Source organism: uncultured Corynebacterium sp., from assembly GCF_945649885.1.
In the GTDB taxonomy this organism is placed as follows: Bacteria; Actinomycetota; Actinomycetes; order Mycobacteriales; family Mycobacteriaceae; genus Corynebacterium.
This window is the reverse complement of record NZ_CALZFS010000006.1, coordinates 1-43,454: the sequence shown is the minus strand read 5'-3', so window position 1 is coordinate 43,454 and position 43,454 is coordinate 1. Positions and strand designations below refer to the sequence as shown.

The window sequence follows — 43,454 nt, the reverse complement described above, 5'->3', positions numbered from 1 at the left end:
GAGATCAACGGCATGCCAGCGGCAATGAAGGAACCGAAAGTGACAATCAGGACGACGGCTGCGACCAGCAGACCGATAATCTCGGAGGTCATGTTGATGGTGGTCGCGGCGGCACCGAAGACGTTGCCGTTGTAGACAACAGTCAGCTCACCTTCGTCGTACTCCTCGAGGATGCTGGTGACTGCTTCACGATCTTCAGCAGTGACATCCATGACGGTGGGGGCATCAAAGGTCATGGAGATGATGCCGGTGGTCTCGTCAGGACTCAAGGGGCTGACTGAGGCGAGGTCTGCAGCGATTTTCTCTGCTGGGACACCCTGTGCTTCAAGGGCTGGGGTCATCTGTGCGGCCATGCCCTGGGCAGCCATGACGGGGTCGATGACCGTGGTGTCGGCGTCGACAAGCACACCGGTGTCACGGACCTCAGCGAGCATGGCGTTGACCTCAGCTGATACAGCTGGATCAGTGAGTGTGGTGCCCTCCGGTGCCTGGATGACCACCGAACCGGTGGCGGCGCTGGTGGCATCATCGGAACCGGGGAAGCGCTCCTGCATCTTTTCCATGGTGACCACGGAGTCAATGCCGGGGATGGAGAAGGAACTGGTGGTTGGTTTTGCAAACAGGCCGGCCAGGGTTCCGGTGGCGATGAGCAGAATCATCCAGAAGGCCAGGAAAGGCCATTTCTTCCGGTAGGCCAGTGAACCCACCTTATAGAGGAATTTAGACATGAGTCCTTAAGTTTTCTTATATGACGTGCGGTCAGTGGTGTGCGCAGCTTGGGTGTTCATCAGCGAGGGAAATCCCTACGATTTTGCACATCCCGTGAAAACTTGCACATGAAGTGCAAGTTTAGATCTGGATGGGCTGTATGCGCGAATGGTGTGGGCTGTTTGTGATGCACCCAACGTTTCTGGGATCTGAGGGCCAGGTCAGGGGAGCATCGGCAAAGAAGCAGCCAAAACCAGGACAGACGTACTGGTTGGGTTTTATGCTGGTGTCATGACTGACTCCAAGGTGACCTTCATTCCAACAGCTGACCTCGTAGACATCATCGGCGATGATGTCCGTTCCTGCGACACACAGTTCAAGAACCTGGGCGGCGCAACTGACTTCCACGGCCGCATCACCACGGTGAAGTGCTTCCAGGACAATGCCCTGCTGAAAACCCTCCTCAGTGAGGACAACCCCGGCGGGGTCCTGGTCATTGATGGCGATGCCTCCGTGCACACAGCATTGGTCGGTGACATCATCGCCGGCCTGGGTAAAGACCACGGTTGGACAGGGGTGGTGGTCAACGGTGCCATCCGCGATTCCGCTGTCATCGGACAGATGGATTTCGGTTGCAAGGCACTGGGGACCAATCCCCGTAAATCCAGCAAAACCGGGGCAGGGGACCGTGACGTGGTTGTTTCCTTCGGCAGCGTGGACTTTATCCCAGGTCATTACCTGTACGCGGACTGCGACGGTATCGTGGTTACCGAAAACCCGGTGGAGGCACCTTCGCAGAACTAGCGGGAAGTAACATCTCCCGCTTTTTCAACGACACGCCTTAAAGGTGGAAAGCTCCACCCGTGCCCTTTTAAACATTGATCCTGGAAACGGGTTGGTGGGAGTGGGGTTTCACCTTTGTTGTTGGTCAAATTGAAAGAGTGCCGCCTGTGCTTGATGCCGTGAGTTCTACCTTTGCGAAAGTGCCACCTGAGGTTCAGGCTGTGCTCTTCGCGTTATTGGACTCGGTGAATATTCTCCTGATCGGCATCATCGTGGCGATTGCGGCGTTTCTCCCCAAATCAGGTAAGTATGGGCGCATTACTACGCTGCTGATCGCCGGTGACTGGCTCGGGGTGTTCACTCTCTGCCTGATTGTCATGCTCATCTTCGATGGGCTCGGTGATCTGGTCGAGCAGTTCCTGGAATCACCTGCCTATGGAATCATCCTGATCGTGGTGGGCATCATCTCCTTCATCGCCACCATGCTCAGTAAGGGCGGCGGTAACTCGGAGATGATTGAACGGTTCTTAGGGCCGGTTCGCGCACCGTCTTGGAAGACCGTGGTTGCCGGCTTCATTCTGGGGCTTGTGCAGTCCCTGACCTCCCTGCCGTTTTATCTTGGCCTGGCGATCCTGAGCGCTGGTGATTTCAGTGTGAGCATCAGATATGGCGGGTTGGTGGTATACGCCAGCCTGGCGCTGAGCCTGCCTACCATTGTGGCTATCTTGGTCGGACTGGTCCGGGCCTATCCGGAAAGCCCCATCGGTGTGCTCTTTGACAAAGCTGGTCGGAATAGAACCACCGTGGCGAAGGCTGCCGGATATATCGTTGCTGTTCTGCTCACCGGCATGGGTGTCATCTCCTTGTTGTAGATGGCCTCCTAGGCTGATTCACCGGGGGCGATGGTCAGCGGTAGTGGTGAGGTGACCAGGGTTGAGAGTTCCATCCGGATCTGTGCTTCCCAGTCTTCCATGCCAGAGTCGAAGGCACGCCACAGGTCATTGTCGTTTACTACCGGTATCAACAGGGGTCGGAGCGGAAAACTGCGGGTCTCGATCTTCACCGGGATACCCCGTGTGCCGGGAAAATCAGGGGACCTCATTGGCTAGCCACCCATCCAGAATAATGGGGACATTCATCGTCTCATAGCGTTGATACAGAGCGAAGGAGTGCTCCGTCAGTTCCACCCAGAGACCATATTGCAAGAGCTCAGCTTCCCCGATGATGGGGATGTCCAGGTTGGCACGCACGAAGTTGCGTTTCGGTTTGGGGTAGAGGATCCTGCAGACATCATCGTTGATCTGCATCCGGTCAGATGTTCCCTCAGTGATCTTTGTGAAGACGATATCCGGATAGCCTCTGGTGATGGCGGGAAAGCCGAAGTGGGGACCGGTGCAGGTAGCGCAGTAAAAAGTTACAGGTTTCACAGGGGTTCTCTCCAGTGCTGGTGGTGATCAAAGAGTGTTTTCCCACACACGCTAAAACGAAAGTCCCAACCTGCCCAGTAACCTCTCATTCAACCTGTGGATGGATTCCCACCTACCCTGTGACCTGTGGATAACTCCTCTCCCATGGGGGTGGTAGATAAAAGAAGAAGCCCACCAAAAATGATGGGCTTCTGATCCTTCCGGAGCGGAGAGTTTATTCCGCTACGAGTGATTCCAGAACGAACTCCGGATGTTCTTTCTCAATGAAGGACAGGCGCCACTTATCGCCGAAGAGTGCGATGATCTCGCCGTCGGTGCGGGTGAAGATCTCCACGCCACGCTGCTTGGACAGCTCCACCGCGGTTTCTGCGGTGGTGCGGCGGGCAATGGTGTACGGGATCGGGTCCGCGATGGTCTCGACGTTGTATTCGACTTCCATGCGGGCCTGCATGACTTCGAACTGCATCGGGCCGACAGCGGCCATGACTGGGTTGGCGTCGCCACGCAGGTCGTTGCGCAAGATCTGGACAACGCCTTCGGAATCCAGCTGCTCGAGAGCCTTGCGGAACTGCTTGTACTTGCCCAGGGACTTCGCACGCAGGATGCGGAAGTGTTCCGGGGCGAATTTCGGCATCGGTGCGTACTGGATCTTGCGGCCTTCGAAGATGGTGTCACCAGGTGCCAGTGCCCCGGCGTTGACCAGGCCGACGATGTCGCCGGGGTAGGCGGTTTCCACCGTGGAGCGGGTACGGCCGAAGACTGTCAGGGCGTACTTGGTGGAGAAGCTGCGGGCGGACTGGGCATGGGTGACCTGCATGCCACGGTCGAATTCACCAGAGACCACGCGCATGAAGGCGAGGGTGTCGCGGTGGTTTTTATCCATGCCGGCCTGCACCTTGAACACCATGCCGGAGAAGGGATCAGTGACTTCGCGGCGTTCATCCATGGCGGTGGTGGAGGCTTCGATGGCCTTGGGGTCGGCGTCACGTCCATGAGGCTCCGGGGCAAGCTGACAGAGGGTATCCAGGATCTGGTGGACACCGAAGTTCAGCATTGCGGAGGCGAAGATCAGTGGGGAGGTGGTGCAGGAGAGGAACATCTCCTGATCGTGGACTGCGCCATCAGCTGCCAGGAGCTCGGCTTCCACGGTAGCGTTTTCCCAGGTTTCGCCTTCGCGGGCTTCGGCTTCCTCCGGGGTGTAGTTTGTTTCCGGGGCGATGGTGGATCCACCGGCGGTGCGGGTGAAGTGGATGTACTCCTCGGCTTCACCGTCTTCGTTGATACGTGCCAGACCACGGAAGTCACCGGCTTCACCGACAGGCCAGAACAGAGGAGTGGGCTGGAGATCGATTTCCTGGACGATCTCCTCAACCAGCTCAAGTGGTGAGCGACCAACGCGGTCCCACTTGTTGATCACGGTGACAATGGGCAGGCCGCGGGCCTTACACACGCGGAAGAGCTGCAGGGTCTGTGGCTCAAGGCCCTTGGCGGCGTCGATGAGCATCACTGCGGCATCGACGGCCATGAGGACGCGGTAGGTGTCTTCGGAGAAGTCCGCGTGGCCCGGGGTGTCCACGAGGTTGATCATGTACGGCTCACCCTCGTGGCCTTCCGGGGCGTATTCAAACTGCAGGGCGGAGGAGGCAATGGAGATGCCACGATCCTTCTCCATCTCCATCCAGTCGGAGACGGTTGCTTTACGGCCAGCCTTGCCGTGGGTGGCACCAGCCTCTGAAATGATGTGCGCGTGCAGGGCGAGTGCCTCAGTCAATGTGGACTTACCGGCATCGGGGTGTGCGATGACGGCGAATGTTCTGCGGCGTTGTGCCTCTGCTGCTGTGCTGGTGGTGCTCATGGCTACTAAGAATAGCCGGTGGGGTGGTGCAGTCCCTAGCTGGCACTGGCCGGTGCTGATTTCTGCTTATCAGCATCCCTTGTACCCCAAGCAGAAAGCCACCACTTTCACCGCCTGGGATGGCGGAAAAGTGGTGGCGGGTAGGGAAGAGACTAGTCGTCCCAGTCATCATCCCAATCGTCGTCGTCATCGTCGTCATCGTCGTCATTGTCCCAACGGTCGTCCCAGTCATCATCCCAATCGTCAACATCGTTGACAACAGAGGACAGCTGGGCCGGGTTGGGGGCATTGTCGACACCGCCGAAGAAAGGGGCGAACAGGGCAAGGATGCTGGCGATGATTGCTGCGAAATCCATGGTGGGGCTCCTAGGAAGAAGAGGATAAGGGGGCTGTGTGCACTGAACCTGCGTGGGATTGCTTGTTCAGTGATTCCCACTACAGCACGGGAAAACCCACTCCGCTAGCCCTTGGAAATGCCCCTTATTTTTCTCATATGCCCTGGCCAGCGCCTATGAAATGAAGATGAAACCGTGATGAGAGGACTCTCATTTAAGAACGTGTTTTTAGCGGCTGTGGATGCTGTTCTGGGCTGCTGAGAGTCCTTTGGCGATGATCAATTCCACCGCATCTTCCGCCACATCAATGCCGGGCTGCTGCTCAGCCACGGGGGCCAGAACATAGTCAGGGACACTCATGCCCTTCGGTGGGCGGGCGATACCGATGCGCACCCGCAGATAATCCCGGGTGCCCAGTTCTTCCGTCAGAGACTTCAGACCATTGTGGCCATTTTCATTACCACCCAGCTTCAAGCGGACCTTGCCGACGGGCAGATCCAGCTCATCGTGGACCACGATGATGCGCTCTGGAGGAATCCCCAACTGGCGTGCCAGAGGTGCCACACCCTGGCCGGAGTGATTCATGAAGGTGGTCGAACGCACCGCAAGTGTGCTCTCTGCCGCCTTGGGCAGCGTCGTGGTGAGCACCTTGACTCCCCGGATTGCCGAAAGGGGAGGGGCCTGATGGGCGTCGATAAGCCCGTCCACGCACATGTAGCCCACGTTGTGCCGGGTGGATTCGTACTTGGGGCCGGGGTTGCCGAGACCCACCACCAGCCACTGCGCGGCAGGTGGGGAAGGCTCCGGGGTGGCGGGGGTAGAATTTTTCTGGAAAAGGGATCTGATGCTGGAGAGGAAACTCACGGGATCAATAGTATTGGTTGGCATGGGTATTCTCGATTCGCTGACACTTCCCGTCCTCATCGCACCGATGGCAGGAGGCCCCTCCACCCCTGCTCTGGTCAACGCCGCAGCAGAAGCCGGGACACTCGGGTTTCTCGCAGCCGGTGTGATGGGCGTGGAGCAATTCCAGGCTGAACTGGCGCAGATGACCGGACGCTATGGAATCAACCTCTTCCGCCCACAGACCGAGGAGCCGACCCCCTCACACATTGATGAACTGGCAGGGCTGCTCACTCAGCCCTTCCGGGAATACCGTCTGGGCGAACCACGGGTACCCACCGTGGATCTCAGCAACGGCTGGGAGGAGAAGTTCCACCTCGCTGTGGCCGCACGTCCGGCAGTCATCTCCTGCACCTTCGGAATCTTCTCCGCAGCTGAATTCACTACCCTGAAACAGGCGGGCATTGAAGCATGGGTGACGGTGACCAACCCGGAAGATGCGCGCCGGGCGGAACTGGCTGGTGCTGATGTGCTTGTGGTGCAGGGCCCGGAAGCCGGTGGGCACCGTTCCACCTGGTCTGTGTCGGAGGAACCGGATATCCGGCCGCTGGATGAATTACTGCGCGCGGTGATGCATGCGGAGGTGACGATTCCCTTGGTGGCGGCAGGAGGTCTTTCCACCCGAGGTGATGTGGCACGTGTGCTGGATGCAGGGGCTGCCGGGGCGGCCTGTGGTTCGGCTTTCCTGTTGTGCGATGAGTCCGGTACCAGCGACGTCAACCGCACCATCATCAGCAGTGCTGTGGATAAGGGCCTGAGCTCAGTGACCTCGAGGGCCTTCTCCGGGAGGTATGCCAGGGGGATTGAGACCAGGTTTGTGCGGGAGAATGAAAGTCTACCCCCGGTCTACCCGTACCTGAATGCCATGATCGCCTCCTTGCGTTCTGCGGCGGGACCGTCAGGGAACTGGGATTACGCCTACTGCCTGGCAGGTGCCGGTATTGGTAACATCAATTCGGGGCCGGCGAAACAGATATTAAAATCATTGAATCCGTCTGTTTGAGCTAGTCTAGGGGGGATTGTTTCCATCTACCCTTTATCGAAGGACGCATTAAATGACCAACAACCACAAGGACTGGAACGAACGCATCGCCGTTGCGGAAGAAATGGTGCCCCTCATCGGGCGCCTCCACCGTAATAACAATGTCGTGGTGTCGGTCTTCGGTCGTCTCCTTGTGAATGTCTCGGACATCGACATCATCAAGTCCCACCGCTACGCGCGTCACATCACCTCCAAGGAACTGCCACTGCGGGACACCCTGGCGATTCTGCGCGAACTGGTTGAACTGGATCTTGGTAGCGCGTCGATCGATCTCGGACAGCTGGCCTACAATTTTGAAAACTCCGGCAAGGATGACCTCCGTGCATTCCTGGAGGAGTCCCTGGCGGACGTCATCGGTGCCGGATCCAACCGCAAGCACACCGATGTGGTGCTCTACGGTTTCGGCCGCATCGGCCGTCTGCTGGCTCGCATCCTCGTCTCCCGTGAAGCACTTTACGACGGCACCCGTCTGCGCGCCATCGTAGTCCGCAAGAACTCCGAGGATGACCTGGTTAAGCGCGCGTCCCTGCTGCGTCGTGACTCCGTGCACGGTGCCTACGACGGCACTATCACCACCGATCACGAGAACAACATCATCTGGGCCAACGGCACCCCGATCCAGGTCATCTACTCCAATGACCCAGCCACCGTCGACTACACCGAATACGGCATCAACGACGCGGTGGTGGTGGACAACACCGGCCGCTGGCGCGACCGCGAGGGACTGGGCCAGCACCTGCAGGCCAAGGGTGTTTCCAAGGTCATCCTCACGGCACCAGGCAAGGGCGATCTGAAGAACATCGTCTACGGCATCAACCATGATGACATCACCGCAGATGACAACATCGTCACCGCGGCATCTTGCACCACCAACGCCATCACCCCGGTGCTGAAGGTCATCAACGACCGTTACGGTGTTGAGTTCGGCCACGTGGAGACCGTCCACTCCTTCACCAATGACCAGAACCTCATTGACAACTTCCACAAGGGGTCCCGTCGTGGCCGCGCTGCCGGTCTGAACATGGTGCTCACCGAGACTGGTGCAGCCAAGGCTGTCTCCAAGGCTCTGCCGGAGCTCGAGGGCAAGCTCACCGGTAACGCCATCCGCGTTCCCACCCCGAATGTCTCCATGGCTGTGCTGAACCTGACCCTCAACCAGGAAGTGGACCGCGATGAGGTCAATGACTTCCTGCGTCGTGTTTCCCTGCACTCCAACCTGCGTCAGCAGATTGATTGGATCCGCTCCCCTGAGGTCGTCTCCACCGACTTCGTGGGTTCCACCCACGCGGGCATCGTCGACGGCCTGGCAACCATCGCCACCGGCCGTCACCTGGTGCTCTACGTCTGGTATGACAACGAGTTCGGCTACTCCAACCAGGTTGTCCGCATCGTCGAGGAGATCGCGGGCGCACGTCCGAAGGTCTACCCGGAGCGTGCCATCCCGGTATCTCTCTAAAACCCTGAGGTAGCTTTATAAACCCTCACAGCCCCCTTCACCCCGGTGCCGCCACAGGCACCGAGATGGGAAGGGGGTTGTTTGCTATGCCTACCCTATGCAGCTGGTGTGGCAGGGACTACACTCGAGGGGTATGAGCACACGTAAGAAGAAATCAACTTCGCGCGTTAGGGTGACCCACAATCCCTTGGGTATGAAGCTGAAGAGCACCTGTTGCCGGAAGATGCCGCGCTGCACCAACTGCCCGGTGGTCTACACACGTCTGCTCAAAACCGGCGCGCTGGAAAATGATGATGTTGATCTGCCACGCCGCCTCAAGGAAGCGCGCAGGAAGTAGGCGTCACCATGGGGAAATCCATGACCAAGGTGCGCAAACGCCTGGCATCGGGCAAGGTCAAGAAGAAATGCTGCAAGGATGATCCCCGATGTTCATCCTGCCCCACGGTGGCTCACCGTCTGCGGAAGCAGGGCGCGTTGGAACTTGATGATGCCGCCTTGGCCAAAGCCCTCAAGCACGCCCGGCGGTGGTGACCCTCAGAGGCTGGCGAGGTGCTTTTCGATGATGTCGGCGCCATCAGCAGCCATGATCGGAACGCTTTCCATTTCCTTCTTGGAGAAGGGTTTGAGCACGTATGAGGCAGCATCCATGCGGCCCGGGGGACGTCCGATACCGATGCTGAGCTTCCAGTAGTCTTTGGTGCCGATGGACTTGGTGGTGGATTTCAATCCATTATGGCCGTGATCGCCGCCGCCCTGACGGAGTTTGACCTCACCAAAATCCAGGTCCAGTTCATCATGGATCACCAGGATGCTGGCGGGTGGGATCTTGAAGAAGTCACACAGGGCCCGGATCGGGGTGCCTGACAGGTTCATGAAGCTGCGTGGTTTGGCCACGATCATGCCGGGTAACTGGGCGATGTCGGTATTGGAACGCTTATGCGTGCTGAAGTTGGCGTAGTTGCGGTTGACGAGTTCCTCGACGACCTCAAAGCCGATGTTATGGCGGGTACCAACATACTTCGGGCCGGGGTTACCAAGGCCTACAACAAGAAGAGGGGAGTCATTCACACCCTCCAGTCAACCATGCCACCCACGTGGAGAGGGAAAGAAGAAAAACAACAGGGACCCCCTTCTCCCGGTGGAATCTGTGGATGTGATCTGTGCACTGTCACATCCACAGATCCCTGGGGGAGAAGAGGGTCCCTGAGAAGTAGTTAGGAAACTACTAGGAGGCGAATTACTCGCTGGCGGCAGGAGCCTCAGCGTCGCCCTCTTCGTCCTCAGCTGGTGCTTCTTCGACAGCTGGGAGAACGATGTTGGCGATGAGCAGCTCAGCATCGTCGACGAGGGTCATGTCCTCGGCGAGCTTGATGTCGCCGGCGGTGATCTGAGCACCGAGCTCCAGGCCCTCAACGGAAACGATGATCTCTTCTGGGATGTTCAGTGCGTCAGCCTCAACGAGGATGGCGTCGGCATCCTGGACGACCATGGTGTTTGGTGCAGGCTGGCCCTCGATGATGACTGGGATCTCAACCTCAACCTTTTCGCCACGCTTGATGGCGAGGAGGTCCAGGTGGTCGATGTTGAAGCTCAGAACGTTCTGATCGATGTGCTTGATCATGACGAGCTGCTTGTCACCTTCGATGTCCAGCTCCATGACGGCGTTGACGCCGTTGCGACGGACCAGGCCAGCGAAATCGCGGTGGTTCAGGGTGACGTGGAGGTTGTTCTCCAGTGCAGCACCGTAGATGACGGCTGGGATGTTGCCGGCCATGCGGGCGCGACGTGCGGAACCCTTGCCGAACTCGTTGCGGACTGCTGCTTCGATGCTCTCGAACTTGTTAGCCATGTGTTTCTCCTTGTTGTGGAAGAGGATGTGGATCAACTCGGCCGCGACAAAAAGAAAAAGCCCACGACCGAGACTCGATATGTCTTGGTCGAGTCTTCGCAGGCAGGGGATCAGCCCTTAACAGGCAGGATTCCTAAGTGAAGTCTAAATCGCGTCGATAACGGCTGATATCTGGGTAGATACCGGCCCTCGCCGAGACTTGAACAGGGTAGCACGGGCTCATGCCCGCCACCAAAAATCCTCAAGGAAAGTGTGACCTGTCACCTGGGTGAAAAAGGGGCGCGTAAAGTCGTGGAGCCAGGTGGGCCACATGAGGTTCTCAACTGCGTGTCGGTGTGCTCCGTGACTGATACTGATGAACTGGCCTGCCGTGTCGATGCGGCTGGGGGAGTACTCACCTGTGAGCCTGCAGCAGAAGGGCCGATGCACGGTGGTGGTGTCTTTGATGATTCAGAAGCACTGGCGGAACTGTAGTAGTGTTTTAGAAGTTTTTCAGGGCTTCCCGCCGGCTCAATGGTGCAAGTTCAGTTGCCTCCACGAAATTACGGACCCAGGCAGGGTCATGGCGCGCCAGATCCCGTAGTGCCCAGCCAATTGCCTTGTTGATGAAGAACTCATCTGATCCGAGGTTCTGGTTGATGATCCAGGCGAGCAGCTCACGGTTGGTCTGATTTTTCCGACCCAGCTGGTGGATGACGGACACCCTACGGATCCAGAAGTCCTCATCAACAGCCCAGGTACGCATGGTGTCATCATCATGGTTTGCGCCGATGGGCTTGGCCAGTGCATCCACGGTGTCCCACCAGGGTTCGCTCTGGACCAGGGTGCGGGCCAGTTTCAGGTCGGTGATGCCCACCTGCCTGATGTGATCGCAGGCTACATATTGGTATTCACGTTCCGCAGCCTGGAAACACTCAGTGATCAGCGTGTGATCCAGTTGCTTCATGGAACGCAGGATGTCTTTGACGGCCTGCCTGCGTGCCGGGGTGGGGATACCCAGAAAAGGGAACTGACCCCGCATGTACGCCGACATTGCGGCAGCACGTGCGGGGTCAGCAAGGGGCGCAAGCAACTGTGTGATGTGTGAGAAGGTGTTTGACATCTTGAGCAGCTGGCTCCCCGGTGGGTACTTAGGCGTCGCCCTCGAAGAGGGTGGTGACAGAACCGTTCTCGAAGATCTCGCTGATGGTACGTGCCAGCAGTGGTGCGATCGGAAGGACGGTCAGGTTGGCCCAACCCTCGGTGGACTGTGGCAGGGTGTCGGTGGTGATAACTTCTTCTGCACCGCAGCCGGAGAGTCGCTCGCGGGCGGGGTCGGAGAAGACACCGTGGGTGCAGGCGATGACGACAGAGCGTGCGCCTGCTTCCTTCAGCACACCGACGGCGCCGGCGAAGGTGCCACCGGTGTCGATCATGTCGTCGAGAAGCACGCAGTCCTTGCCGTCGACGTCACCGACGACACGGTTGGCCACGATCTCATTAGCGACCTCGGAGGAACGGGTCTTGTGGACGAAGGCCATCGGAGCGTCGCCAAGCGTGTTGGCCCACTTCTCAGCAACCTTGACGCGGCCGGCATCTGGGGAGACCACAACGATGTTGGACAGGTCGTACTTGTCCTTGATGTAGTCGGTGAGGATCGGCATGGCGTGCATGTGATCAACCGGGCCATCGAAGAAGCCCTGGATCTGGTCGGTGTGGAGGTCCACGGACACGATGCGGTCTGCGCCGGCTGCCTGGAGCAGATCAGCGATCAGACGTGCGGAGATCGGCTCGCGGCCGCGGTGCTTCTTATCCTGGCGTGCGTAGGGGTAGAACGGCAGGATAGCGGTGATGCGCTTTGCAGAACCACGCTTGAGGGCGTCGATCATCAGCAGCTGTTCCATCAGCCATTTGTTCAGAGGCTGGGTGTGAGACTGGATAACGAAGCAATCCGAGCCACGGACGGACTCTTCAAAGCGAACGTAGATCTCACCATTGGCGAAGTCGCGTGCCGTCATCGGGGTGACTTCAATGTCCAGATCGCGGGCGACAGCCTCAGCCAGCTCCGGGTGTGCACGACCCGAGAAGAGCATGAGGTTCTTATGGTTTTCTTTCCAGTGAGCAGTCATGGTGAGTCTGCTTAGCCTTCCTGGTTAGGGACAGAGTTCTGTGCTGCGTCGGCAGCGTCTGCTGCTGCAGTGCCTGGGCGCTTCTTCTGCACCCAGCCTTCGATATTGCGCTGGCGGCCTCCGGAGACTGCAAGAGCTCCCGGTGGAACGTCATCTTTGATAACTGTACCGGCTCCAGAATACGCACCGTCACCCACCGTCACCGGAGCGATGAACATGGTGTCAGAACCTGTGCGTACATGGCTGCCGATGGTGGTGTGGTGCTTGTTCACACCGTCATAGTTGACGAAGACTGAGGAAGCACCGATGTTGGTGTGATCGCCGATGGTGGCGTCGCCAACGTAGGTCAGGTGGGGAACCTTGGAACCAGTGCCGATGGTGGCCTTCTTGGTCTCCACGAAGCCACCCAGCTTGCCTTCCGCACCTAAGACGGTGCCGGGGCGGATATAGGTGAAGGGGCCGACGGTGGCATCCGCGCCGATCTCGGAGTCCAGAGCGTGGGTGCGGATGACAGAAGCGCCGGCACCGATGCTCATGTTCTCCAAGGTGGTGTCAGGGCCGATCTCAGCACGGTCACCGATGGAGGTGGTACCCAGCAGCTGGGTGCCGGGGTGGATGATCACATCACGACCCACACTGACCTCAACGTCGATCCAGGTGGACTGTGGATCAATGACGGTGGCTCCACCACGCATGGCAACCTCAACGTTGCGACGGTTGAGTTCTGCACCTGCCTCGGCGAGCTGGACACGGTCATTGACACCGGCGAGCTCGCGGGCATCGCCGGCGATGTGGGCGCGGACTGGGTGGCCACCGTTGCGTGCGATGCCGAGCACGTCGGTGAGGTAGAGCTCGCCCTGTGCATTATCGGACTTCAGCTGAGACAGCGCATCACGCAGGAGGGTGGCGTCGAATGCGAAGACACCGGAGTTGACCTCGGTGATGGAACGCTCCTCATCGGAGGCGTCCTTCTGCTCGACGATGGCGATGACCTCGCCGTCCTGGTTACGGACAATACGGCCATAACCAGTGGGATCATCCAGACGCATGGTCAACACGGTGACAGCAGTGGGGGCTGCGGTGTGAGCTTCCAGCAGTGCCGCCAGGGTGCCAGAGGTCAACAGCGGCACATCACCGTTGGTGACGATGACAGTGCCTGCAAAACCCTCAAGCTGGTCCATGGCACACTGCACGGCGTGGCCGGTGCCATTTTGTTCTTCCTGGAGCGCAATGCGGACCTCGCGGCCGAGCTTCTCAGCAACACTGTCCACAGCCGGACCGACCTGGTCACGGCGGTGGCCAATGACAGCAACAATATGCTCAGGGTTCAGTCCTGCAGCGGCATACAGACTGTGGGAAATCAGGCTGCGGCCACCGATGCTGTGCAATGTCTTCTGAAGATCCGACTTCATTCGGGTTCCAGCACCCGCTGCAAGTACTACAACTGCGCTGGAAGAATCACTTGCGCTCAAGATGATCTCAAATCCTTATTAACTGAGGGGCACATGTACGAATCACAGCATAATGCCTGTCACCGTCCATCGAGGCTTTCCCAGACATGAGTTTGGGAGATTCTTCCCACCCTGCCCAGAGCACACAGAGAAGTTTTCACTGGGCAGATACCTCAACCAGGGTCCGGGAGAAGGCCACCCCCACCAGTCCGGTGCCAGCGAGGAAGAGCAGGGCAAACTCCGGCCCCAAGGTCGACACCACACCGGACAAGGCACCTACCACCAGCAGGATCACACCCATCAAGGTGTTGGCATCCGCCACATAACGGGTACGTTGATCACCTTCCGCCATGTCCACCACATAAGTTTTACGTGCAACACGGATGGCGGTGTGCGCGAGATTGACCAGAAAGAAGCCAACGGGGAAGGCAACCACATTCACTGTATCCGGGGCCCAGTAGGAACAGGCCACCAACGCGATGAGTACGAGGGAACCGAACAGGGCCCCGCCTGCCATCACATTGCGTGAGGAGCGATCAGACCAGATACCGGAGATCCGTCCACCCACCACTGAGGCCAGGCCGGAGGCGATGAGGAAGAAACCCAGTGCCCCGATATCCTGCCCGGATGCCGCCGCCAGGGTGACGATGAAAGCTGTGGACAATGCCGTGACCAGCATGAGGGAGCGGACGATGACAAAGTTCCGGAAATTGCGATCATCGCGCAATAAGAGGAAACAGCTGGCCAACCAGTGGTTCTCATCTTGAGGACTGTCACTGGGGCCATCCGCATCCTCCGGTTCAGGTTCGCGGATTCTAGCGAAGATGAAGGAGGCGAGCAGCCAGGAGAAAGAGCTGAGGATGATGGTTGCGGCCAGTATCCAGGTGGGGGAGTCCTCATCTAGGAAGAAGGTGACCAGCAGACCGACCAGCAGACCGACTATTCCACCGATCACCGTGGCACGGCCGTTGATCAGTCCACGGCGTCCCTTACTGATGGTCTTACCCTGGACATCCTTGGAGGAGATCGAACACATGGAACGAAACAGCGCGAGCAGCCCCAAAAGAAGCACCACGCTGACACCCAGTGCCCAGCCCTCCAGCATCAGCGCCACCAGGCCGATACCCAACGCGGAGATGAACTGCCCGGTGGAACCGATGATCCATACCCGGCTGCGGGAGGACCGCCCCAACACCCACTGGGTGATCGCCGCCTGCGGGAGCATGGATCCAGATTCACGGATCGGAACCAGAAGCCCAATGAGAAAACCCGGCGCACCTGCGGCATGCAGGATCCAGGGCAGCACTGTTTTGGCGGCAACAATCTGATCGCCGATGTTCTGCAGACCGTTGGACCAGATGAAACGTGTGGCGTTGTGTTCTTCGACCTCATCGATATCGTCTTTGTCCATGACGCAATCCTAAGGGGGAGAACTGATTAAGGGGACTAGGTGCCCAAGCTCACTGTGAAGGCGACAAGGCGGGACAGATAGACACGTAGAATGAACAATATTGTCAACACCAGGGAAAACAGCCAGGGGCATGGCGAGGAAACAGGAGTGGGGCTTTGAATATCATGCAGTTGCCGGGGATTGATCGTCGCACGTTTTTCAAGGGGGCCGGGGCAGCAGCGCTGTCTCTTGCTGCCTCCCGTTTCCTGGTGGCCTGCTCTGCTGGCTCAACTCCTCGTGGTTATGGCGGCGAACCACGTCCGCTGCCCATCCCACCACTGGCAGAAGGGGAGCGTGAGGGCAATAAGATCACCTACCGGCTCACCGCCCAGCAGGGCGTAAGCCAGATTCTCCCTGATGTGGAAACGCCTACCTGGGGCTTCAACGGTGCCCACCTGGGACCGACCCTCACCGCACGCCAAGGTGATGAGGTCACCGTGGAGATCACCAACGGACTAGATGAGATGACCACCATCCACTGGCATGGCATGAAACTACCCGGACATGCTGATGGCGGCCCACATTCACCCATTGAACCCGGTGACACCTGGTCACCATCCTGGACCGTGGAGAACCAGGCTGCCACACTCTGGTACCACCCGCATCCACATGGACTGACCGGCCTGCACGCTTACCGCGGCCTTGCCGGCGCCTTCGTCATTGACGATGACATCTCTGACTCCCTGGACATTCCCAGAGCCTACGGCGTGGATGATATCCCGGTGGTGCTGATGGATCACCGCTTCAATGAGGACGGCTCACTTGATGAGACCGATCTGCCGGATCTGGGCCTGATGGGAGACACACCGACTGTCAACGGCATCACCAATGCCCATTTCGCTGCCACCACACGCCGGGTGAGGTTTCGTGTCCTTGATGGTTCCAACATGAGATTCTTCAATCTGAAGTTCTCCGATGACCGACCCTTCCAGGTGATCGCCAGTGATACCGGTTTCCTGGCGGAACCACAGGAGCACACCAGCCTCATGATCGGCCCCGGTGAGCGTTGGGAGATCCTGGTGGACCTGGAACCAGGTGATGATGTGACCCTCCGATCAGACAGTTTCCCCCTCAATTTCGGTGTTCCGGAGGATGAATACACCCCTGATTTCGGCTTTGCTGATTCCTTTGATCTGCTCACCATCTCCGGCCCCGCAGAAGATGCCCCGCAGACCCCTGCCATCCCGGGCATTCTGGACCCTGCTGCCCGGCCTGAACCGGACATCATCGATGCACCGGAGCGCAGCTTTGTGCTCAACACCTTCTCCATCAATGATGAGATGATGGATATGCAACGGGTGGATGTGGTGATCGACCATGACGGTCCGGAGGTCTGGGAAGTCACCAATGACAATTCTGACTGGCCCCACAACTTCCATATCCACAATGCGCGATTCAAGGTGTTGTCCCTGGATGACACTGATGTAGAGGTGCCTACCTTCGGTTGGAAGGACACCGTCGGTCTGCCACCGGGGGCCACGGCGCGCCTGGCCGTGGAATTCGGTTACCATCCGGATCCTGCCTGGCCGTACATGTATCACTGCCACATGCTCTACCACGAGGACCAAGGCATGATGGGCCAGTTTGTCATCGTAGAACCAGGTGGTGAGCCTGCGGCACAACTGGGCAACGGGGAAAGACACGCCCATTGACTTCTCATGACATTTGTCATGCCCAGCTCATGACATGGTGGCCGCACACTCCTGACATATGGCTCTACCAGCACTGACACTGTCCGGGAAGAATCAGTGTCATGAGAAGCACACAGATCATCCCGGAGAAGACAAACACCACCGTCATCGAGGTCAGCGACCTGTCCCGCACCTATGGGAAAGGGGAGAAGTCCTACACGGCTGTCCACAACTCCAATTTCCAGGTGCATCGCGGTGAGGTCTTCGGTCTGCTGGGTACCAATGGCGCAGGCAAGACTTCCACACTGGAGATGATGGAGGGCCTGGCAGCACCGTCGTCAGGCACTGTTCGCATCAACGGACTGGACCCGGTTACTGACCGCGCCACCCTGCGCCCCGAACTGGGCATCATGCTGCAGTCCGGTGGCCTGCCCTCACAGCTGACCGTGCAGGAAACCCTGGCCATGTGGCAGGGCACCTGCTCTCAACCACGCTCAATCAACGAGGTGCTTGTCGACGTCGACCTCACCCACCGCACCGACGTCAAGGTCGGCTCCCTATCGGGCGGTGAACAACGCCGTCTCGACCTGGCCTGTGCTCTCCTGGGTGATCCTTCCGTGCTGTTCCTGGATGAACCCACCACCGGTCTGGATCCGGAATCACGCCGTCACACCTGGCAACTGCTGCGCAACCTTAAAGACCGTGGTGTGACCATGGTGCTGACCACCCACTACCTGGAAGAAGCAGAATTCCTGGCCGATCGCCTGGCCATCATGGATCAGGGCCGGATCGCAGTAGAAGGGACGCTGCATGAGCTGGTGGCACGGGTGACATCCAAGATCAGCTTCACCGCTGATTCCCACACCCCACAACTGCCACATCTGGTGGGTGCGGAGGTGGTCCGTGACAACACCCATGTCACCATCTCCACTGATCAACTGCAGACACACACTCTTGAACTGCTGCGTTGGGCGGAGGACAAGGGCGTGCGCCTGGCTGATTTCGCAGCACGCCCGGCCACCCTGGAATCCGTGTTCATGGATATCGCCGGCCACGCCATCACATCCAACTAAAGGAGAAACAAACATGACCACCACCCTCAAACCACGTCCCCGCAGCACCGCCATCACCCGGCTCAAGGCACTGGGCACCGCAGAATGGTTACAATTCCGACGCAATAAAACCCTGTTGTTCATGGCCACCGTGTTCCCCGTCGGCATCCCCCTGGTCCTGTTCAGCCTGGGGGATGGCGGGGCAATGGAATCAGCCAACACCTTTGATATTTTCGTGCTCTACACACTGTTGTTCGTGCAGTTCTACACAGTGCTGTCCATGGTGACCACCAGACGTGATGAACGCGTTCTGAAGAGGCTACGCACCGGTGAGGCACGTGACTGGGAGATCCTCGGCGGCATCTGTCTCCCCGGAGTGCTGCTGACCACGATTTTCACCATCGCCATCATCCCCCTGCTCATGGTGTTGGGTGCGCCGGCTCCGGTGAATCTCATCCCAGTGGTACTGGCTGTTCTCCTCGGCCTGATATTGACCAGCGCCCTGGCTTTTGTCACCAGCGGCTTCACCCGCAATGCCGAGGCCGCACAGTTGACCTCCATGCCGGTGCTCACCATCGCCATCCTGGGGTTGGGATCGCTGCGTCCCATATTCGGTGAGGGTATCGCAGCTGAGATCATCAGTTACACCCCCTTTGCCATGATCAGTGATCTGGTGCAGCTGGGATGGGCTGGTGCCACCTTCACCGACACCATGAACGGGGTGGAAGCACTCAACTTCGCAGGCGTCCTGGGTGCCTCCGTGCAACCCCTGCTCATCATCCTGGTCTGGACTGCTCTGGCAGTTGTTGCCACCAGGCAGTACATGCGCTGGGACACCCATCGCTAACATGAGTGCCTGATGACTGAAACAAATTCCTCCAGACTGGAGAACCTCATCACCCCGCTGCGAATGTGGCGGGGTCTTGGTGGTTTGGATAAATACACCCTGTACACAAGGCTGTCTCTACAATCCATCCCCGTGGCGGTGGCACTGGCCTATGCGGTCGGACTGGCTGGACCCGAATCAGCAATAGATCAGGTGGCACCCTGGCGATTGATGGTGGGCAGTACATATGTGATCATCATGCTTCTCCTTGCGCTGGCCGTCTATGAACTCCACCCGGATCTCAACGTTCACCAGCGCCGTCCAGTGGAGCCCATCTTCCGCGCCGGGCTGATATTCACCCTGGGCGGATTGGCGATATCCCTGTTGCTCCAACTCCCGGTATTTCCGGAGGAGGAGCGTCGTGCTGCCGTCGTGGTCACTGTGTTGACATTATTTGTGCTGGCCATCGCATATATTCCGTGGTTGAGGTTCCGGTGGTTGATCATCATCACGTTGACAGTGTCCACCGGCGTGGTCATTGATCAGACCGCTGAGTTTTCCTACTGGTGGTGGGTGCTGCTCCCACTCATGGTGATGACCATCCGCATGTCCATTTGGACGGTCAACGTGATGAAGGAGGTGGAGCGTTCCCGGGAACTGGAGGCTTCCCTACGTGTGACTGAGGAACGTCTTCGTTTCGCCCAGGAACTCCACGACACCTTGGGCCAACACCTGGCGGCCATGTCCTTGAAGTCTGAGGTGGCATTGGCATTGGCCAAACGTGGTGATGACCGCCTTGAAGATGAGCTGCGTGAACTTCAGCAGCTCACACGCACCTCCATGTCACAGATGCGTGAAGTGGTGCAGGGCTACCGCACCATCAACCTGGCCACCGAAGTGGAGGGGGCAAAAAGCCTGCTTAACGACGCCCGCATCATCCTTAACATCCACGGTGACGCACTCGACGTGGAACCTGCACAACGGGAACTGGCCGCCTGGCTGGTGCGTGAGGCAACCACCAATGTGCTGAGACATTCTGACGCCACCACCGTTGATCTCCACCTGTCCGCCGGGGAAGTCCGCATGAGCAATGATGGTGTCACCGGTGCGGTGGGCAAGCTCTCCGGACTCAGTGCACTGCGTCAACGTGCCGATGTCTCACAGTCCACCCTGCTTGTTGATCGCCACGAGGATCACTTCACCGTCCGTCTCATCCCAGAAAGCAGCACCCGATGACCATCTCCATTGCCATTACCGATGACGAAGCCCTGGTGGCAAGTTCCTTGGCCACTTTGCTGGGATTGGAAGAGGACCTGGAGGTCCGCACCGTCTGTAGCTCAGGGGAGGAGATCATCACCTGGTGGAAGAAACAATTAACCACTGGGGAAGCAGTGGCAGATGTCTGCGTGTTGGACCTGCAACTGGGTGGCATGGACGGCATTGACACCGCCATCAGGCTGCGTGACCTCTCAGCAGATTTACCCGTACTGATTGTCACCAGCCATGCCCGTCCCCGGCAACTCAAACGTGCCCTGGCCAACGGGATCTTGGGGTTTCTGCCCAAGACCTCCACCGCCGATGACTTTGCCAACGCCATCCGCAGTGTTCATTCCGGCAGGCGATATATCGATCCTGAACTTGCCGCCCTGACCATCAGTGCCGGCGAATCCCCGTTGACAGAAAGGGAAGAGGAGATTCTGGAGCTGGCTGGCAGGGGGATGAGCGTGGAGGAGATCGCAGCAGCTGCTTATCTGGCGCCTGGAACCACTCGGAATTATCTGTCACAGGCCATGGGCAAGATGGGGGCCCAAAATCGTTTTGAAGCTTTCACCCGAGCCCGGGAACTGGGCTGGTTATAAAAATATGCGGTACAAAAGCTGACTCTCATGGTGTCAGTTCTGTACCGCAGGTGAGGGGGATCTTAGAAGGACAGGATTCCCACCACAGTGGCTACCACGACTGCCGGGAGATAGGTCTCACGTGGCAGGCCGGTGGAGGTGACCCAGTTGTTGGCCCAGAAATCCAGCCAGGCATTGGTTGCATCAACGATGTCCATGATGATTCCTTAGAGGTGGGGGAAGGAGAGAGTTAGAAGGACAATACGGCCAGGATTGAAGATCCGAAAAAGGCTGGGAGGAAGGTGTCCCCGGGAAGGCCGGTGGTCTGGACCCATACGGCAGCTGCCTGTGCGAGACCGTTATTGATCATCGTGACGATATCCATGAAGACTCCTTGAGCTAATTTTTCCGGATGCGCACCGTGGAGGCGCGTTGTCTATCTGAAATGCTAATGGCAATATTTTAGATTTGGAAGGGAAAGCGAAAGGAACACCCGCTTTGTTTCCAATTTGTAATACTGCTTCAAGGGTGGAAACTACCTGCCAAAGCTGTCGCATCTGTGCGACGATGAGACTGTGGTGCAGCCTCAGGAACATATCGACGCGACTTTCAGTGCGGCGGACATCTACGGCACAGACCGTGACATTGATGCCGATAAACTAGGCCGACTTTCCCTCAAGGGGTGGAAGCTTGCCATCAAACGGGTCGTGCAGGAATTCTTTTCAGAGGGACTCCTGGATCTTGGAGCCCTCCTGACATATTTCTCCGTGTTGTCCCTGGCGCCAGCCCTGTTGGTCGCCTACTCACTGATCACCCTGTTTCTGGCTAATGATTCCCTGGAGGTTCTCAGCAGGGCCACCGAGCTGGTTGATCAATATGTTCCAGAGGAACAGAGTGAGGTGGTGCTCAATGTGCTTGATGCCATCTCTGGTTCCGCCGCAGGCGGCCGGATAGGTTTGTTCATCGGTGTGTTCGTGGCACTGTGGACATCCTCAGCCTATGTCCGGGCCTTCTCCCGGTGCGCAAATGCTGTTTATGGGCGGACTGAGGGACGCACCTTGATCCGTCAGTGGGGAGTCATGGTGGTTCTCAACTTAGGGCTGCTCATCGGTGCGATTCTGATTCTGCTGTCCCTGGTGATCAATGAAACCCTGGTGATGGGAATTTTGGGTCCGCTGGCTGAACCACTGCGTCTGACCAGTGTGCTGAGCTTTTTAACTGAGACGTTCATCCCGGTGTGGAACTGGGTGAAATGGCCGGTGATCCTCCTGGTGTTGATGGTCCTGGTGGCTACGCTTTATCATTTTTCCCCGAACGTTAAGCCATTGAAATTCCGGTGGCTGAGTGCTGGATCCGTCTTTGCCATCATTGGCATTTTTCTGGCTGGCGGAGTGCTCGATGTGTATTTCACTTATTTCGCTTCCTTCAACTCCTATGGAGCCGTGGGCTCTGTCATGGCGATCTTCATCGGTTTATGGATATTTAATATCGTGCTGATCGTGGGAGTGAAGATCGATGCTGAGGCCAGTCGTGCACGCCAGCTCCAGGCAGGCTTGCCTGCAGAAGATGCCAACCTGGTGAGACCACGTTCGGTGCGGATGGTGGCGAAGTTGGAGAAACAACAGCGCCGTCTCGTGGAACAGGCCCGGAACTTCCGTGACAGCCAACGACTGACTGAAAGTTCCGAGCCTGACATGGAGTACTGACTAACTGAGGATTTTCTCCTCTTCTTCAGTGCGTGGGGAGGGATCGTCACGGTCTGGATCCACAGCATCCCTGCGTGCGGGGTCATCGGACATGGTGGACAGGGAATTGGACGGGGTGGATGGGTCATCCCAGCGTAGAAAGGCCCCCACTCCATCGGGGATACTGAGGTGCGTGTCAGAAATTGCAGAGACACCAGCATCAGTATTGATGGCGAGGTAGAGCAGCTCCTCAATGTTCTCAGGTTCAAAACCTGGCATGAAGATCAGTTCATCCACCTGGCCACGTTTGAGAACCTCATGAACCTTGGCGCCACCGGCCACTGAACCCACATCACGGGACTGGGCTTCACGGAAACGATCACCGATGTTCTGCTGAGAGGTCTCGATGAAGGTCTCAGTGGCTTGGGCAAGTTCTGCACGGAAGGAGTCACGTTCCAGGCTCTGCCCACGGGTACCGCCACTTAGTTCGACGATGCGTGCCTGAACATCCTTGTGGAGTGCGGCCTTGAGCAGTGCTGTTGCCCGGACGTCACCTGTCAGCAGCACCATGTGGGGTTTGCGTTCAGTGACCAGCTTATTCACCTGGTCAGCGACAGCCTCGGCATTGCGTTCCCAGGAATCTTCCACACGGGCTTCGAAGTTGTCTGAGCGCCAACCGTGGCCATTGCGTCCGGTGTCGGCGCCGGTGCGATGACTCTTATGTAGTTCATCATGGCCACCCTCGACGGTGATTTCCTCACCGTGTGCATCCGAGTCACGGGTGAGATCAGGATCCTCCGGGGCCCTCAGATGTAGGTCGGCGCCGGCGCGGTCAACCTCGATGAGTAACTGACTTACTGCAAACGGGGTCAGCTGGAGAAGGGGGAGTAGTTCTGGTCGTTCACCCCAGTGTGCTGATTCCTGCTGGGGTGGCACTGGGAGTACACGATTCAGAAGAATGCCATCAGCGGTGGCGATGATGGCACGACCGTGCCTGCCACCGATCGAGGACTGTCGGAGAAGGGTTTCTTCCACATCGTCGAGAAGCGACTTGGGGGCGCCCTGATCTGTCACCGTGCCCCGGAAATTCTTCCATCTGGTTTCCACTTCAGCAGCCGCCGTGGGGCTGGTTCTGGTGGTGTCGATGTAGATGGAGAGGAAAGGACCATCGTTGTTGTCGAGCGCGGATTTAAGCCAGGGAAGTTTCATTCAAGCCTCCTGAAATCGTCGGTTGGCGGCTCCGAATAGGGGGGTGCTTTGATTCGACGGCCGCCTCGTGAAACCCATCGTGCCCGTGAATCGCCCGAGTTTCAAGGAAAAATGTGACCCACGTCTAATTAGGTGATTGTCGCGTAAGGTGGATCCAATGAACTGATTTCAGCACGGTGATGGCCTTGGCGGGCTCCTCTGAGGTGGTGATGCGGATGTGGGAGAACCCGCTCACCCGGCCGGTTGCCACCATGTCCTCATGGGCACTGATTGGCACACATTATCTGGTGTATTGCCCACTGGCCAGCGCGCTGGGATGGCAGGAAGACTACGACCGGCAGTGTGTCATCTGAAGCAGCGGTGACCCCATGCCAGGATCAACCATTTTGGATTTAAACCCGGAACTCCTTGAAGGTTCGCAGGTGATGCTGTCTATGACCGCGGGGAGCAGCTCACTCCTGCAGTAACACTGCTGACCAATGAGCCGATGCTTGTGGAAGCCACTGTCAAAGGCAGCCATGTCCACCGGGTGAACTTTCAACTCCGTGGCACCCCGGTGGATACACGGTGCACCTGCCCGCATTTTGATGACGGCAATTTCTGTAAACACCTGGTTGCAGTGGGCCTGGTAGCTGGAGGAGCTACGGAACCAGCCCCCTGAGCTGTCCTTTGATGACATCGAGGTGGATGCCTTCAATACTCCTCTGGAATCATTTCTTCAACAACGTGCTTTCACTGAAGGTGGTTCTGATGAAGATATTGAACAACAGGTCAAAGAGGCTGTTACCGATACCTGTCGGGTAAGCCCATTTGTGAGTTATGACTAGGCATCTGATGCTGCACGCGAGTTGGAAGAAGTAGTTTTCTTTATTGAAGAGTATTAGCGGCAGGGCAGAGCTTCAGCTCTGGTGGCACAGTCCCGTCGACTGATGCTGCTCGAGATTGAAATCCTTGAGGATAATCCGAAGGCTGTAGCTGAACTTTCTGCTGATTTTCCTGCCGGACACAGGCAGGCAGTGGACTATTCCGAGCACAGGGATCCAGGTAGGGCTGTCGATATGCTCCTGATGGCAGCACGTGAGACTGCAGCTAAGTACACCGATAAGCGGATTTACAGGGAGACCGCAGCGCTGCTGGTGTGTGCGCGGAACAGGGCACCTGATCCCGCAAAAGTTGAGCACACTGTGACTGAACTGCGGGAAGAATATCAAAGACGCACGCTCATACAGCGAATCTTCACTGAACACGGGTTACCCTGAGCGGGTGGAAACTTGGAACCTACAGCACCCAGAACACGGACTCATTGAGGTCCATATTGGATCAGCGTCTGGACTGCTGGAGGTGGACCCGGGGTTTCCGCAGGATGAAGAAGCTCCTTCTGTACCTGTTGACGAGGACGTGCCCCACCTGAAAGACATCGGACTGGATGGGGTGGAACGCCGTGTGCTGATCACAGTGGAAGGTCACCCGGTGGCCAGGTTGAAGACACTGAAGAACGTGACAGTGCCACTGTCCGCTAAAACCATTGAGAACCTCAAAGATGGTGAATTTTGGGACCCTGTGGTTGTCCTGGCGAAACCAGTACTGAAATTAGAGAGCAACGCCCTGGACTCCTGGATGCGCACCATCGTGTTCAAAGACAAGGGCCAGCCCGGGGTGGAACTGGATCCACCAGAGGGATCCAAGGCTGCCCAGCGCTATGAAGAGATGGCCACCTCCCCGTGGAAGCGGGTGCTGTATCCACTGGGAGCTGGGTTGGGGAAGAGCGGCTGGGCCATCGGCGTGCTCCTCCTGGGGCCGATCATCGTGAGCTTCCTGAAGCGGATTATCTCTTGGATCAGTGAACGTTTACCCGATGTCAGCATCCCCTGGCCGGACTGGTCGATTCCCTGGCCAGACATCAACATCCCGTGGCCGGACTGGAGCCTGCCCAGCTTCGACATCCCCGTCTGGGTGGAATTTCTCCTTCAGTATTCCAAGGTATGGATCCCGATTCTCATCGGGATTGTGCTCGGGGTGGCAGCAGTGCGCCGCCACCGCCGATCACGTGCAATGAAGAACAACTGGGTGAATGACGAGACTCAGTTATCCTCCCAGGACCACACCCTCGCGCCGGGGATCAGCACCGCCGATGATCTCAGCACCAGTACCCCGGACCAGGGCAGAGAGACCACTTGATTGCTCAGTCGGGTTGACCTCGTGACCAAACTCTTCCAGGGATTTCACCAGGTCGGACTCATGTTCAGCCATCAGTGGGTGCTCCACACCGATTCCAGTTGCAGGTTGGTTCATGGCACCGAAGTTCGGTGCGGACACCGCCTGCTGTGGATCCATGCCCCAGTCGATGATGTTGACCAAGGTCTTGACCACATACTGGATGATCAGTGCACCACCCGGGGAACCCAGGACCATGTCTAGCTCGCCCATGTTGCCGGATTCATCGGCAGTGAACACCAACATCGGTGACATGGAGGATCGTGGGCGTTTTGCTGATTCCACCCGGTTGGCGATCGGTTCGCCATTGTCATCGGTAGGTTCCGCGGAGAAGTCCGTCAGCTGATTGTTGAGGATGAATCCACGAGTGAAGTGGAAGGAACCGAAGGCGGCTTCCACACTGGTGGTCAGGGAGGCCGCATTGCCATAGGAATCGATGATGGAGATATGGCTGGTGCCGCTTTCCGGCACCGGGGCGCCCAGCGCTGCTGCAGTAAGTCCGGGATCGGCGGTGCCCATGGAGGTGGTGGTGCTGATAAGCTCTGCTCGGGCTTGGGTGTACTCCGGGCTGATCAGCTCGGCCAGCCCACCGCCGGGGATGTCCACAAACGCGGGGTCTGCGATGTAGGCATTGCGGTCAGCGTAGGCGAGACGCTCTGCTTCTGAGATCAGGTGCATGGCTTCCACGCTGGGAAGACCGCCGTCCAGTCCGACGTCGCTAGGAGCATATTGTTCCAGATCAAAGTTGTTCAGAATTCCCAGGGTTCCCAGGACTGTGGAGCCGCCGGAGGATGACGGTGGCATGCCACAGACGATCCTGTCGCGGTAGGGAGCACACAATGCCTCATGGGTGACAGGGGAGTAAGCGGCAAGGTCAGCAGTGGTCATCAGTGACGGGGTGAAACCGTCGACCTCACGGGTTGCACGTTCCACCACATCGGCTGCGATCTCACCGGTGTAGAAGGCATCGGGGCCACCTTCAGCGATGAGACGGAGGGTTTCGGCATAGTCCGGGTTCTGCAGCAGTGTGCCTGCTGTTTTCGCCTTGCCGTCCTCATCGAGGAAGTAGGCTGCTGCCTCAGCGTCAGGCACGAGGTCTTCTTCTGAATTGGCAATGGAGGCTGACATGCGTGGGCTGATCTCAAAGCCATCCGTGGCCAGCGTCTGAGCTTCTTCCAGCAGTGCTGGCCATTCCGTCTCGCCCTCTGCTTCATGGAGTAAACCGAGCGCTGCGACGATGCCCGGCACGCCGATGGACCTGCCGGAGCGGCGGGCATCGGGGACCGGTTCGGTACCGTCCTCGGCAGAAACCTGGATCAGGTAGTTTTCATCAGCGGCCACGGGTGCGGTTTCACGTCCGTCGATGGCACTGACCTCGCCACTTTCCGCGTTGTAATAAAGGATGTATCCACCGCCACCGATTCCGGAGGACTGCGGCTCTGTCAGGCCCAGGACAAACTGGGCGGTGATCAGGGCATCAGCGGCGGTGCCACCATCACGCAGCACCTCGCAGGCTGCGCGTGAGGCATGGGGATTGGCCGTGGATACTGCATAGTCCTGGGCGATGACCGGTTCCATGCCCGAGCGGTAACCGGTGGCGATCTCCGGGGCGACGGAAATATCTTCCCCGGAATGGGTGCCTTCGCCGTTTCCTTCTTCGCCGGCGTCATCGGGGAGTTCGCAGGGTTCCAGTGGCATGGCTGCTGCCTCCGTTGTCTCTGATGTTGTTGCTGTGGTCGTTTCTGTGGAGTCTGCTCCCGGGGTCTCTTCATCGCTAGCGCAAGCACTCAGCGTGAGGGCAAGGGTGGCTGTGGAAAATACCGCCACCATCTTCATTTGTGTGTTCTGTGTCACTCTCATTTTCTGAGGTTAGCAGTGTTGTTGCTGGTGGGGGAAGCTTTTGTTTTTCTGGTGAAGATGTGCCGAGTTTTGAACCCCTTGCCCTACCCGGCTGGACAGTTAACCAAAAGTGAACTAAGGTTAACAGTAGATTAACAAAAGGGGTTGAGTTTATTAACTCCCCCAGTTCTGGAAAGGAACCACCCACGTGAGGATCATTCACAACGAGATCACCCGCATCGAGCACAGCCACGACAACCTCTGGAGCATCCGCGAGGACCTCCACGCCAAGTTTGACGCACTGGTCAAGCCACACCTGATCGACGGCGTGCTTGATGCAGCTGCCGCAGGACACGAAGGTAGCATCGGACGCTTCCGTAAGGTCTTCATCGAGAAGCGCGCCACCTTCGAACTTGAAGCCATGGCTGGTGTCAACCCTGACTTCGCTGTCCCAGGCATTCTGGCTGCACGCGGTTTCTCCGCTGCATAATTTCATCTGAAAAGTTCATTCACCCCGCCCCCTTCACCGTGTTTTTCTCAGGTGAAAAGGGCGGGGTTTTGTGTCAGATGAACTGCCGTAAGTTCCAATAAACCCTCTTCAACGTGGATGAACTCAGAAATGACCAATTTCTTGAGTACCACAAAAGAGGTTTACTGTGCGGCTGCATCATGTTTCCCGCCCGGCCATGTCCATTCTTCTCGCTGGTGCCATGGCAGCAGGGCTAACGCTGAATGCCTGCTCATCCGCGGACGATGGGGGCCCTGCAACCCAGCAAGCAGGGGAGGGATCCACATTGTCCAGGAGTATGCGGAACTGAACGGGGCCACCACCGGGGAGGGGGCTGCAGAAATCCTCAAGGACCGCACCGGCGTGCTCTACTTTGGCTTCCCAGAATGCCCCTGGTGCTGCATCGCCATGCCGGTGATGAATGAGGTGGCACAGGCCGGCGATATTGATCAGATCCATTATGTGGACGCCAGGGAACTACGGGACACCCGCGTGCTCTCTGAGGATGGGGACGGTTGTCATCGAGGACCCCGGTGCAGGTGCTTACGCTGAGCTCCTGGCAGAACTGGGCGATGCGGCACAGGTCTATGAAGGAGTGAATGATCCCACCCAGCGCAGGATCTATGTGCAGCTCGTGGTCGCAGTCAAGGACAGGGGCGGTGCAGGGCAGTCACCTGTCCACTGTGGAATCACAGGTCAACCCCTTTGAAACATTGACCGAGGCGCAGCACACTGAGCTGTCTGCCATCTATGCGGATCTGTTTGCCCAGATCCGATGAGAAGATCATATGAAAATACCCGCTGACCAGCACATCCGGGGCCAGGTCAACGGGTTTTTCTTGAGCTTCCCCACCAGGACTCGAACCTAGAATGACGGTACCAAAAACCGTAGTGTTGCCATTACACCATGGGGAAATGCAGGTAGCTATGGAGCATAGACTGCAACGTCAGAGTTTACACAATTATGTGTAACTTCCAATTATCGGGGTGGCCTGGGCTGGGATAGTCTAGGTCTTATGGTTCGACAGCGCATGACCGGTAAGGAACGCCGGGAACAGTTAATTTCCATTGGGCGCGCGGTTTTCGCGGAACGTGGTTTCGAGGGTGCCAGCGTGGAGGAGATTGCTGCGCGTGCCAAGGTGTCCAAGCCGGTGCTCTATGAGCATTTCGGGGGTAAGGAAGGTCTGTATGCGGTGGTGGTGGATCGTGAGATGGTCAAGTTGGAATCCATGATCACGCGTTCACTGTTGCATGGCCGTTCCCGTTACCGCATTGAACAAGCCGTGTTGGCGCTGTTGACGTATGTGGAGGATGAGACAGATGGTTTCCTCATCCTGGTCCGGGATATGAATCCGGGTAGGGATCGTACCTTTGGAACCCTGCTCAATGATGCAACCACCCAGGTCTCACATATCTTGGGTCAGGCGCTGGCGCGTTCGGGGTTGAAGTCTGATTACGCCACGTTATATGCCCAGGCGTTGGTGGGCATGGTGTCCATGACAGCACAGTGGTGGTTGGATGAGCGTAATCCTTGCAAGGAGGAGGTTGCGGCACACATCGTGAACCTCTGTTGGAATGGGTTGGCTGGCATGGAGGCCGATCCGAAACTGACTCCGGAGAGCAGTCCTGTGGGCGCAATTCTGGGACAAGAGAAAACTGATGTTGTTAAGGAGATCGAAGCGTGACACCGATGCTTGCTGGACTGCTCAAGGTTGCGGCCACTGACCCGAAGCTGAAGGGCATGATCTCGAATGTGGAAGAGCGCGAACTCCACATCACGGGCATTGATCAGGCTCGTCCCTGGGCGATCGGGGCGTTGGCACATCATGCTCCTGTCCTGGTGGTCACCGCCACCGGCCGCGAGGCAGAAGACCTCACCGCGGAACTCAAGGCGATGATGGGGGACAAGGTCGCCTGGTTCCCCTCCTGGGAAACGCTCCCGCATGAGCGTTTGTCCCCCGGCGTGGACATTGTCGGCCGGCGTGCCCAGGTGTTGAGCAAGCTTGATAGCGCCCAGATTGTCGTCACCGCCGCCCGTGCCTTCTGTCAGCCAGTCCTCAAAGAATCTGAGGGACGCACCCCGCTGGTTCTTATAGAGGGCCGGGAATTCGACTTCTCCACCCTGAGCAAGGAACTGGTGTTTCGTGCCTACAAGAATGTGGACATGGTGGCCAAGCGTGGTGAGTTCGCCACCCGCGGTGGCATCCTGGATATCTTCCCAACCACACTGGATTATCCGGTGCGTGTGGAGTTCTGGGGTGATGAGGTTTCCGATATCCGTCAGTTCTCCGTAGCTGATCAGCGCACCATCCCGGAGATGGTGCTGGACCAGATTGAGATCTACCCGGCGCGTGAACTGTTGATCACTGATGCGGTGGCCAAACGTGCTGAAGAGTTGATGGTTAAGCATCCGGGTAATCCCACCCTGGTGGAGATGCTCTCGCGGATTGCTGATCACACGGATGTTGATGGCATGGAGGCTCTCATCCCAGCGTTGGTGGATACCCCGCTGGTGCCGTTGACTGATCTGATGCCGGTGAACACGCATGTGGTGGTGATTGCGCCGGAGAAGGTGCGTACCCGTATTGCTGATCTTGAGGCAACGGATGCGGAGTTCCTGGCTGCTGGTTGGGAGGCGGCAGCTATGGGTGCTGATGGCCCGGTGGCGACGAAGGGGCTGGATCTGGAGGCATCCTCGTACCGGAGTTATGAGTCCTTGCAGGTTTCTGCGTCGCAAAGCGAGCTACCGTGGTGGACCTTCGCTCCACCCGGAATGTTTGAGGCTTCGGAGGCAGCAACGCTGCCGCTTGATTTTGAGCCGGGTCCTGCACCACGCGGTGATTTAGATGGCATCAAGGAAATGATGTCTCTGCTGTTGGCGCACACCACCGCTGGTGGGCGTGCGGCCTTCATCGCACCCACCCAGGGTGCGATCAAACGCATGGTGGAACGTTTTGCGGAGCAGGGGATTCCGACTCATGTGGCAACGCCTGGTTGGGAGCCAAGCCCTGGTCAGGTCACGCTTTATCATGCGCTCAGCCATGCCGGTGTGGTGTTCCCGAAGGTGCGTAAACACCGCGATGCCACCGCACTGCCGCTGGTGGTGATCACCGAGACTGACCTGACCGGTAACCGGGTGGGGGATATCGCCGGTGCCAAGAGGCGTCCGGCGCGCCGACGCAACAAGGTTGATCCGCTGGCGCTGACTCCGGGTGATCTGGTGGTGCATGAAACCCACGGCATCGGTCGTTTTGTGAAGATGACTGAGCGCACCATCTCCGCAGGTGATGAGACCTCGCGCCGGGAGTACATTGTGCTGGAGTATGCACCGGCCAAGCGTGGTCAGCCCGGCGATCAGCTCTATGTGCCTATGGATTCTCTGGACATGCTCAGCCGTTATGTCGGTGGTGAGAAGCCGACCTTGTCCAAGATGGGTGGTTCTGATTGGAAGAACACCAAGAAGAAGGCGCGTGCCGCTGTTCGTGAGATCGCCGGTGAATTGGTGGAGCTCTATGCCAAGCGTCAGGCAGCCCCTGGTCATGCCTTCGCCCCAGATTCCCCGTGGCAGAAGGAGATGGAGGATAACTTCCCCTATGTGGAGACTGAGGACCAGATGCTGGCCATCGACGCGGTCAAGGAAGACATGGAAAAGGCTGTGCCGATGGACCGTGTGATCGTGGGTGATGTCGGTTATGGCAAGACCGAGGTGGCCGTGCGTGCTGCTTTCAAGGCGGTGCAGGACGGCAAGCAGGTGGCTGTTCTGGTTCCCACCACACTTCTTGCTCAACAGCACCAGTCCACCTTTGAAGAACGCATGGCGGGTTTCCCGATCACCATCCATGGACTGTCTCGTTTCACCTCCACCTCTGAGTCCAAGGAGACGATGGCGGGTATGGCCTCTGGTGAGGTTGATATTGTCATCGGCACCCACCGTCTCCTGCAGACCGGTGTGCACTGGAAGAACTTAGGCCTGGTCATCGTTGATGAGGAACAGCGTTTCGGTGTGGAACACAAGGAACACATCAAGGCATTGCGCAGCCATGTGGATGTGCTGACCATGTCTGCCACCCCGATCCCACGAACCCTGGAGATGTCCATGGCAGGCATCCGTGAAATGACCACCATGCTCACCCCACCGGAGGACCGTCACCCGATCCTGACCTATGTGGGGCCCTATGAAGATAAGCAGGTATCTGCCTCCATCCGCCGTGAGCTGCTTCGCGACGGCCAGGTCTTCTTCATCCACAACAAGGTCGCCGACATCGAGAAAAAGGCACGTGAACTGCGTGACCTGGTACCGGAAGCCCGCGTGGTGGTCGCCCACGGCCAGATGAGTGAGGACCTCCTGGAACAGACCGTCCAGGGATTCTGGGACCGCGAATATGACGTTCTGGTGTGTACCACCATCGTGGAAACCGGCCTGGACATCCCCAATGCCAACACCCTGATCGTGGAAAACGCCCACCACATGGGCCTGTCCCAGCTACACCAGCTGCGTGGGCGCGTAGGCCGTTCCCGCGAACGTGGCTATGCCTATTTCCTGTACCCCAAGGGTGCCACCCTGACCGAAACCTCCTATGACCGTCTGGCCACCATCGCCCAGAACAATGACCTGGGTGCCGGCATGGCCGTAGCCATGAAGGACCTGGAGATGCGCGGTGCCGGCAATGTGCTCGGTGCGGAACAGTCCGGTCACATCGCCGGTGTCGGCTTTGACCTCTATGTCCGACTGGTCGGCGAAGCCGTGGAAGCCTACCGGGCACTAGCTGATGGCAAGCCTGTCGACGGCACCGTCAAGGGACCCTCCGAGGTCCGTGTTGATCTGCCCGTGGATGCCCACATCCCCGAGAGCTACATCAATGCCGAACGCCTCCGCCTGGAGATCTACCGCAAACTAGCCACCTCAGAATCAGAGTCGGACCTGCAGCTGGCAGTCGAGGAGATGGAGGACCGCTACGGTCCGATCCCGGAGGAAGTCTCCCGTCTGCTGGCCGTGGCCCGCCTACGTCACCAGATGCGTGCCGCCGACCTCACCGATGTTGCTGTCCAGGGCACCCGCATCAAGATCCACCCGGTGGAACTGAAGGACTCCCAGCAGGTCCGCCTCAAGCGACTGTTCCCCGGTGCCAACTACCGTGCCGCCGCCAAGGCCATCCAGGTGTCCTTCCCCAAAGTAGGCCGCAACATCACCGACCCCCTGTTGCGTGATGTGGATCTGCTGCAGTGGGTGGCAGACTTCATCACCAAGATGTTCGACGTGGATGAAGTCGATGTCCGTGGCCCACGCGCCGGACAGGGAAAGAAGAAGTCCGGTGTGATCTCCGTGGGGCAGTAGGCGCTGGAAAACAATAATAAAGGAGTAGGCATATGACACTGGAGATGGGCCTGTGGCGCACCGAGGGCAATAAACTGGTGCGGATTGAGCCCACCCCGGTGGGTCTGGAATCCCAGTTGGAGGACTTCATAGAATCCGCCCCCGATATTCTGGGCAAGAAGTTGCTCATCATCGGCAGACAGGTCCCGACAGGACACGGTGGGTTCATTGATCTGCTCGCCCTGGATGACACTGCAGCTGTCCATGTCATTGAGCTCAAACGTGCCAGGACGCCCGTGATGTCACCGCCCAGACCCTGGATTATGGTTCCTGGGTGGCAACTCAGAGCCGTGAGCAGATCAAGGCGATGTTTGAGACCTACCGGCCCGGTCTGGCTCTGGAAGAAGCCTTCGACGCCACGTTCAATGACACCCTGCCGGAGGAAGTCAATGCTGAGCAGGTGTTGACGATTGTTGCCTCCCACATTGATCCGGCAACGGAGCGGATCGTTCGTTTTCTGAATGAGAACTTCAACGTTCCCATCAATGTTGTCTTCTTCCGGCATTTCACTGATCAGGGATCCAGCTATCTTGCCAGGACCTGGCTTGTTGATCATGAGGGAGTGCTTCCCTCATCTGGTACAGGTGGAAAGAAGAAAACCAGGGAAACATGGAATGGTACAGATTGGTATGTGTCCTTCGGTGATGATCCCAATGGCAGGAACTGGGATGATGCCCGGAAATATGGTTTCGTCTCCGCTGGCGGTGGGGAATGGTACTCGCGGACAGTGAAGAACCTGGTGCCCGGAGCCCGTATCTTTGTCAATATTCCCAAGGCAGGATACGTGGGAGTGGGAACAGTCACCGGACCTGCTGAGGTTTTCGACCGGGTACAGATCCCAGTTGAGGGCAGGGAACAACTGTTGCAGGATCAGCCGCTTGCAGGCAATTACCACCACGGAGCTGGTGATGACTTGGCCGAGTGGGTCGTTCCGGTGAAATGGATTCATATCGTCCCACGGGAGAATGCCTTCTGGAAGCAGGGCATGTTCGCCAACCAGAACTCAGTGACCAAGCTCCGTCAGCAGTTCACCATTGAAAAGGTGAGTAATGCGTTCAATCTTGATTCCTGATCCCCCAAGCTATTAACTCCCCTGTTGAGCGTTGAAGAAGACAAAGGCCCTCTCAGAACTACCAACATGTGGGGTAGTGCCGAGAGGGTCTTGTTGTTTCGCGCCCAAGGTGTGGAAATTAGAGCGTCAACCCGCCACCGATCAGGCCAAAGAGTCCGAAGCCGGCAGCGATCACCAGCAGGACCAGCACGCCGTATTCGAAGGTGTTGAAGATCTTTTCATTGCGGTGCATGCGGGTTAACACATAGGGGATCAGACCGGGGAGCAGGGCGATGGCACCGAAGAGCAGGTACTTGGGGTCAGCTGCGTAGAAGAGCCAGATGGAATACACGGTGGCCACGATGCCGACGAGGGCGTGGCGCCTATTTTCCGCCACAGGGATGGTGGGGCCGGAGTCGTCGAAAAGCTTGCCGGCATGGGGGTGGCTGATGCCGCGGCCGCGGGTGGCCAGCGCAACCAGGTAGAGCGCTGCAAAGAAATAGGGCACCAGGTAGAGCACGGTGGCCAGTTGCACCATGGACACATAGGTGGTCTCGTTGAGGAAGAAGATCACGATGAAGATCTGGATCACGATGGTGGAGATCAACTGCGCCATCCAGGCAGCACCACGGGAGTTGATGGCACCAACCTTGGAGGGGATCAGGCCGTCGGCAGCCATCAGCGCCAGCGGTTCGGCACACAGCATCTGCCAGGACACATAGGCACCCAGCACCGACAGGCACAGGCCAGCGGAGATCAACGCCGCACCCCAGTCACCGACCACAGCTTCCAGGACAGAAGCCATGGAGTTATCCGGCAGCACCGCCAGTTCCTGCTGGGTGAGCACACCGTAGCTCAGGGATGAGATGGTCACCAGCAGCACCAATACGGAGAAGAATCCGATGATGGTGGCGCGACTGATGTCCTTGCGGGAACGTGCCTGGCGGGAGTAGACCGAGGCACCCTCAACACCGATGAACACCCACACCGTGAACACCATGATCGCCTTGAGCTGATCAAACACCGAGCCCACGGTGCTATCAGCGCCGGTGCCCCAGAAATCAATGGTGAACTTATCCCAGCTGAAACCGAGGAAAGCCACCAGGATGATGAAGGCCAGCAGCGGCAGAATCTTCACCACGGTGGTCACCGTTGTCAGGAAGGCGGCCTGTTTGACACCACTGGCCACCACCGCGAAGATCAGCCAGGTCAGGACACTCACCGCGAGTGCTGAGATCACCGGATTGTCCGCTGAGAACAGCGGAACATAATGGCCCAGGGTGCTGAAGAACAAGGTGGCGTAACCCACCTGGGCGATGACAGAACCCAACCAATAGCCCCAGGCGGAGCAGAAGCCCACGAAGTCGCCCAGGCCCACGCGTGCATAGGAATACACACCGGAATCCAGGTGTGGTTTCCGTCGGGCCAGTACGTGGAAGACGAAGGCCACGGACAGCATGCCGAAGCCAGCGATGACCCAACCGATCAGCATGGTGCCGGGTGCTGCGACCGATCCGATGTTTTGGGGAAGTGAGAAAATTCCTGCACCGACCATCGATCCGACGATCAGGGCGATGAGGGTGCGCATGGGAACGGTGTGGCTTGTGGCCTCCGGCGCGGTGGTGTCATTGAGCATTAGATAAAACTAAACCACCCTGACAGGTTTATCGAACTTTGCGTATCCTGGCGGGGGAACTGACCAAGTACGAAACACAGGGATGTGAAAGCACATGGGTATTTTTGACAATGCCAAGAACAAGGCAACCGAGTTCCTCAACACCGATAAGGGCGAGCAGCAGTCAGATGCACTCCTGGACCGTGCTGCTGATGCTGCCAAGGCCCGTCTGGGTGAGGGGAAGTCGGATCATATCGACCGTGTTCGCGACACCCTGGATGAGCGTGTTGGTAACAATAATGATGGCAACCAGCCAAACCCTGAGCAGAACGAACCGGGCCAGGAACCACACGCTGAGCCAGGCAGGGAGCCAGGCAACGCCTAAACTATTGGCCTATGGCCGATAACATCACCGTCCTCATCGACTCCCACGATCCCGTCCTGCCCGCTGAACTCCTCGACGCCACACTGCGTCGGGGGGACAGCGTGGAGGTGGACGACTCCGTGGGAGTCGATTTTGCATCCTGGGACATCACCATTGACGCCGGGGCACGGTGGTTCATCACCGCAGACCCTTCCACCGCACGCCCAGGCATGCTTATCGACGCCCGCCGCACCCACGTGGCTGAAGCCATCGAGGTCATGCAGCGTGCCCTGGCACAGGGGGAGTGGGAACAGTCCCAAACCCACCACTCCCTCATCCCGTACCTCCGCGAGGAATCTGAGGAATTCATCGAAGCCGTGGAAACAGATGCCCCGGAGGAAGAACTGCTCAAGGAACTGGGTGATGTTCTCCTGCAGGTGTTGTTCCATGCGGAGATCGCCGCGCGCCGGGGAGCATGGGACTTCACTGATGTTGCCGCCAGCTTTGTGGCCAAGATGCGTTCCCGTTCGCCCTATCTTTTTGATGGCACCGAAGGTGTCATTGACACCGAGGAGCAGGAGCGGCTCTGGGCTGAGGGGAAGGCTCGGGAGCAGGAATCATCAGGAAGATAGCAGTTGGCTCAGTAGCTGGAAACCTTTGATGGCGGGGAGGGGCTCCTGTGGATCCTTCCACACGATGCCACAGGCTACGGCCCGGTCTGCGAGACGTCCGGCGTAGTTGTGGCCACTGATTCCTTCCAGCAGGTAGCTGATATCACCGAGGTTGGAGGTGGTGTTCAGTGCTTCTGCGAGATCAGAACGTGTCATATTGGGGCGGGGCAGGCCATTTTCTGCCAGTCCTCCATGGAGGCTGGAACAATGGATATTATCCACCCTTGAGGTAGGCCCTTCGGGATAGGCGGTGGCCGGAGTGAACGTCGAGGTGAGTGTGAGGGTGGCACCCAGGGTGAGTGTCAGAGCAAGGCGTGAGTGGCGCTTCTTCATCAGTGGGTCCTCAGAGGATCAGTGGGGGATAACAGAAAAATGCCACACCGCGCCCATCCATGCGGATGAGACAGATGCGGCAGATGAATGCCCGTTGCCGGGATATTCCTATGAGGACAGGTTGCTGGAGATGGTCTGCAGCTGAGCGAAGATGTCCTGCTGTGGGTCAGCCTTGACGATATCACAGGTCAGTGCGCGGTTGGCGAGGCGGTCAGAGTAGACGTTGCCCAGAAGGCTGAGAGAGACATCAACCTCGCCAAGATTTGCGGTGTTCTTCAGGCTTGCTGCCAGTTCAGCGCGGGTGGTTTCTGAGGTGACCAGTCCGCTACGGGTGAGGCCTTCACGCAGAAGGTTGCAATCGAAGTTATCGATGATTTCATTAGCGCCTCCGAGCAGGTCTCCCAGTCCCTGGGCAGAAGCTGCCGGGGTGAGGCCTGCGGTCAGGGCGATGGTTGCTGCAGCGATGGTGAGGGTACGACGGATCTTCTTCATGATTCTTGTTCCTTAACGATGAAATTCTTTAGTGGGGATGTGGCCTGAAAACAACAAACGTCACATCAGGTGTCTCATCCTAAAGCAGGAATGTGACTGATGTGACGTATGTGGCTACTGAGGTTTGGTTGAGTACCCCCGCAGGGCGGTTTAGGAGGAACCTGAACTCAGCTCAGACAGATAGGTGTCTTCCTTGACCAGTCCACACTTCTGGGCGCGGTCCGCAATGTCAGCAGCGGTCTTGGCATTCCAGTCGCTTACCTGTGGGAACTGTGCGGTGATGGCGCCTTCGCCACGCTCAGCTAGTGCATCGGCGAGATCACCGTTGTGCATGCCGTCCTCTGGGAGATCCATGGTGCCTAGGCCGAACTCGAGCAGTCCACATGGGATGCCGTCGAAGGTGTTGGAGAGTTCCTTGTTGGTAGAGGACAGGCTGGCGAAGTCGAATGCTGATGCAGGTGCAGAGAAAGCGGACATTGCCAGGAATGCGGATGCACCGATGGCAGCGATGCGAGTTGAGATCTTCATGATGAAATACTCCTTTTCGATGCGGATTCTTATCTGTTCTTAAGCAAGTGTACCTATGGCACGGCCCACATAAAACTGTTTTTTCATCAATTAACACAGCAAGAAACTCTGCTGATAATGCATAAATGCCGCTTGAGTTCCAGCAATGAGGCTCTGGGGGCTGCGAACGGTACTATCGCTACTCATGAGTTCTGGGGTAAAAAAGGCGGCTGGATGTGGCTGTGGAGCGGTTCTGGCAGTCATCATGGTCATTTCCTTTGTGGGGTGGGCCCTGAGTTTCATGGATGGTGCCGCTCCAATCCGACAGTTGCAACCAATCCCGGACAATGTTCCACCCGCAGCAGGCGAGGCTGTTCCCCAGATTGATATCCATGCGCAGGGACGCACCTCTGATCAGCTCAAGTTCTGGTCTGATCCCATCGCCGTGGACACCGGTGTGACCTCCCAGGCAATCGCGGCTTATGGAAATGCGGCACTGATTGCGGCAGAATCCTGGCCGGAATGCGGTATTAACTGGACAACCCTGGCAGGAATCGGTTATGTGGAAACCCGCCACGGCACCTATTCCGGAAAACTATTCGGGGGAAGTTCCCTGGATGAGGCGGGAGTGGCGACACCCACCATCGTCGGCATTCCCCTCGACGGATCCCCAGGAGTGGCACGCATTGCAGATACCGATGGTGGCCGACTCGATGGGGACACACAGTTCGATAGGGCAGTGGGTCCGATGCAGTTCATTCCAGAGTCTTGGCAGCGCTATGGACGTGATGCCAACGGTGATGGTTATGCCGACCCACACCAGATTGATGATGCCGCACTTGGTTCAGCCCATCTGTTGTGCACCTCTGGCGGGGACCTCTCCACACCGGAAGGGTGGACCAGGGCACTCCATGCCTACAACATGTCCAATGAGTACCTCATCAATGTTCGTGATGCCGCAGCTTCCTATGCGCTGCGTCAGCCGGCCATCTAAAACAGCTGGATCCCCCCGTTGGGGAAGGGAAATCCATATATCTGCCGACAAAAGCATGTGAATGCGCTCTCATTACGTCCTTGGATGGGAATTCGTGCAACAATTGGCGCTAGACGTGACCGAAGGCCCTTGAGGCGGTACATTGTGCCGCCTTGAATCCCCTGATGTCGCGTGAACAATATCTGGTTAGTTCCCAAGTTGGCATAGGAGGCCACAGTGGCTGAAATCATGCACGTATTTGCTCGCGAAATCATGGATTCCCGCGGAAATCCCACCGTTGAGGCGGAGGTTTTCCTGGATGATGGCTCCCACGGTGTTGCCGGCGTCCCATCCGGTGCATCCACCGGTGTCCATGAGGCACACGAGCTGCGTGACGGTGGCGATCGTTACCTGGGCAAGGGTGTTCTCAAGGCTGTTGAAAACGTCAATGAGGAGATTGGCGACGAACTCGCTGGCCTCGAGGCTGATGATCAGCGTCTCATCGATGAGGCCATGATCAAGCTGGACGGCACTGACAACAAGTCCCGTCTGGGAGCCAACGCCATCCTCGGAGTCTCCATGGCTGTGGCCAAGGCCGCTGCTGACTCCGCTGGCCTGCCACTGTTCCGCTACATCGGTGGACCAAACGCCCATGTTCTCCCAGTTCCGATGATGAACATCATCAACGGTGGCGCACACGCTGACTCCGGTGTGGACGTCCAGGAATTCATGATCGCCCCAATCGGCTTTGATTCCTTCACCGAGGCCCTGCGCGCAGGTGCAGAGGTCTACCACGAGCTCAAAAAGGTTATCCAGGAGAAGGGCCTGTCCACCGGACTGGGCGATGAGGGTGGCTTTGCACCTTCCGTCGGCTCCACCCGTGAGGCACTCGATCTGATCGTGGAAGCCATCAAGAAGACCGGCTTCGAACCAGGCAAGGACATTGCCCTGGCACTCGACGTCGCGTCCTCCGAGTTCTTCAAGGACGGCAAGTACCACTTCGAAGGTGGCGAGCTCACCGCAGAGGAGATGTCCAAGGTCTACGGCGACCTGGTCGACGAGTACCCAATCGTCTCCATCGAGGACCCACTGCAGGAAGACGACTGGGAGGGTTACATTGCTCTCACCGCAGCCATCGGCGACAAGGTGCAGCTGGTCGGCGATGACTTCTTCGTCACCAACCCGGTCCGTCTGAAAGAGGGCATCCAGAAGAAGGCTGCCAACTCCATCCTGGTCAAGGTCAACCAGATCGGTACCCTTACCGAGACCTTCGACGCTGTGGACATGGCTCACCGCGCAGGCTACACCTCCATGATGTCCCACCGTTCCGGTGAGACGGAGGACACCACCATCGCTGACCTGGCTGTTGCACTCAACTGTGGCCAGATCAAGACCGGTGCTCCTGCACGTTCCGACCGTGTTGCCAAGTACAACCAGCTTCTGCGCATCGAGCAGCTGCTCGGCGATGCCGCTGTGTACGCAGGCCGCGATGCCTTCCCACGTTTCCAGGGCTAAGCACTAAAAACATAACCCGTCACCTTCTTTTGCGTCGGTGGCGGGTTTTGCCATGTGTGTGACTATGATCGGTGACTATGGCTAAGCAGAAGAAGTCTCATAAGGGCATCGTTCCGGTCTCCAGCAGAGACCGTGCAACTGAGACTGTTTCTGCTGCTCGCGCGCCTTTCCGTCTTGGGGCCATGGGCATTGTTGCCCTGGCTGTGGTGGTCCTGCTCATTCTCATAACCATCGCGATCCCGCTGCGGAACTATTTCCAGCAGCGCTCAGAAATCGCCCGCACGGAAGCATCGATTCTGTCCAAGGAACAGCAGATCGGCGAACTAGATGAGGAACTGCAGCGCTATCGTTCCGAGGCTTACCTCCGCGAACAGGCACGCCTTCGCCTTGGTGTCATCGAACCCGGTGAGACAGCCTTCCGCATCCTTGATCCGGCGCTGGAGAATGATTCCTCCGTCACCTCCGATGGCACGGAGGAGAAGCCCCGCGGCACCTGGTATGCCACCCTGTGGGACTCAGTGACCGAACCTGAACTGCTGGAATCAGATGATGAACTTCCCCCTCCGGACATGGCAGATCCTGCGCCATCGGTTGAGGAACCTGTGCAATAGAGACGAGTCTGGCAACTCATGACAGAATAGACCGCATGAGTGTTACAGATGCAGACCTTCAAGCTGTCCAGGAACAGCTGGGAAGAACACCACGAGGTGTCCTCGAAATCTCCTACCGTAGCCCGGATGGAGCACCAGGTGTGGTCATGACCGCACCGAAGTTGGATGATGGAACCCCATTCCCAACCCTTTATTACTTGACTGACCCACGTCTGACTGCAGAGGCATCCCGCCTCGAGGTGGCACACGTGATGAAGTGGATGACTGAGCGACTCTCCACCGATGAGGATCTCCGCGCTGATTATCAGCGTGCACATGAGCACTACCTGGCCAAGCGCAATGCCATTGAAGATCTCGGGACGGACTTCACCGGCGGCGGAATGCCTGACCGTGTCAAGTGCCTCCACGTTCTCATCGCTTACGCACTTGCTGAGGGGCCGGATCATTTCCGCCTGGGCACTGAGTCCGTAGCCCTGGCAGCAGAACACGGTGGACTGCGTGGCACTGCAATCCCAGAGGACTGGCCAACCCTAGAGGAGCTGGGCATCAAGCTGGAGGACTTTGACTTCTCCCGTGCGGGAGGAATTTGATGTCACGTTTTGCAGCGGTGGACTGCGGTACCAATTCCATTCGTCTCCTCATCACCGAGGTCGTTGACGGGAATTTCCGTGAAATTATCCGTGACAACAAGATTGTTCGTCTGGGGAAGGGTGTGGATGCCACCGGTGAGCTTGATCCGGAGGCCATTGAGCGCACCCGCATCGCCCTGGCCGAGTATGTCGATGTCATGGTGGAGAAAGGTGTTGAGGTGGTGCGCATGGTGGCAACCGCTGCCACGCGTGATGCCTCCAATCGTGATGATTTCTTCTCCATGACCCGCACCTTGCTCTCACGCATTCGTCCTGGCTACCAGGCAGAGGTCATCACCGGCGAGGAGGAAGCCCAGCTGTCCTTCCGTGGTGCGGTGGCTGATCTTGATCCGGCGCAGGGACCTTTCTGCGTGATTGATCTGGGTGGGGGATCCACGGAGTTCATCGTCGGCACGCATGACGGTGAGATCCTGGGAGCGCATTCCGCCCAGATGGGTTGTGTCCGCATCACCGAGCGCATCATGCGCAGCGATCCACCGACTGCAACCGAGGTGGAGATCGCCCGTGACTATGTTGCTGAACGCATCCGGGAGGTCAGTGCGATCGTGCCGGTCTCTCGGGCAAACACCTTTGTCGGTGTTGCCGGAACCTTCACCACGATTTCCGCATGGGTGCAGGGCTTGGAGTCCTATGACCGTGCTGCGATCCACCTGTCGGAACTTAATTTCGATGCACTGCGTGTGATCACCGATGAAATTATCAATGAGTCTGCTGCCCAGCGTGCCAGCAACCCGGTGGTTGATCCGGGTCGTGCTGATGTCATTGCTGGTGGTTCCGTGGTTGTTCAAGGTGCCATCGAGCTGGCGGCGAAGGAAGCCGGTGTGAACTCCATGGTCATTTCTGAAAAGGATATTCTTGACGGATTGATCCTTGGACTGGTGGAGAAGGAAAAATAACCACACCCTTCTGACACCTGCCCATGGCGCCATGTTCTATGATGATTTGGTGCCATTGAGCAAGCCCCCATAGCCCAATCGGCAGAGGCGGTTGACTTAAAATCAATTCAGTGTGGGTTCGAGTCCCACTGGGGGCACAAAAGATCCTGAGACACACCTTGTGTCTCGGGATTTCCTTTTCCGACCCCAAGGTGAATTAAGGTTAGCGTATCCTTAATTGTTCTGTGTATGGT

49 protein-coding genes, 1 tRNA gene and 1 pseudogene are annotated in these 43,454 nt (G+C 57.8%); 30 read left to right on the top strand and 21 right to left on the bottom strand.

The genetic code is table 11. From position 1 onward, the window contains the following. Nucleotides 1-728: MMPL family transporter (locus Q0M74_RS01510; RefSeq protein ID WP_293951095.1), on the bottom strand; the 728-nt coding region annotated here is incomplete at its 3' end. A 271-nt stretch (nucleotides 729-999) separates the two neighbouring features. On the opposite strand from Q0M74_RS01510, the gene rraA reads away from it, so the two are divergent. Together rraA and Q0M74_RS01500 are read left to right on the top strand one after the other, a co-directional pair. Further along, nucleotides 1,000-1,512 (top strand): ribonuclease E activity regulator RraA, encoded by a 513-nt coding sequence (gene rraA / locus Q0M74_RS01505; RefSeq protein WP_293951093.1) that lies wholly within the window; start codon nucleotides 1,000-1,002, stop codon nucleotides 1,510-1,512. A 200-nt stretch (nucleotides 1,513-1,712) separates the two neighbouring features. After that, a complete protein-coding gene (locus tag Q0M74_RS01500) occupies nucleotides 1,713-2,363 on the top strand; it encodes a hypothetical protein (protein ID WP_293951101.1) in 651 nt (216 codons plus the stop codon). 8 nt (nucleotides 2,364-2,371) lie between these two features. Here Q0M74_RS01500 and Q0M74_RS01495 read toward each other — a convergent pair whose 3' ends face one another. The 5 genes from Q0M74_RS01495 to pth (Q0M74_RS01475) all read right to left on the bottom strand — a co-directional run bounded on the left by Q0M74_RS01495 (nucleotide 2,372) and on the right by pth (Q0M74_RS01475) (nucleotide 5,996). After that, nucleotides 2,372-2,593: a hypothetical protein gene (locus Q0M74_RS01495; protein WP_293951091.1), complete on the bottom strand. Its 222-nt coding sequence runs from the start codon at nucleotides 2,591-2,593 to the stop codon at nucleotides 2,372-2,374. Further along, entirely contained in the window at nucleotides 2,580-2,918 is a 339-nt protein-coding gene (locus Q0M74_RS01490; RefSeq protein WP_293951089.1) for a DUF2199 domain-containing protein, read from the bottom strand. The genes Q0M74_RS01495 and Q0M74_RS01490 overlap by 14 nt, the downstream gene beginning before the upstream one ends. A 214-nt stretch (nucleotides 2,919-3,132) precedes the next feature. Further along, nucleotides 3,133-4,773, bottom strand: a complete 1,641-nt coding sequence (locus Q0M74_RS01485) for a peptide chain release factor 3 (protein ID WP_293951087.1) — start codon at nucleotides 4,771-4,773, stop codon at nucleotides 3,133-3,135. A gap of 152 nt (nucleotides 4,774-4,925) precedes the next feature. After that, nucleotides 4,926-5,129 carry a hypothetical protein gene (locus Q0M74_RS01480; RefSeq protein ID WP_293951085.1) on the bottom strand — a complete coding sequence of 68 codons (204 nt, stop codon included), beginning with the start codon at nucleotides 5,127-5,129 and terminating at the stop codon, nucleotides 4,926-4,928. A gap of 207 nt (nucleotides 5,130-5,336) precedes the next feature. Then, a complete protein-coding gene (gene pth / locus Q0M74_RS01475; protein ID WP_293951083.1) occupies nucleotides 5,337-5,996 on the bottom strand; it encodes an aminoacyl-tRNA hydrolase in 660 nt (219 codons plus the stop codon). On the opposite strand from pth (Q0M74_RS01475), the gene Q0M74_RS01470 reads away from it, so the two are divergent. The 4 genes from Q0M74_RS01470 to Q0M74_RS01455 all read left to right on the top strand — a co-directional run bounded on the left by Q0M74_RS01470 (nucleotide 5,995) and on the right by Q0M74_RS01455 (nucleotide 9,040). Further along, entirely contained in the window at nucleotides 5,995-7,014 is a 1,020-nt protein-coding gene (locus Q0M74_RS01470; protein WP_293951081.1) for a nitronate monooxygenase, read from the top strand. The two genes, pth (Q0M74_RS01475) and Q0M74_RS01470, sit on opposite strands and share 2 nt — an antisense overlap. A 52-nt stretch (nucleotides 7,015-7,066) precedes the next feature. Continuing rightward, nucleotides 7,067-8,509, top strand: a complete 1,443-nt coding sequence (locus tag Q0M74_RS01465; RefSeq protein ID WP_293951079.1) for a glyceraldehyde-3-phosphate dehydrogenase — start codon at nucleotides 7,067-7,069, stop codon at nucleotides 8,507-8,509. A 133-nt stretch (nucleotides 8,510-8,642) separates the two neighbouring features. Continuing rightward, nucleotides 8,643-8,846 (top strand): hypothetical protein, encoded by a 204-nt coding sequence (locus tag Q0M74_RS01460; RefSeq protein WP_293951077.1) that lies wholly within the window; start codon nucleotides 8,643-8,645, stop codon nucleotides 8,844-8,846. A 20-nt stretch (nucleotides 8,847-8,866) separates the two neighbouring features. Then, a complete protein-coding gene (locus tag Q0M74_RS01455; RefSeq protein ID WP_293951075.1) occupies nucleotides 8,867-9,040 on the top strand; it encodes a hypothetical protein in 174 nt (57 codons plus the stop codon). Between the two features lie 3 nt (nucleotides 9,041-9,043). On the opposite strand, the gene pth (Q0M74_RS01450) is transcribed toward Q0M74_RS01455, so the two are convergent. Both pth (Q0M74_RS01450) and Q0M74_RS01445 read right to left on the bottom strand, forming a co-directional pair. After that, nucleotides 9,044-9,577, bottom strand: coding sequence for an aminoacyl-tRNA hydrolase (gene pth / locus Q0M74_RS01450; protein WP_293951073.1), 534 nt, complete (start codon nucleotides 9,575-9,577; stop codon nucleotides 9,044-9,046). A 169-nt stretch (nucleotides 9,578-9,746) separates the two neighbouring features. Continuing rightward, nucleotides 9,747-10,358 carry a 50S ribosomal protein L25/general stress protein Ctc gene (locus tag Q0M74_RS01445; protein WP_293951071.1) on the bottom strand — a complete coding sequence of 204 codons (612 nt, stop codon included), beginning with the start codon at nucleotides 10,356-10,358 and terminating at the stop codon, nucleotides 9,747-9,749. Between the two features lie 342 nt (nucleotides 10,359-10,700). Between Q0M74_RS01445 and Q0M74_RS01440 the strand changes: the two genes are divergently transcribed. Next, a complete protein-coding gene (locus Q0M74_RS01440; RefSeq protein ID WP_293951068.1) occupies nucleotides 10,701-10,832 on the top strand; it encodes a hypothetical protein in 132 nt (43 codons plus the stop codon). Between the two features lie 7 nt (nucleotides 10,833-10,839). Here Q0M74_RS01440 and Q0M74_RS01435 read toward each other — a convergent pair whose 3' ends face one another. The 4 genes from Q0M74_RS01435 to Q0M74_RS01420 form a co-directional block, all read right to left on the bottom strand. Then, nucleotides 10,840-11,460 carry a DNA alkylation repair protein gene (locus Q0M74_RS01435; protein WP_293951066.1) on the bottom strand — a complete coding sequence of 207 codons (621 nt, stop codon included), beginning with the start codon at nucleotides 11,458-11,460 and terminating at the stop codon, nucleotides 10,840-10,842. A 28-nt stretch (nucleotides 11,461-11,488) separates the two neighbouring features. After that, nucleotides 11,489-12,466 carry a ribose-phosphate diphosphokinase gene (locus Q0M74_RS01430; RefSeq protein WP_293951064.1) on the bottom strand — a complete coding sequence of 326 codons (978 nt, stop codon included), beginning with the start codon at nucleotides 12,464-12,466 and terminating at the stop codon, nucleotides 11,489-11,491. An 11-nt stretch (nucleotides 12,467-12,477) separates the two neighbouring features. Next, nucleotides 12,478-13,938, bottom strand: coding sequence for a bifunctional UDP-N-acetylglucosamine diphosphorylase/glucosamine-1-phosphate N-acetyltransferase GlmU (gene glmU / locus Q0M74_RS01425; RefSeq protein ID WP_293951062.1), 1,461 nt, complete (start codon nucleotides 13,936-13,938; stop codon nucleotides 12,478-12,480). A gap of 136 nt (nucleotides 13,939-14,074) precedes the next feature. Continuing rightward, nucleotides 14,075-15,328: an MFS transporter gene (locus Q0M74_RS01420; protein WP_293951061.1), complete on the bottom strand. Its 1,254-nt coding sequence runs from the start codon at nucleotides 15,326-15,328 to the stop codon at nucleotides 14,075-14,077. Nucleotides 15,329-15,492: 164 nt separating this feature from the next. On the opposite strand from Q0M74_RS01420, the gene Q0M74_RS01415 reads away from it, so the two are divergent. The 5 genes from Q0M74_RS01415 (at nucleotide 15,493) to Q0M74_RS01395 (ending at nucleotide 20,735) form a co-directional block, all read left to right on the top strand. Further along, nucleotides 15,493-17,019, top strand: a complete 1,527-nt coding sequence (locus tag Q0M74_RS01415; protein WP_293951099.1) for a multicopper oxidase family protein — start codon at nucleotides 15,493-15,495, stop codon at nucleotides 17,017-17,019. Nucleotides 17,020-17,120: 101 nt separating this feature from the next. Next, nucleotides 17,121-18,071 (top strand): ABC transporter ATP-binding protein, encoded by a 951-nt coding sequence (locus Q0M74_RS01410; protein ID WP_293951060.1) that lies wholly within the window; start codon nucleotides 17,121-17,123, stop codon nucleotides 18,069-18,071. A 13-nt stretch (nucleotides 18,072-18,084) separates the two neighbouring features. Further along, nucleotides 18,085-18,897, top strand: a complete 813-nt coding sequence (locus Q0M74_RS01405) for an ABC transporter permease (RefSeq protein ID WP_293951059.1) — start codon at nucleotides 18,085-18,087, stop codon at nucleotides 18,895-18,897. Between the two features lie 12 nt (nucleotides 18,898-18,909). Beyond that, entirely contained in the window at nucleotides 18,910-20,112 is a 1,203-nt protein-coding gene (locus Q0M74_RS01400) for a sensor histidine kinase (protein ID WP_293951058.1), read from the top strand. Next, a complete protein-coding gene (locus tag Q0M74_RS01395; protein ID WP_293951056.1) occupies nucleotides 20,109-20,735 on the top strand; it encodes a response regulator transcription factor in 627 nt (208 codons plus the stop codon). Before Q0M74_RS01400 ends, Q0M74_RS01395 begins: the two co-directional genes overlap by 4 nt. 62 nt (nucleotides 20,736-20,797) lie before the next feature. On the opposite strand, the gene Q0M74_RS01390 is transcribed toward Q0M74_RS01395, so the two are convergent. After that, nucleotides 20,798-20,932 (bottom strand): hypothetical protein, encoded by a 135-nt coding sequence (locus Q0M74_RS01390; protein ID WP_293951054.1) that lies wholly within the window; start codon nucleotides 20,930-20,932, stop codon nucleotides 20,798-20,800. Nucleotides 20,933-20,964: 32 nt separating this feature from the next. Continuing rightward, on the bottom strand, nucleotides 20,965-21,099 hold the full coding sequence (locus Q0M74_RS01385; RefSeq protein ID WP_293951052.1) for a hypothetical protein: 135 nt from the start codon (nucleotides 21,097-21,099) through the stop codon (nucleotides 20,965-20,967). Nucleotides 21,100-21,289: 190 nt separating this feature from the next. Between Q0M74_RS01385 and Q0M74_RS01380 the strand changes: the two genes are divergently transcribed. After that, entirely contained in the window at nucleotides 21,290-22,420 is a 1,131-nt protein-coding gene (locus Q0M74_RS01380; RefSeq protein ID WP_293951050.1) for a YihY/virulence factor BrkB family protein, read from the top strand. Here Q0M74_RS01380 and Q0M74_RS01375 read toward each other — a convergent pair whose 3' ends face one another. Further along, nucleotides 22,421-23,608: a Vms1/Ankzf1 family peptidyl-tRNA hydrolase gene (locus Q0M74_RS01375; RefSeq protein WP_293951048.1), complete on the bottom strand. Its 1,188-nt coding sequence runs from the start codon at nucleotides 23,606-23,608 to the stop codon at nucleotides 22,421-22,423. Nucleotides 23,609-23,823: 215 nt separating this feature from the next. On the opposite strand from Q0M74_RS01375, the gene Q0M74_RS01370 reads away from it, so the two are divergent. The 4 genes from Q0M74_RS01370 to Q0M74_RS01360 all read left to right on the top strand — a co-directional run bounded on the left by Q0M74_RS01370 (nucleotide 23,824) and on the right by Q0M74_RS01360 (nucleotide 25,786). Further along, the gene (locus Q0M74_RS01370) at nucleotides 23,824-23,961 is read left to right on the top strand and encodes a hypothetical protein (RefSeq protein ID WP_293951046.1); all 138 of its coding nucleotides are present in this window, start codon (nucleotides 23,824-23,826) and stop codon (nucleotides 23,959-23,961) included. Nucleotides 23,962-24,095: 134 nt separating this feature from the next. Further along, the gene (locus tag Q0M74_RS13860; RefSeq protein ID WP_366087648.1) at nucleotides 24,096-24,269 is read left to right on the top strand and encodes an SWIM zinc finger family protein; all 174 of its coding nucleotides are present in this window, start codon (nucleotides 24,096-24,098) and stop codon (nucleotides 24,267-24,269) included. 247 nt (nucleotides 24,270-24,516) lie between these two features. Further along, a complete protein-coding gene (locus Q0M74_RS01365; protein ID WP_293951044.1) occupies nucleotides 24,517-24,867 on the top strand; it encodes a hypothetical protein in 351 nt (116 codons plus the stop codon). Nucleotides 24,868-24,871: 4 nt separating this feature from the next. Beyond that, entirely contained in the window at nucleotides 24,872-25,786 is a 915-nt protein-coding gene (locus Q0M74_RS01360; protein ID WP_293951042.1) for a hypothetical protein, read from the top strand. Here Q0M74_RS01360 and Q0M74_RS01355 read toward each other — a convergent pair. Then, on the bottom strand, nucleotides 25,694-27,682 hold the full coding sequence (locus Q0M74_RS01355; RefSeq protein ID WP_293951040.1) for a gamma-glutamyltransferase family protein: 1,989 nt from the start codon (nucleotides 27,680-27,682) through the stop codon (nucleotides 25,694-25,696). The genes Q0M74_RS01360 and Q0M74_RS01355 overlap by 93 nt on opposite strands. A 187-nt stretch (nucleotides 27,683-27,869) precedes the next feature. Here Q0M74_RS01355 and Q0M74_RS01350 point away from each other — a divergent pair, with 187 nt between their 5' ends. Beyond that, the gene (locus Q0M74_RS01350; protein WP_293951038.1) at nucleotides 27,870-28,151 is read left to right on the top strand and encodes a hypothetical protein; all 282 of its coding nucleotides are present in this window, start codon (nucleotides 27,870-27,872) and stop codon (nucleotides 28,149-28,151) included. A 177-nt stretch (nucleotides 28,152-28,328) separates the two neighbouring features. Here Q0M74_RS01350 and Q0M74_RS01345 read toward each other — a convergent pair whose 3' ends face one another. After that, complete coding sequence (locus Q0M74_RS01345; protein WP_293951036.1) at nucleotides 28,329-28,628, bottom strand: hypothetical protein; 300 nt, start codon at nucleotides 28,626-28,628, stop codon at nucleotides 28,329-28,331. 46 nt (nucleotides 28,629-28,674) lie between these two features. Here Q0M74_RS01345 and Q0M74_RS01340 point away from each other — a divergent pair, with 46 nt between their 5' ends. The 4 genes from Q0M74_RS01340 (at nucleotide 28,675) to Q0M74_RS01325 (ending at nucleotide 34,615) form a co-directional block, all read left to right on the top strand. Beyond that, entirely contained in the window at nucleotides 28,675-28,878 is a 204-nt protein-coding gene (locus tag Q0M74_RS01340) for a hypothetical protein (protein WP_293951034.1), read from the top strand. A 307-nt stretch (nucleotides 28,879-29,185) separates the two neighbouring features. Then, entirely contained in the window at nucleotides 29,186-29,854 is a 669-nt protein-coding gene (locus Q0M74_RS01335; protein WP_293951032.1) for a TetR/AcrR family transcriptional regulator, read from the top strand. A 5-nt stretch (nucleotides 29,855-29,859) separates the two neighbouring features. Beyond that, the gene (gene mfd / locus Q0M74_RS01330; RefSeq protein WP_293951097.1) at nucleotides 29,860-33,504 is read left to right on the top strand and encodes a transcription-repair coupling factor; all 3,645 of its coding nucleotides are present in this window, start codon (nucleotides 29,860-29,862) and stop codon (nucleotides 33,502-33,504) included. Between the two features lie 313 nt (nucleotides 33,505-33,817). Next, nucleotides 33,818-34,615 carry a hypothetical protein gene (locus Q0M74_RS01325; protein ID WP_293951030.1) on the top strand — a complete coding sequence of 266 codons (798 nt, stop codon included), beginning with the start codon at nucleotides 33,818-33,820 and terminating at the stop codon, nucleotides 34,613-34,615. Between the two features lie 118 nt (nucleotides 34,616-34,733). Here the strand turns inward: Q0M74_RS01325 and Q0M74_RS01320 are convergent, their stop codons facing one another. Beyond that, a complete protein-coding gene (locus tag Q0M74_RS01320) occupies nucleotides 34,734-36,230 on the bottom strand; it encodes an amino acid permease (RefSeq protein WP_293951028.1) in 1,497 nt (498 codons plus the stop codon). A gap of 94 nt (nucleotides 36,231-36,324) precedes the next feature. Here Q0M74_RS01320 and Q0M74_RS01315 point away from each other — a divergent pair. Together Q0M74_RS01315 and Q0M74_RS01310 are read left to right on the top strand one after the other, a co-directional pair. Further along, nucleotides 36,325-36,531 (top strand): annotated as a pseudogene (locus Q0M74_RS01315) (Rv0909 family putative TA system antitoxin); the annotation flags it as partial. A 74-nt stretch (nucleotides 36,532-36,605) separates the two neighbouring features. After that, nucleotides 36,606-37,205: a MazG nucleotide pyrophosphohydrolase domain-containing protein gene (locus Q0M74_RS01310; protein ID WP_293951026.1), complete on the top strand. Its 600-nt coding sequence runs from the start codon at nucleotides 36,606-36,608 to the stop codon at nucleotides 37,203-37,205. Here Q0M74_RS01310 and Q0M74_RS01305 read toward each other — a convergent pair. The 3 genes from Q0M74_RS01305 to Q0M74_RS01295 all read right to left on the bottom strand — a co-directional run bounded on the left by Q0M74_RS01305 (nucleotide 37,194) and on the right by Q0M74_RS01295 (nucleotide 38,597). Continuing rightward, entirely contained in the window at nucleotides 37,194-37,577 is a 384-nt protein-coding gene (locus Q0M74_RS01305; RefSeq protein WP_293951024.1) for a hypothetical protein, read from the bottom strand. The genes Q0M74_RS01310 and Q0M74_RS01305 overlap by 12 nt on opposite strands. Nucleotides 37,578-37,685: 108 nt before the next feature. Continuing rightward, nucleotides 37,686-38,069 (bottom strand): hypothetical protein, encoded by a 384-nt coding sequence (locus Q0M74_RS01300; protein WP_293951023.1) that lies wholly within the window; start codon nucleotides 38,067-38,069, stop codon nucleotides 37,686-37,688. A 150-nt stretch (nucleotides 38,070-38,219) separates the two neighbouring features. Next, nucleotides 38,220-38,597, bottom strand: coding sequence for a porin (locus Q0M74_RS01295; RefSeq protein ID WP_293951022.1), 378 nt, complete (start codon nucleotides 38,595-38,597; stop codon nucleotides 38,220-38,222). A 184-nt stretch (nucleotides 38,598-38,781) separates the two neighbouring features. Between Q0M74_RS01295 and Q0M74_RS01290 the strand changes: the two genes are divergently transcribed. The 6 genes from Q0M74_RS01290 (at nucleotide 38,782) to Q0M74_RS01265 (ending at nucleotide 43,358) form a co-directional block, all read left to right on the top strand. After that, nucleotides 38,782-39,570, top strand: coding sequence for a lytic transglycosylase domain-containing protein (locus tag Q0M74_RS01290; RefSeq protein WP_293951020.1), 789 nt, complete (start codon nucleotides 38,782-38,784; stop codon nucleotides 39,568-39,570). 216 nt (nucleotides 39,571-39,786) lie between these two features. After that, nucleotides 39,787-41,064 (top strand): phosphopyruvate hydratase, encoded by a 1,278-nt coding sequence (gene eno, locus Q0M74_RS01285; protein WP_293951018.1) that lies wholly within the window; start codon nucleotides 39,787-39,789, stop codon nucleotides 41,062-41,064. A 77-nt stretch (nucleotides 41,065-41,141) separates the two neighbouring features. After that, on the top strand, nucleotides 41,142-41,675 hold the full coding sequence (locus Q0M74_RS01280) for a septum formation initiator family protein (RefSeq protein ID WP_293951016.1): 534 nt from the start codon (nucleotides 41,142-41,144) through the stop codon (nucleotides 41,673-41,675). Nucleotides 41,676-41,710: 35 nt separating this feature from the next. Then, nucleotides 41,711-42,265 (top strand): DUF501 domain-containing protein, encoded by a 555-nt coding sequence (locus tag Q0M74_RS01275; protein WP_293951014.1) that lies wholly within the window; start codon nucleotides 41,711-41,713, stop codon nucleotides 42,263-42,265. Next, on the top strand, nucleotides 42,265-43,221 hold the full coding sequence (locus tag Q0M74_RS01270; RefSeq protein WP_293951011.1) for a Ppx/GppA phosphatase family protein: 957 nt from the start codon (nucleotides 42,265-42,267) through the stop codon (nucleotides 43,219-43,221). Before Q0M74_RS01275 ends, Q0M74_RS01270 begins: the two co-directional genes overlap by 1 nt. A gap of 63 nt (nucleotides 43,222-43,284) precedes the next feature. Beyond that, a tRNA-Leu gene (locus Q0M74_RS01265) sits at nucleotides 43,285-43,358 on the top strand. Nucleotides 43,359-43,454 lie beyond the last annotated feature (96 nt).

What these genes read in the sequence shown, in the direction of transcription:
- Q0M74_RS01495 (WP_293951091.1), bottom strand. Translation starts at nt 2,593, where the DNA reads ATGAGGTCCCCTGATTTTCCCGGCACACGGGGTATCCCGGTGAAGATC.
- Q0M74_RS13860 (WP_366087648.1), top strand. Translation starts at nt 24,096, where the DNA reads ATGCTTGTGGAAGCCACTGTCAAAGGCAGCCATGTCCACCGGGTGAAC.
- Q0M74_RS01280 (WP_293951016.1), top strand. Translation starts at nt 41,142, where the DNA reads ATGGCTAAGCAGAAGAAGTCTCATAAGGGCATCGTTCCGGTCTCCAGC.
- Q0M74_RS01410 (WP_293951060.1), top strand. Translation starts at nt 17,121, where the DNA reads ATGAGAAGCACACAGATCATCCCGGAGAAGACAAACACCACCGTCATC.
- Q0M74_RS01340 (WP_293951034.1), top strand. Translation starts at nt 28,675, where the DNA reads ATGGGGACGGTTGTCATCGAGGACCCCGGTGCAGGTGCTTACGCTGAG.
- Q0M74_RS01420 (WP_293951061.1), bottom strand. Translation starts at nt 15,328, where the DNA reads ATGGACAAAGACGATATCGATGAGGTCGAAGAACACAACGCCACACGT.
- Q0M74_RS01345 (WP_293951036.1), bottom strand. Translation starts at nt 28,628, where the DNA reads ATGGATCTGATCAATATCGCCGGCCTGTGCCACCTCATTCATCACCGG.
- Q0M74_RS01445 (WP_293951071.1), bottom strand. Translation starts at nt 10,358, where the DNA reads ATGGCTAACAAGTTCGAGAGCATCGAAGCAGCAGTCCGCAACGAGTTC.
- Q0M74_RS01465 (WP_293951079.1), top strand. Translation starts at nt 7,067, where the DNA reads ATGACCAACAACCACAAGGACTGGAACGAACGCATCGCCGTTGCGGAA.
- Q0M74_RS01430 (WP_293951064.1), bottom strand. Translation starts at nt 12,466, where the DNA reads ATGACTGCTCACTGGAAAGAAAACCATAAGAACCTCATGCTCTTCTCG.
- pth (WP_293951083.1), bottom strand. Translation starts at nt 5,996, where the DNA reads ATGCCAACCAATACTATTGATCCCGTGAGTTTCCTCTCCAGCATCAGA.
- Q0M74_RS01395 (WP_293951056.1), top strand. Translation starts at nt 20,109, where the DNA reads ATGACCATCTCCATTGCCATTACCGATGACGAAGCCCTGGTGGCAAGT.
- Q0M74_RS01300 (WP_293951023.1), bottom strand. Translation starts at nt 38,069, where the DNA reads ATGAAGAAGATCCGTCGTACCCTCACCATCGCTGCAGCAACCATCGCC.
- Q0M74_RS01455 (WP_293951075.1), top strand. Translation starts at nt 8,867, where the DNA reads ATGACCAAGGTGCGCAAACGCCTGGCATCGGGCAAGGTCAAGAAGAAA.
- Q0M74_RS01390 (WP_293951054.1), bottom strand. Translation starts at nt 20,932, where the DNA reads ATGGACATCGTTGATGCAACCAATGCCTGGCTGGATTTCTGGGCCAAC.
- Q0M74_RS01435 (WP_293951066.1), bottom strand. Translation starts at nt 11,460, where the DNA reads ATGTCAAACACCTTCTCACACATCACACAGTTGCTTGCGCCCCTTGCT.
- Q0M74_RS01400 (WP_293951058.1), top strand. Translation starts at nt 18,910, where the DNA reads ATGACTGAAACAAATTCCTCCAGACTGGAGAACCTCATCACCCCGCTG.
- Q0M74_RS01480 (WP_293951085.1), bottom strand. Translation starts at nt 5,129, where the DNA reads ATGGATTTCGCAGCAATCATCGCCAGCATCCTTGCCCTGTTCGCCCCT.
- Q0M74_RS01305 (WP_293951024.1), bottom strand. Translation starts at nt 37,577, where the DNA reads ATGAAGAAGCGCCACTCACGCCTTGCTCTGACACTCACCCTGGGTGCC.
- Q0M74_RS01275 (WP_293951014.1), top strand. Translation starts at nt 41,711, where the DNA reads ATGAGTGTTACAGATGCAGACCTTCAAGCTGTCCAGGAACAGCTGGGA.
- Q0M74_RS01355 (WP_293951040.1), bottom strand. Translation starts at nt 27,682, where the DNA reads ATGAGAGTGACACAGAACACACAAATGAAGATGGTGGCGGTATTTTCC.
- Q0M74_RS01485 (WP_293951087.1), bottom strand. Translation starts at nt 4,773, where the DNA reads ATGAGCACCACCAGCACAGCAGCAGAGGCACAACGCCGCAGAACATTC.
- Q0M74_RS01270 (WP_293951011.1), top strand. Translation starts at nt 42,265, where the DNA reads ATGTCACGTTTTGCAGCGGTGGACTGCGGTACCAATTCCATTCGTCTC.
- Q0M74_RS01335 (WP_293951032.1), top strand. Translation starts at nt 29,186, where the DNA reads ATGGTTCGACAGCGCATGACCGGTAAGGAACGCCGGGAACAGTTAATT.
- Q0M74_RS01370 (WP_293951046.1), top strand. Translation starts at nt 23,824, where the DNA reads ATGTGGGAGAACCCGCTCACCCGGCCGGTTGCCACCATGTCCTCATGG.
- Q0M74_RS01310 (WP_293951026.1), top strand. Translation starts at nt 36,606, where the DNA reads ATGGCCGATAACATCACCGTCCTCATCGACTCCCACGATCCCGTCCTG.
- Q0M74_RS01295 (WP_293951022.1), bottom strand. Translation starts at nt 38,597, where the DNA reads ATGAAGATCTCAACTCGCATCGCTGCCATCGGTGCATCCGCATTCCTG.
- Q0M74_RS01470 (WP_293951081.1), top strand. Translation starts at nt 5,995, where the DNA reads ATGGGTATTCTCGATTCGCTGACACTTCCCGTCCTCATCGCACCGATG.
- rraA (WP_293951093.1), top strand. Translation starts at nt 1,000, where the DNA reads ATGACTGACTCCAAGGTGACCTTCATTCCAACAGCTGACCTCGTAGAC.
- Q0M74_RS01375 (WP_293951048.1), bottom strand. Translation starts at nt 23,608, where the DNA reads ATGAAACTTCCCTGGCTTAAATCCGCGCTCGACAACAACGATGGTCCT.
- Q0M74_RS01415 (WP_293951099.1), top strand. Translation starts at nt 15,493, where the DNA reads ATGCAGTTGCCGGGGATTGATCGTCGCACGTTTTTCAAGGGGGCCGGG.
- mfd (WP_293951097.1), top strand. Translation starts at nt 29,860, where the DNA reads ATGCTTGCTGGACTGCTCAAGGTTGCGGCCACTGACCCGAAGCTGAAG.
- Q0M74_RS01460 (WP_293951077.1), top strand. Translation starts at nt 8,643, where the DNA reads ATGAGCACACGTAAGAAGAAATCAACTTCGCGCGTTAGGGTGACCCAC.
- Q0M74_RS01405 (WP_293951059.1), top strand. Translation starts at nt 18,085, where the DNA reads ATGACCACCACCCTCAAACCACGTCCCCGCAGCACCGCCATCACCCGG.
- Q0M74_RS01385 (WP_293951052.1), bottom strand. Translation starts at nt 21,099, where the DNA reads ATGGATATCGTCACGATGATCAATAACGGTCTCGCACAGGCAGCTGCC.
- Q0M74_RS01290 (WP_293951020.1), top strand. Translation starts at nt 38,782, where the DNA reads ATGAGTTCTGGGGTAAAAAAGGCGGCTGGATGTGGCTGTGGAGCGGTT.
- Q0M74_RS01320 (WP_293951028.1), bottom strand. Translation starts at nt 36,230, where the DNA reads ATGCTCAATGACACCACCGCGCCGGAGGCCACAAGCCACACCGTTCCC.